Genomic DNA, 46623 nt, shown 5'->3' with positions numbered 1-46623 from the left:
CCAGCGCCGCCCAGGCCGCCCGGGTCTCCTCGCGCATGTCCGCGGCGGCCTGCTCGGCGTCGGCCTTGGCGGCCCGCGCCCGCCGCACCTCGGCGTCCGCGGCGGCGGCCTCGCGCTCCAGCCGGTCCCGTCGCTCCAGCTCGGCGGCCGCCTGTTCCGCGGAGGGGGCGCCGTCGAGGGCGGCGCGCACCGCGGTGAGCCGTTCGGCGAGGGCGGCCAGTTCGTCGGCGGTCGACTGCTCGGCTCGGGAGGCCCGCATCCATGCGTCGTTCAGGCGCTCGGCCTCTCGGTCGGCCCGCAGGCGCGCCCGTTCGGCCGCCTCCAGGTCGGGCGCGGGCGGCGGGCCGGGCACCGCCTCCACCGGCCGCTCGCAGACCGGGCAGGGCCGTCCGCTCCGCAGCCGCGGGCGCAGCGCCGCGACGAGATGGGCCCGCTCCGCGCTCTGCAGTTCCCGACGCGCCCGCCGGGCGCGGGAGGCGGCCCGGCGCCGGGCGGCGGCCACGGCCGCGAGGGCCGCGGTCTGCCGCCGATGCAGCTCCTCGACCTTCTCCGTCCTCCGGTGCAGCGCGTCGAGGTCGGCGTGGGCGCGGCGGGTCCGTTCGAGAAGGGAGCGGGGCGGCGCCGCGGCGAGGCGTTCCCGGGCGGCCGTGTCGGCCGCCTCGGCCTCGGCGAGCTCCTCGGCGGCGGCCCGGGCGGCGGAGGAGACGGCGCGGTCCCGTTCGGCGAGCTCCTCGAGTCCGACCGGTGCGACGACCGCTTCCAGCAGCTCACGCTCGGCGGTCAGCGTCGCGCAGTCCTCGCGCGCCCGGGTCGCCGCCGCCTCGTGGGCCGCGAGGGCGGGCAGGGCCGCGCGCACCCGTTCGGCGGTCTTCTCCAGCGCGGCCACCCGGCGCCGGGCCGCCCGCCGGGCGCGGTCGGTCGCGTCGGCGAACCCCTCCAGCTGCCGGGTGAGCAGGTCGACGCGCTGCCTCTCCGCCTCGGCCAGGGCGTTCGCCGCCTGCGCGATCCGCGGGTAGACCTCCAGCCCCATCAGCTTGACGAGGATGTCCTGCCGCTTGGCCGGCTGCGCATGGAGGAATTCGGCGAAGGCCCCCTGCGGCAGCACCACGCAGGTGGCGAAGTGCTCGAACGGCATCCCCAGCAGCCGTTCCACCGCCGGGGTGACCGCCGAGTCGGCGGCGAGCACCCGGGTCGCGTCGTCGGGCGCGCCGAGCGCGTCCGGATCCAAGAGCCGCTCCAGCCGGGCGTTCTTGACCGTGACGCCGTCGCCGACGCGGCGCAGCTCCCGGGCGGCGATGTAGCGGTGCCCGGCGACGTCGAAGACGAGCCGGACGACGCCGCGGTCGGCGGTCGGCGCCAGCGCGTTGGCCACCGCGCGGCGGTTGCCCCACCGCGGAGCCGACCCGTACAGCGCGAACGTGATCGCGTCGACGACGGTGGACTTGCCCGATCCGGTCGGGCCGACGAGGGCGAAGTAGTCCGCTCCGCGGAAGTCCACCTCGGCCGGCTCCCGGAAGGAGGCGAAGCCGTTCATCTCCAGCAGCACCGGCCTCATGAGGAGTCCTTCTCCGCGGCCCGGGCCTCTTCGGCGGTCACCCGGTCGAGGAGCCCGGCGAACAGGGCCTCGACGTGGGGGTCGGCCACCCCGCGGGCGAGGCAGTACTCGTGGAACAGCTCGGCCGGGCTGCGGTGCGCATCGCCGGCCGGCGCGCGTCGCCGCCCGGGGTTCGCCGGCGCGGCGAACTCCGGGGCGATGCGGACCTCCAGCGCGTTCGGGAGCAGCCGCTGCACCTCCTGCCGCAGGCCGGCGCGGGCCGGCTCGTTGAGCACCACCCGCAGATGGTCGTCGCCGAAGGAGTCCGCGCGGCGGGCCAGTTCCTCGACGGTGCCGTGCACGGTGCGCAGCCGCCGTCCGGCGGTGAGGGGCACTTCGGCGACGACGTCGGCGGGGGCGCCGGGCTCGGCCTCGACGAGGAGGACCATCGCCGGATCGTCCTCCTCGCCGAAGTCCAGGGCCATCGGGCTGCCGCAGTAGTGCACCGGGCACGGCGCCGGCACGGCCTGGCGGCGGTGCAGGTGGCCGAGCGCGACGTAGTTCGCGGTAGGCGGGAAGACGTCGACCGGGACCCAGTAGTCGACGATCGACTGGGCGGGTCGCTCCCCTCCGCCGAGCCTTCCCCCGGCCGTCATCAGGTGCGCGGTCACCAGATTGACCGCATCGGCGCGGAAGCCCTCGGCGAGCGCGGCGAGGAGGTCCCCCACCAGCCGGCCGTAGTCGGCCGTGGCCTGCTGCGGCGTGCCGCCGATGAGCTGGGCGGCGCGCACCGCGCGGTGGTGCGGCAGGAACGGCAGCATGGCGACGACGACCGGCTCCCCCGTCGAGCGGGCGGTGAACTCGACCACCCCGCCTTCGGCCGCGGTGCGGACTCCGCCGGCCAGGGTGATCCCGGCACTGGCCATGAGCGGCCGGTAGGCGTCGAAGACGGCGGCGTGGTCGTGGTTGCCGGCGATCGCGATGACCTCGGCGCCGGTGTCGCGCAGCGCGAGCAGCGTCTGGACGACCAGCCGCTGGGCCTGCGCCGAGGGGGCGGCGGACTCATACAGGTCCCCGGCGACGAGGACCGCGTCGACCCGGTGGTCGCGCGCCGCCCGGACGATCTCGTCCAGGACCGCTCGCTGCTCGTCGAGCCGGCCGCGGCCCTTGAGCGCCTTGCCGACATGCCAGTCCGAGGTGTGCAGGAACCTCATGCGCTCCGTCTCATCCTCTGCGATTCCGTGCGGCGTCCGCGCGGCGCCGGTGCGCCCTTCTCCGGCGCCCGCGCCGCCTGGGGCGGCCGATGCCGGTCAGAACGGATCGCCGCTCCCCTCGAAGACGTCCCGTCCCTCGTCGGAGGCGAACGGGTCGGCGGCGGTCGGGCCCGCCTCGCGGCGGGCGCCCGGGGAGCCGGGCCGCGGCGGGACCTTGCCGACCTGCGCGGTGGCGTAGCGCAGCGAAGGGCCCACCTCGTCGACCTCGCATTCGATCACGGTGCGGCGTTCGCCCTCCTGGGTCTGGTACGTCCGTTGGCGCACCCTCCCCCGGGCGATGACGCGGGTGCCGCGGCGCAGGGAGGCGGCGACGTGCTCGGCCAGGCTCCGCCAGGCCGAGCAGTGCAGGAACAACGTGTCGGCGTCCTGCCACCCGCCGGTCTCCCGGTTGAACACCCGCGGCGTGGACGCCACGGTGAAGTGCGCGACGGGGCCGTTGGCGGTGGAGCGCACCTCGGGGTCGTCGGTCAGGTTGCCGACCACCGTGATGACGGTTTCGCCGGCCATGGCGGCTTCCTCTCCGGCAGATGGTCCTCTGCCCGTGCTCGTTCGATCCGGTGGGCGCGGCGGACGGCGCGGTGGAACGCACCGCCGCGCCCGGTGCGCGCCGCCGAAGGCAGGGCGCCGGGACGGCGCGCGCCGCGACGGCTCAGGCGGCCGTGCCCCGCCGTGCGCTCCGGGAGGCCCGGTTCTTGGCCTCGGCTCCGCGCTGCGTGATCAGCTCGCCGAGGGTGATGGACTCCTCGCCGTCCAAGATGGCGGCGCCGAGCATGTTGTGCCGGCGCGCCTCGTTGTAGAGGGTGCGCAGCTTCTCGTAGGTGGCGTCGGAGGCGGTGGCCGCCTCGACGTAGTCCCGCACGGTCTTGGCCGGTGCGCCGGCGTTGAGCCAGCCGAGGACGGCCTCGCCGAACTCCGCGCCCGGTTTGCGGATCACCCGTCCCGACAGGGCCTTCGCCCGGGACTTGGAGATCACCAGGGTGTTCTCGTGGTCGAGATCGCCGACGATGTCGAATTCGTACTCGATCCCCTCCCGCTGCTCGGGCTTGAGCCCGACCTTGCGCGGCACCTTGCGCCCCCGATCGTCGGTCTCGATGACGTAGTCGGTCTTGGCGCGCATGGTGACGATGAGGTGGCCCGGATAGGCCAGCAGGGCGTCGATCATCGCCCGTTCCAGGGGCCGGGCCTCCTTCCAGCCGACGAAGGTGTTGCCCGAGCCGACGCGCTTGGCGGCGTTGTCGACCTGCTCCAGCATCCCCCCGGTGCCGGACCAGAAGTGCGAGAGCGAGTCGACGATCACGACGTCGAAGCCCTCGTGGGCGGCCACCGCGAGCGCCTTGACGAGCGTCTGCGGCTCGAACGTCGTGAGCTGCAGGGTCTGGAAGGCGAACTCGTCGGCGTACTTGGAGGCGCTGCCGCGCTCGGTGTCGATGAGGGCGATCCGCTCGCCGAGCACCCGGGCCGTGATCAGCGCCGTGTAGGTCTTGCCCGATCCGGTGGGCCCGGTGAGCGCGATGCGGGCCTTGGCCTTCTCCTTGGTGGCCGGGACGAAGGTGTCCATGTCACTCCCCTCGGTGAGACTGACCGCGCTCGGGATGCAGGAGTCGGTGGTGGGGGGAGTGACTCTGGAGGCTGCAGTCTCGCCTCATTCGCACATATGTTCGGTTGACACGTTCAGACTAGGCCGGACCTGCCCGGAAATCAACCCACCGTCACCGAACATCACCTTTGATGCCTATGTGTTCAATGTGTCCGAGTCGACGCCGGTCCACGGCCTTCTCGACCGGTCGGCGGAGCGGTCGGACGCCCGGGTCCGGGCGTCCGTTCGCATCCGCTCCTCGACGCGAGGCGACCTCATCGGCCCCACGGGCCAGGAGACCGACCGCGGCACGCGGGCCGCCCGGTCGGCGGCCCGACCTCCTGCGACATCCGCTCCCGCCGGCCCGGCGGGCGGACGCGCGTCCGACCGGCGCCCGCCCCGCTTCGGTGAGCGTCATCTCGGTCCGCGACCGGACGGGCAACCACCCCCGGCAGGCCCTCCGGCCGCCCGATCCGCCCCGCCGACACGGGCCGGGACGCCTGCGGCCGCTCGGAGCGAGGACGCAGGACCGGCGGGGCTCGAGGGGAGGCGACGTGCCGCGGGCGCGCCGCCGCAGCCGCTCAGAACGAAGGACGAACACCGCAGACCCATGCGCCGAGCAGCGATCATGCCGGGCCGTCGCCGGCCGGCGACAATCCGCACGACCGACGCCCGGGCGGCCGCGGGCCCGGACCGCCGCGGGCGTCGGCCGTGCACCCGGCTCCGCGCGGCACCGCCGCAGAGCCCTCCGAGAACGCCTCCGGCTCCGGGCACGGCCGTGCCCGGAGCCGGACGGGCGTCACGCGGCGGTGAGGCGCAACGGCACCGACCTGGGGCCGAACTCCAGCCAGTTGAACATCTTCACCGGGCCGTCGAGCGCCAGATGCGTCGTGCCGTCGAGCAGCGCCCGCAGGGCGGCGGCCATCTCCAGCCTGGCCATGGCGGCGCCGGGGCAGCGGTGGGCGCCCCGCCCGAACGCCAGATGGCGGTTGGGACGACGGTCCAGATCCAGGCGGTGGGGGTCGGAGAAGACCGACTCGTCGCGGTTCGCCGAAGGGAACAGCATGGTGATCGGCTCCCCGGCGCGGATCAAGCGGCCGCCCAGCTCGACATCGCGGGTGGCGGTGCGGGCGAACACCCGATAGGGGGCGTACAGCCGGAGCAGCTCCTCGATGGCGGCCGGCAACCGGTCGGGACGGGTGCGCAGCGTTCGCTGCAGATCCGGATCCCGGGCCAGATGCACCGCGGCGCTGCCGAGCACGGCGTGCGGGGCGCCGATCCCGGCGACGATGGTCTGCCGGACCGTTCCGACCACCATCTCGTCGGAGATGGGGGCCTCCAGCAGGCTGGCGATCATGTCGGTGTCCGGGTCGCGGGGGTCGCGGCGGCGGTCGGCGACGAGGGTGCGGGCGATGGCGTACAGCTCGTCGCTGGCCGCCGCGATCCGCGGCTTGTCCATCTCCTGGATGGCGAAGCTGTACTCCACCCCGATGCGCCGGATCTCCAGCACCTGTTCGACCGGCAGGCCCAAAAACAGCGCGAAGCACTGCGCGGCGAACGGCAGGGCGAACTCCGCCGAGTAGTCGCCGCCGCCGCGTTCCAGCATCGGCTGCAGCAGTTCGCGCGCCGCCGCGGCGAAGGCGGGCTCCAGGCGGCGCACCGCGGCGCGGCTCATCACCCGGTCCAACGGGGCGCGGTAGACCGCGTGCTCGGGCGGGTCGAAGTGCAGCGGGGGACGGCGCTGAGCGCGCGGCACGTGCGGGACGACGTTCTGCACGGCGGTGCTGAACGTCTCGCTGTCGCGGGCCACCCGCACCACGTCCTCGTAGCGGGTCGCCGCCCAGAAGCCGCCATAGGCGTTGCTCCACGGCACCGGGCAGCGTCGCCGCAGGTCGGCGTAGACCTCATGGGAGCTGTCGAAGGTCTCCGGCGCTCGGGGATCCCAGTCGGACGGACGTTCCGCGGGCATCACGCTCTCCTCGATGACGGGGACACGGCAGGATCGGCGGGGTCACAGCAGGTGGCGGCGGGCGAGGCGGGCCAGCGTCTCGATGCCGTAGACGACGACGGTGATCACGATGACGATGGCGCAGGTGACGTCGTAACGCAGGGTGGCGATGGACTCCTGCATCAGGTAGCCGACGCCGCCCGCGCCGACGACGCCCAGCACGATCGACTCGCGCAACGCCAGATCGGCCACGAACAGGCCGTTGCCGATGAACGACGGCACGAACTGCGGCCAGATCCCGCCGGCGAACGCCTGCGGCCGGGTGGCGCCCACCGAGGTCAGCGCCTCGTGCGGGACCGGGTCCAGGCGTTCCAGGGCGTCGGTGAAGAACTTGGCGGCCAGCGCCGTGCAGGAGATCCACAGGGCCAGGAAGCCGGCGAACGGGCCGAGTCCCAAGGCGGCCACGAACAGCAGCGCGTACACCAGGTCGGGAATGCCCCGGACCACCACGACCAGTACCCGGACGATCGCCGCCAGGGGGCGCCAGGGCGCCACGTTGCCGGCGGTGAGCAGGGCTAGCGCCAGCCCGCCCAGCGCGCCGACGGAGGCCGCGCCCAACGCGATGAGCAGGCTCTCCAGCACCCCGGTGAAGACCTCGGCGGAGAACGCGGGCGGCCACATCCCGGTGAGCATCTCGCGGGTGTTGGGCCAGGCGTCGGCGAGCCGGTCCGGCCGCGGGTCCAGCGACCACAGCGCGGCCAGGAAGATCACGACGGCCGTGCCCGCCCCCGCGAACCGCAGCGCCCGGTGGCGGTCCCAGCCGACGTCGTGGCGGGCACGGGCGCTGGCGGGCAGGGCCGCGGGCCCGGCCGACCGATCCTGTCCGCTGCGCCGGCCGATCACCACCGACAGCAGCTCCAGCAGCAGGATCAGCACGATGATCACGCAGATGATGCCGGCCGCGCGCCGGTAGTTCAGGCTGCCCAGGGCGGTCTGCAGCGCCACCCCGATGCCGCCCGCCCCGACCACGCCGAGCACCGACGAGGCCCGGATGTTGATGTCCAGCCGGTACAGCACCGCGGCGACGAACGCGGGCAGCACCCGCGGCAGCACGTTGGACAGCGCCACCTGGGTCTCGCGGGCGCCGCAGGCGCGGACCGCCTCGGCCGGGAGCGGGTCGGCCTCCTCGATGGCGTCGGTCAGCAGCTTTGCGATCATGCCGACCGAGTGGACGGCGACCGCCAGCGCCCCGGCCAGCGGTCCCAGCCCGAACGCCCGCACGAACAAGATCGCGAAGACCAGCGTCGGCACCGCCCGGGTCAGCACGATGACCAGCCGGGCCGCCGACCGGGTCCAGGACCGGCCGGGCCGGGTGCGGGCGGCGGCGAAGGCCAGGGGCACCGACGCCGCCGCCGCCAGCCCGGTGCCCGCCACGGCGATCAGCAGGGTCTCCACGATCAGCGCGGCGATGTCCCCGGCCGCCGGGAACTCCGGCGGCAGCATCCGCTCCAGCAGCCGCCGGGCGTCGCCGAGCCCGGCGGCCAGTGTCGACGGCGACAGCCCGATCCACCAGAACGTCACGCAGGTGACCGTCACGGCGGCGGTCAGCAGCCCGGCCGCGACGACGGTCCGGGCGCCCAGCGGCGGGCGCAGCGGTCCTGCGGCGGGGGCGTTCTCCGGGGCGTGCGCCGCCCGCCGCTCAGTGCCGATCACCATGGGCCCCCGCCTTCTCATAGAGGGCGTGCAGCCGTTCCGCCGACAGGGCGGCGGCGGGCTCGTCCAGCACGATCCGGCCCGAGCGCAGCGCCACCACCCGGTCGGCGGTGGACAGCGCCAGGTCGACCTGGTGGAGGCTGCACACCACCGAGATGCCGTCCTCGACGCTGATCCGCTTGAGGATGTCGAGCACCATTGCGCTGGCCGCCGGGTCCAGTGAGGCGACCGGCTCGTCGGCCAGGATCAGCTCGGGGCGCTGCAGCAGGGTCCGGGCCACGGCGACCCGCTGCTGCTGGCCGCCCGAGAGCGTGTCGCAGCGCTGGAAGCGCTGGTCGGCCAGGCCGACCCGGTCGAGCTGGTGCACGGCCCGCTCCCGCAGGGCGCGCGGGTAGCTCATCACCCCATAGCGCGGCCAGCGCAGGGTGGCCAGCGCCCCCATCAGCACGTTCTCCAGCGCCGACAGCCGCCCGACCAGGCCGAACTGCTGGAAGACGAAGCCCACCCGGGAGCGCAGCGCGCGCAGCTCGCGGCGGGAGCAGGCGGCCGGGTCGACGCCGAGCGTGCGGACGGTGCCGCGGTCGGGCAGGTGCATCCCGTTGACCAGCCGCAGGAGGGTGGACTTGCCCGCCCCCGAGGGGCCGACCAGCGCGACGAACTGCCCCTGGGGAACGGTCAGGTCGATGTCGTCGAGCACGACGGTGCCGCCGAAGCCCTTGCCGACGTGGGCGAGGTCCAGCACCGCCTCACCGCGCGTGTCGCTCATCACGGACTCCTCAGTCACCGGACGTGCAGACCTCGGCCTTGGTGATCTCGCAGATCCGGGCGATCGGCTGATAGGTCTCATCGTCGGCCGGGACGAAGGTCCAGGCGTTGGACGACCCCAGCGGACAGGCCGTGGCCCCGGCCTGGTCGCCCCAGCTCTGCGGCCCCTTGATCTCGTTGCCTCGGCACAGTCCGGCGGAGGCCGCGCCGGTGGCGGTCAACCCGGTCACCGTCTTCGTGATCTTCTCGCGCAGGTCCGGGGACAACCAGTTGCCGACCACGACGGGCGGTCCGGGGATGAGCGGGGAGGTCCACACCTTGCGGACCTGGCCGGGCTTGAGCTGGCCGCGGGCGGGCAGCAGGGTGTCGATGAACACGTCGCCGACGAAGGCGATGTCGCAGTCCCCCGCCAGCAGCGAGGCGACCGCGGTGTCATGGCCCTTGGCGAACACGGTCTTGGCGTCCTTGGCGACGTCCACGCCGGCCTCCTTGAGCGAGGCCAGGGGCTGGAGGTAGCCGGTGGTGGAGCCGGGATCGGTGAAGCAGACGTCCTTGCCCTTGACGTCCGCGAGCGACTTGATCGAGGTGTCGTCGCCGCGGGTCACGCCGTAGGCGTAGGCGCCGGGCTCGCCCCCGGGGGCCTGAAGGGGGACGGCGACGGGCTGGACGTCGGCGCGGCTGCGGGCCAGGTAGTAGCTGAAGGCTCCGTAGACGGCGACGTCCACGCGCTTGGCGACCTGGGCCTCGACGACGGCGGCGTTGCTGGCGACGGCCTGGAACTTGACCGGGATGCCCAGGTCCCTCTCCAGGGCGGCGGTGATCGGGGCGAAGGCCGCCTGCAAGTTGTCGGTCTGCTCGGAGGGGATGGCGGCGAACACGAGCTGGTCGGGGCGGCTCTCGCCCGCAGCGTTGCGCGCTCCGGGACCGGTGCCGCAAGCGGAGAGGAGGCCGACGGCGGTGGTGACCGCGATCACACCCAAGGCTGTCTTCCGGAACATCAGCGACTCCCTCACTACGGGGTGGTCGGCTCAAAGTAAGCAGGTGAACGGCTATTGTCAACAGTTCTACGACGACCGTAGGATTCTTGCCGAATGTCATCCGCTGCTCTAACTGGACGATCGTCGAAACACTGTCTCCTGATTCCGCCCCAGGGAGCCGGACATGTCTCTGCCCTTGCGGCGAGCGGTCGCCGTCACGGCGACGACCGCCGCCCTCGCCCTCGCCTCCGCCCCGCCCGTCCCCGCCGCCACCGACGATCCGATCAGCCTCCGCGGCGTGCACCCCAGTGGAGCGACCTATGCGATCGAGGTCCCGCGGAACTGGAACGGCACGCTGCTGACCTTCAGCCCCGGCTACGGCCAGGGCGCCGGCCCGCAGCAGCGCCCCGCCGAGCTCGGCGGCAACGCCGCCGCGCGGAACTGGCTGCTCGAGCACGGCTACGCCCTGGCCGGGACACGGCCGTACGGCGACGGCTGGGCCGTGGAGGAGACGCTGCGGGACTCCGCCGCCACGCTGACCGTCTTCGCCCGGGTCGCCGGAAAACCCGAGATCACGCTGGCGTGGGGCTCCTCGATGGGCGGGAACGTCGCGGCGGGGCTGGCCGAACGACGGCCCGACCTCATCGACGGGGCGTTGCCCTACTGCGCCTCGGTCGCCGGGCCGGTGGCCATGCTCAACCAGTCGCTCGACGCGGCGTTCGCCTTCAAGACCCTGCTGGCCCCCGGCGACGACCGCATCACGCTGGCGCGCCTCGCCTCGGCCGAGGAGGAGGCCGCCGGCAACGCCGCCGCCCGGGCCGTCCTCGACGCGGCCCAGCAGACTCCGGCCGGCCGGGCGCGCATCGCCCTGGCCGCCGCGTTCGCCCAGATCTCCCCCTGGTCGATACCCGGCACCCCGGAGCCCGCCGCGGACGACTGGGCCGGCCAGCAGGCCCAGCAGTACGCCGCGTTCATGCCGACCGTGTTCTCCCCCCGCTACCCGCTGGAGCAGCGCGCGGGCGGCAACATGTCCTGGAACACCGGGGTGGACTACCGCAGGCTGCTGCGGGACTCCGGCCGCAGCCGGCAGGTGCGGGCCCTGTACGCCCAGGCCGGGCTCGACCTCGACGCCGACCTGGACCGCCTGGAGGCGGCGCCGCGGATCTCCGCCGATCCGGCCGCGGTCGCCTACATGGAGCGTTACTTCACCCCCGGCGGCAGGCTGGAGGTCCCCGTGCTGACGCTGCACGAGCGCGGCGACAACTTCCCCACCGTCACCCAGGCCCGCGCCTACTCCGACGTCGTGCGGCGGGCCGGGAACGGGCGGATGCTGCGGCAGGCGTTCGTGGACCGGCCCGGGCACTGCGGCTACACCGGAGCCGAACTGGTGGCCACGGTGCTGACCCTGGAACGCCGCGTCAAGACCGGACGATGGGAGGCGAACGCCCATGAGCTGAACCGGCTCGCCGCACGCCTCGGCGCCGGCGACCCCGACCTGGGGGCCGCCCAGTTCATTCACCTCGTCCCCGACAGGTTCCTGCGCCCGCACGTCCCCGGAGGCGCCCGATGAGACCGCGCCCGGCGACCGTCGCCCTCACCGCGATCACCGCGCTGCTGGCCTCCGGTGCACCCGCCGCCGCTGCCGCGACGCCCCGGGAGCTGACCGGCGAACACGCCGACGGCATTGCCTACGTCATCACCGTTCCTCCCGCGTGGGACGGCACGTTGCTGCTGGTGGCCGGTCGGACGCGCCTCGACACCGCGTTCCAGGAGTGGGCGACCCGCCGGGGGTTCGCGGTCGCCGGAACGGCGTCGCGGCCCGGCTGGCGGCTCGACGCCGACCTGCGCAACATCGCCGAGACCCGCGAGGTGTTCGCCGACAGGGTGGGCGTCCCCGCCCGCACCGTGGTGCTGGGCGACTCCCAAGGCGGGCTGCTGGCCCGCGGCTTCGCCCAGTACTACGGCCATCTCACGGACGGCGCGCTCCCGGCGTGCGGGGGCGGCGCGGGCACGGTCGCCATGTGGAACGCCAAGCTCGACGCGGCCTGGGCGCTCAAGACGCTCGTCGATCCCGGCTCTCCGATGGAGCTGGTGCGCATCACCGACGTCGCCGCCGAGCAGGCCGCCCTCTCCGATCTGATCGCCCGCGCCAAGGCCACTCCGCAGGGCCGGGCGCGGCTGGCGCTGGCCGCCGCATTCGCGCAGGTGCCCGCCTGGAACGACCCGACGTCGCCGAAGCCGGACCCCGACGACCCGGAGTCGCTCGTCGACGGCTGGAGCGCCGGCCTCCCGTTCGCCCTCGGCGTCCACGTCCGCGCCTCCTATGAGGAGTTCCTCGGCGGCAACCCCTCATGGAACACCGGCGTGGACTACCGGCGACAGCTTCGCCTCTCCGGGCGGGAGAAGACGATCTCCGCCATCTACCGCCGGGCGGGAGCCGACCTGCGCGCCGACCTCGACCGGCTCGCCCGCGCGCCCCGGATCTCCGCCGACCCGGACGCGGTGGCCCGCGCCGAACGGTTCATCACCTATGACGGCGAGCTCCACGACCCGGTGCTCACCCTGCACACCGTGGGCGACCCGGCCGGTCCGGTGTCCGACGAACGCGCCTATCGCGGCACGGTGACCCGGGCCGGCGCCCGGGCGCTGCTGCGGCAGGCGTTCGTGGACCGGGCCGGGCACTGCACGTTCAGCACCGCCGAACGGGTGACGGCGCTGTCGGTGCTGTTGGAGCGCATCGACACCGGACGCTGGCCCTCGGTGACCCCGCAGGCCCTGCGGCGGCGGGCCGGACGCGCCCCGGACCTGCCGTCGGCGGACGTAGTGTTCACCCGAGTCGTCTCCCCGGCGCCGGCCCGGACGTGGGACGCGGGCGACTGGGGAACCTACACCGGGCAGGGCACCGACCGGAACGCCGATGGAGGAGGACCGACATGAGAGGCGCCGGGTGACCACGCCGACGACGGTCGGCTCCCTGCCCCGGGCCAGGCAGGGGGCCGAACCGCAGCGGCTGCTGACGACGCTGTTGGGCGACTACTGGTTCTGGCGGCAAGAGCACATCCCGTCGGCGGCGCTGGTCCGGTTGCTGGCCGAGTTCGACATCACCGAGGCCGGCGCCCGGGCGGCGCTGCGCCGGGTCGCCTCCCGAGGGCTGCTGACCAGCTCCCGCACCGGCCGGACCACCGCCTACGGACTGCCGCCGCGCGCCCACGACGTCATCGTGGCGCACATGCTGCGGCTGCTGACGTTCGGCGCGGTCACGCCCGCCTGGGACGGCCGGTGGACGGTGGTCGCGTTCTCGGTGCCCGAGAACATGCGCGACGCCCGCCGCGCGCTCCGCGACGGCCTGCGGCTGCTGCATTTCGGAATGCTCTTCGACGCCGTGTGGGTCAGTCCGTACGACAAGACCGCCGAGGTCATCGCGCTGGTCCGCAGGATCGGGATCCGCGGGGTCACCGTCTTCCGGGCCGAGGAGATCGCCGACGACGATCTCGACGGAGTCTTGGACCGCGCCTTCGACGTCACCGCCCTGCGCAAGCGGTACCTGCGTTTCATCCGCACCTATCGGGAGGCGGCCGAGCGCGTCACCCGGCTCGACCTGTCCCCCGGCGAGGCCCTGCGGTTGCGGACCGCGGTCATGACCGACTGGCGGGTGTTCCCCGCCCTCGACCCCGACCTGCCCGCCGAGCTGCTGCCGCCGGACTGGCCGCGCGATGAGGCTCGACGGCTGTGCGTGCAGATCTACGACTCGCTGGGCGAACTCGCCGAGAGGCGTTTCCGGGAGATCCTCGCCGAATTCGCCCCCGAGCTGGCCGGTCTGGCCGCCCACCACACCTTCGCCCAGGCGTCCACCCTGCGTTCCCCCCGCACGCCGCGCCACACGGCCTTCGACGACGCCGCCGATCGCGACCGCCTGAGCGTGATGACCGGCCGGGATCCCGCCGACGACATGGACTGAGGGGGACGGAGTCGACCGGCTCGGCGTCCGCTCCCCGTGTCCGGGTCCGCGGGAGGCGTCTCGGGCGTCTCCCCTCTCCTCCGCCGTCGGCCCGACGTCCGGCCGGAGGAGAGACGAGTGACGCGCGGCGGCGTCCCGACGCCGCCCGCGGACCGGAGACGGGCTGGAGACGCGGTAGCCGGGACGGGGTTCGAACCCGCACCTGCCGCCTTGAAAGGACGGTGACCTTCCGATTAGTCGACCCGGCCCGGGCCCCGGAGAGGGCCGAGCAGCGCGTACGAGAATCGAACTCGTGCCCCCACGGTGAGAACGTGGTGTCCTGCCACTAGACCAACGCGCCCCGCACGAACAAGCCGCCTGCTCCCCGGAGGAGAAGGCGGCGCACCGGCCGAAGCCGAACCCTCAGAAGGCTTCTCCACCGAGAGCGAAGGGACGTTCACGACGTTCCAGACGCAGGACCGTCATGACGCTCACTCCCCTCGCCGATCGGAATCTTCCTCATTGAACCGGGGCGTTTTCTGTCGCCGAGAACAAGTGTGCGGCATCGAGATCCTCGGGACAACGCATTTCTTCGCGCGGTCTCCGCCGAGACGACCGCGCCCCCGGCGGCCGACATCCGGTCGCCGGGGGCGCGGTGGGCCCTCGAGGGGATCAGCCCGTGGTGACCTCGCGGTCCAGGGCGCCGCCCTTGACCCACCTGTCCCAGGGCATCTGGTAGTAGCTCCAGCCGTTGTTCCACTCCAGGCGGCGCTTGCTGCCGGTCACGATGACGATGTCGCCGCGGTAGGAGAGGTTGTAGAACCACTCGGCGAACGGCGGCGGAGTGTTGATGCAGCCGTGGCTGGCGTTGTAGCGGCCGAACGCCCAGTAGCGGTCAGGGCTGGCGTGGACGTACTCGCCGCTGCTGGAGATGCGCACCGCGTGCGGCAGCAGCAGGTCGTATCCGCCGTTGGCCTTGTCCTTGGGGTCGACGCCCATCCATTCGGAGGTCATCCGCTCGACCCGGTGCTTGCTCATGGTCAGGTGGACGCCGCTGGTGGTCAGGTAGGTGTCCACGCCGTTGACGACCCGGCCGCCCTTGCCGGCGCTGATCCCGGTCCTCTTGACGACCTTGCCGTTGACCTTGACGACCATCTTCTTGGTCTTGGTGCTGACCGTGGAGATGTGCGAGTCGCCGATCTTGAACGTGCGGGAGAAGTCGCGGGTGCCGTACACGCCCTTGCCGATCTTGACGCCGGCCAGCTCGGCGGTCAGCCGCACGGTCTGGTTGGGCTGCCAGTACTGCTCGTTCTTGGTCCGGAAGATCACCTGCCGGTCGCTGACCCAGTACCAGGCGCCCACGGCGGGCTTGGTGGACTTGACCTTCAGGGCCTGCTCGACCGCCTTCTTGCCGGCGTCGGAGATCCCCCGGTTGAAGGTCAGCGTGATCGGCATGCCCACGCCGACCTTCTCCCCCGCCATGGGGATCATGTCCACCACGTTCAGCGGCGCGGTCGCCTTGAGCGTGGTGAAGCTGCTGGTGGCCGTGGTGGTCTTGCCCTTCTCGTTGCGGGCCACCACCGAGACCTCATAACTCGCGCCGGGCCAGAGCGTGCGGGAGCGCCAGGTGGTCTTGTCGGGGGACATCTCCCCCCGCACCGGCTTGCCCTTGACGGTGACGTTGACCTGCTCCAGCGTCCCGTTGGAGACCTGGACCACCACGCCCCTCTCCGGGAGGGCCTTGGCGGTGCCGGTCCCGGGGGTGATCGTCACCTGGGGAGCGCTCACGTCCTCCTTGCCGGCGACGGTGCTCCCGGTCCCCCCTCCGTCTCCCGAGCAGGCCGTGGTCGCGAACAGGATCACCATCCCCGTGATCCCGGCAGCACCGGCTCCATGAAGTCGCACCGTGAACCTCCCAGACCCCGCCGTAATCCCGGGACGACATTAGCGACAAACCACATCGATCATGGTCCGGTCGGGGAGGTTCCGAGCGGTCGAGATCGAAGTGTTGTCGTCTGGATTCCTCATCCTTATCCGCCCGTGGGCCCCCGGGCGGTCCCGGGAGCCCACGGCGGTCATGGAGAGCAAGAACCTCAGTGCAGGGCGCTGCCCTTCTTCCACTCCTCGAAGGACAGCTGCCAGAAGCCCCAGCCGTTGTTCCATTCGAGCTTCCGGCTGGTGCCGGTCAGCTTGACGACGTCTCCGCGCTGGTGGATGCCGTAGTACCAGCGGGCGTCCTCGGGGCTGAGGTTGATGCAGCCGTGGCTGACGTTGGCCCGCCCCTGGGCCCCGACCGACCAGGGCGCGGAGTGGAAGTACTCACCGCTGTTGGAGATCCGGATGGCGTAGTTGACCATCTGCTCGTACCAGCCGGGATCGCCCTTCTTGCGCCCGGGGGCGGTCATCTTGACCGGATTGCCCTTCTCCATCAGCAGGTGGATGCCGCTGGTGGTGGTGTACTCGCGGGTGGTGCCGTTGCCGGCGCTGAACGGCATGGTGCGCAGCTTCTTGCCGTCCCGGTACACCGTGGCGTGGTGCTTGTTGATGTTGCCGGTCGTGATCTGCTTGGCGCCGATCTGCATGGTGTAGGAGCTGTCCTCGGTGCCCCACACCCCCTTGGCGGCCTGCACGCCCGCCAGGCGGGCGGTGAAGTACACCTTCTGGTACGGCTCCCAGAACTCCTTGGGCCGGTAGATCACCTGCGTGGAGTCGATCCACCGCCAAGCGCCCTCCACCGGCTTCTCGGCCTTGACCTCCAGCGCCCGCTCCACGGCGGCCTTGTCGCTCACCGGCCGGTTGAAGCGCACGATGATCGGCATGCCCACGCCGACCTTCTCCCCCTTGACGTTGGGGGTGACGTCGGCGATGCCGAACGTCCGGGCCGGCTTGAGCGTGGTGAACGTGCTGGTGGAGGCGGTGGACTTGCCGTCGCCGTTGCGGGCCCGGACGGTCACCGTGTAGGAGGTGCCGGGCACCAGGGGCCGCGCCGACTTCCAGGAGGTGCGGTCCTCGCTGAGCGTGCCGTCGATGCGCACGTCACCGCCGGTGACCGTGACCTCCTCCAGCGTGCCGTCGGCGACCTTGACCTCGATCGGCGCGTCCGGCCGGACCTTGCCGGAGCCGTTGGCGGGCGTGATCGTCACGGTGGCGGCCTCGGCCGAGCGCAACGCGCCGACGCCTCCGCTGCAGCCGGCGACGAACACCGTCACCGCCCCCGCACCACCGGCCACGATCAGCCAGAGCCTGCCTCGCACGCTCACTCGCTCCCCCACTGTCGATCTTCGTCGCTTTGACGAAGTATCCATACACCAGGGGAGACGCCTTGAAGGCCGGATTGGTTCGCCTCGCAGGTCGAAGAGTGCGTTCTTCTCCGGTCCCGTCGCGCGCCGCCCCGGGCGCCGCCGCGGCGGCCGGGTTCAGGACGCCGCCTCGGCGGTGACGTGCCGCAGGCACCGCCGGAACCCCAGCACCGAGATCGCCGCCGCGGCGGCGCCCAGCGCGGCCACCAGGCCGGTGCGCACCCACAGGTACGTCCCGATCGATTCGTGGAACAGCATCCACAGGCTGATCGAGGCGTTCATCAGGAACACCAGCGACCACAACAGGGAGATCCGCAGGAAGAACCGGTGCACCCGTTCGTGCCGCAGGAACGCCTCCGGCATCGGGACCATGTCGGTGGCGATCTTCTGGGCGAGCGGGCGGCGCATCGGCACCGAGGCCAGGAACGTCATGCTGACCAGCAGCGTGCCGAGGGTGGGCTGGAGGAAGTACACCACCGGGTTGCCGGTGATCGCGGCGAGCACGGCGCGGACCGTGACCCCCAGGGCGGCCAGCAGCAGCATGCCCGGCACCTCGCGGCCGCGGTACAGCCGCCAGCCGATCCCGCCGTACACCCACAGCACCGCGGCCGCCAGCGCGCCGTTCAGGCCGAGCAGGACGAACGCGGCGTAGAACACCGCGACCGGGGCGATCACGCCCTCCGCGAAGCGCGGGAGCGCGTGCCAGAGCATCGAGGTCAGCCGTGGCGGCTCGAAGGCGTGGGGAGGGCGGGCGGCGGACGAGGGGGTCGCCGCGGATCGGTCGATCGCGGGCATGGGCGGCGGAGCCTCCGAGAGGGGGCGAGCGAAATGACCGGCTCCACCGTACGTGATGATCGGCATCGACGCGGCGGAAGGGCGGCGGAGCGTGGAGCCTCGCCGGGGCCTCACCGGGGCGGCCGTGCCGGTCCGGGCGGCGGGGAGGCGTCCCGGGACGAAGGGCCGGCCCGCATCCGGGATCCCGGTCCCGCCCGACCCGCCGAGACGCCCGGGGACGAAGGGGCCGGCGGCGATCGCCGTGATCGCGCCGTGATCGTCCGGAGAGGCCTCAGGACCCGACGGGCGGCGCGGCCTCCTGGGCCGCCGCGTAGATCGCGCGCAGGGTCACCGCCACCGAGGGCCGCCGCACGCTGGAGGCGCGCGCCACCGCGTACACCTCGCGGACGACGTCGAGGTCGGGGATCTCCCGCACCGCCACCCGGGAGTCTCCGCCGACCAGCGCCAGCGCGGGCAGCGCGGCGATGCCGATGCCTCGGGCGACCAGGTTGAGCAGGGTGTGCATGCCCTCGAACTCCCAGGCCACCGTGGGTTCGCCGGGGACGGCCTCCAGCAGCCGGTCCACCGCCTGACGGGACGGCTCGCCGGGCGGGGCGGCCATCCACGGCTCGTCGCTGAGCCGGCGCAGGTCCAGCGGCTCGTCCGGATCCGCCATCGGGTGCCAGGGCGGCAGCACCAGCACCAGCGGATCCCGGCACAGGTGGATCAGCTGCAGGGTGGGCGACGCCTGGGTGGGCAGGGCGCCGGTCCAGTCGTCGACCAGCGCGATGTCCGCCTCCCCGGAGCGCACCTGGGCCAGGCCCGCGCCGGGGCTGGTCTGCCGGAGCACGAACGTCAGCTGGGAGTGGTCGGCGAGGCTGCGGGCGATCGCGGGGGCGAAGGCCACCGCGGCGCTGGCGAACGCGGTCACCACCACCCGGCCGGAGGGGACTCCGGACTCGGCCGCCAGCTCGGCCTCGGCGGCCTCGACCATGTCGAGGATGCTCTCGGCGCGCAGGGCCAGCCGGCGGCCGGCGTCGGTCAGCTCCGCGCTCCGGGCGGTGCGGTCCAGCAGCGCGGTCCCGGCCTCCCGTTCCAGCGCGGCGAGCTGCTGGGAGACCGCCGAGGGGGTGTAGCCGAGGGCGGCCGCGGTGGCCGCGATGCTGCCGCGGCGCGCGAATTCGCAGAGCAAACGCAGCCTGCGCAGGTCGAGCATAAGAGCATCTTATGCTCCCCCTCGAGAAGACTCGCTTGTGATGATGCTTCACATGGGTAAACGATGGTCGCGAGACCCCGCGGGGTCGGGAACGGGGGCCCTCACCGACCTGTGACACCACACGTCCATCCATGCCCTGGGAGCAGTCATGCCTATGTCCGAACGTTGCGACGCCCGGCCCTCCGAACCCCCATCTCGTCGCACCGGGATCTCGGCCACCCTCGCCGCGAACGAAGCCCTGGAGCGCAAGCGGCGGGAAGGGGTCCCGGTGCTGCCCATGGCCTTCGGGGAGGCGGGCCTGCCCGTGCACCCGGCGCTGCGCCGCGAGCTGGCCGACGCCGCCGGACGCAACGGCTACGGGCCGGTGGCGGGTTCGCCGGAACTGCGCGCGGCGGCGGCCGGGTACTGGACCCGCCGCGGGCTGCCCACGGATCCGGAGCTCGTGGTGGCCGGGCCCGGAAGCAAAGCGCTGCTGTTCGGCCTGCTGCTGATCATCGGCGGCGAGGTGGCGGTGCCGCAGCCGAGCTGGGTGAGCTACGCCGCGCAGGCCGCGCTGACCGGGGCGGGCGCGCTGTTCGTGCCGACCCGGCCGGACGAGGGCGGGGTGCCCGACCCCGAGCTGCTGGCCGAGGCGGTCCGCGCCGCCCGTCGGCGGGGACGGGACGTCCGTTCGGTGGTGGCGACGCTGCCCGACAATCCCACCGGCCGCCTGGCCGGGGAGTCCACGGTGCGGCGGTTGTGCGAGGTCGCCCGCGAGCTGGACCTGCTGATCATCTCCGATGAGATCTACCGCGATCTGGTGCACGCCTCCGACGAGACGGTCAGCAGCCCCGCGCTGTTCGCGCCCGAGCGGACGGTGGTGACCACCGCGCTGAGCAAGCACCTGGCCGCGGGGGGCTGGCGACTGGGGGTGGCCCGGCTGCCGGAGGGGGCCGCCGGGCGGGCGCTGCGCGCCGATCTGCTCGGCACGGCCAGCGAGATCTGGTCGTGCGCGCCGGCGCCGATCCAGCGCGCCGCCGCCTACGCCTTCAGCGAGCCGCCGGAGCTGGTCGAGCACGTCGATCGCAGCCGCCGGCTGCACGCCGCCGTGGCCGGCGCGGTCGCCGCCCGGTTCACCGCGGCCGGCTGTCGGGTCCCCGCGCCGCAGGCGTCGTTCTACGTGTACCCGGACTTCGCTCCGGTGGCCGATCGGCTGGCCGAGCAGGGCGTGCGCACCGGCGCGGAGCTGGCGGAGCTGCTGCTGGACCGATACGGGGTGGGCACGCTGCCGGGCAGCGCCTTCGGTGAACCGGCCCCGGCGCTGCGGCTGCGGGTGGCCACTTCGCTGCTGTACGGGGAGAGCGACGAGCAGCGGCTGGCGGCGCTGGAGGCGGAGGACCCCGTCGAGCTGCCCTGGATCGCCCGGTCGCTGGACCGTCTGGAGCGGGTGCTGTCGGAGGTGACGGCGGCGGAGCCGGTTCCGGCGGGCGCGGCCCTGTCGGCGGTGGGCTGAGCGGCACGGTCCACGGCCGTCCGCCGCGAGACCGGAGTCCCGGTCTCGCGGCGGACGGCGGTCATCCGGAAGAGTCGCGCGGAAGGTCCAGGATTCGAACCTGGGCAGGTGTCACCCTGACGGTCGTTTTCGAGACGACTGCCTTACCGCTCGGCCAACCTTCCTCGTCGAACCGGTCCCGGCGGACGGAAGTCCGCCGCGCGACCGCGGCGCGAGGGGGCTGCACGGAGGGGCGCCCGAGGCCGTTCGCCGTCGCGGCGGAGGACGCCCCTCCGTGCGACCGTCATCGCGTGGAGCCGCCGGGATTCGAACCCGGAATTCCTGCTTGCAAGGCAGGCGTGTTCCCATTGACACCACGGTCCCGCAGGGGCGGCAGGAGTCGAACCTGCTTTTCGCTGGTTTTGGAGACCAGCCGCCCAACCGGTGGCTCACCCCCTTGCGTCGGTCGCGTCCCGACGTTTCCCAGAATGCGCCATGGCCCGATGCGGGTGCAATCCATTTTCCTCCGGCCCGTCCTTTAGGGTTTGGCGCATGTCGTTGCTGAGCCGAGTCGCCGAACGGGTGCTGGGCCTTCCGCCCGCGGTGACCCGTGACGTGGAGGTCCGACGCGGGCTGCGGGTCCCGATGCCGGACGGCGTGGAGCTGGCGGCCGATCTGTACCGACCGCGGCGCGTTCCGAACGCCCCGACGATCCTGATACGCACCCCCTACGGGCGGGGCGGACTGCTGGGCGCGGGAGTGTGCCGGCCCTTCGCCGAACGCGGTTTCCAGGTGCTGGTCCAGGCGTGCCGGGGCACCGGCGGATCGGGCGGGCGGTTCGACCCGTTCGGCGACGAGCGCGTCGACGGGCTGGCCACCCTCGACTGGATCGAAAAGCAGCCGTGGTTCCATGGAGGGCTGCTGACGTTCGGGCCGAGTTATCTGGGCTATGTGCAATGGGCGATGGCCGCCGACGCCCGGGATCGGATCACCGCGATGGTCCCGGTGGTCACCGCCTCGCAGTTTCGCGACCAGACTTATCTGGGCGATTCCTATACGCTGCGCGGCACGCTGAACTGGGCGGCGATGATGACCGCACGGGAGGGCGGGCCGCTGCGACTGCTGTGGCACAGGGTGTACGGGCGGCGGCGGGCGATGGCGGCGATGACGCACCTGCCGCTGTCGGAGGCGGACGTGCGGGCGACCGGCCAGCCCGTGGAGTGGTTCCGGCGATGGCTGGAGTCCGACGCCCCGGGCCATCCCTACTGGGTGCCCGAACGCGACCATCGCGCCCGGGTGCGCGAGGTCGTCGCGCCGGTGCATCTGGTCGGCGGCTGGCACGACCTGTTCCTGTGCTCCCAGCTGGAGGATTATGCGGCCCTGCGGGAGGCGGGCCGTGAGCCGTACCTGACGATCGGGCCGTGGACGCACTCGGACCGGGCCGGGCTGGGCGCGGCGATGAGCGAGGCGCTGAGCTGGTTCCGCGCCCATGTGGCCGGGGACCGCCGCGCGCTGCGGGAGCATCCGGTGCGGCTGTACGTCCAGGGGGCCGAGGAGTGGCGCGACCACCCCGAGTGGCCTCCTCCGGGGGCGGTGCGGCAGACCTGGTGGCTGCAGCCCGGCGGCGGGCTCGCGCCCTCCTCCCCCGCCGACTCGCCGCCCAGCCGGTTCCGCTACGACCCGTCCGATCCGACCCCCGGGGTCGGCGGGCCGCTGCTGGACGGCAAGGCCGCCGGCCCCAGGGACAACGCGGCGGTGGAGGCGCGGCCGGACGTGCTGGTGTTCACCGGCCCGGCGCTGAGGGAGCCGCTGGAGGTGATCGGGCCGGTGACCGCGCGCATCGCGCTGCGGTCCACCCGGGAGCACACCGACGTGTTCGTGCGGGTGTGCGACGTGGACCCCGCGGGGCGTTCGCTCAACGTGTGCGACGGGCTGCAGCGGGTGACCCCGGAGCGTTTCCCGGCCGACGGGGACGGTGTGCGTTCCGTCACGGTGCGGCTGTGGCCCACCGCCTATCGGTTCCGCGCCGGGCATCGGCTGCGGGTGCAGGTGTCGAGCGGGTCGTTCCCCCGGTTCGCCCGCAATCCCGGGACCGGCGAGCCGCTGGGCGCCGCGGTGCGGCTGCTGCCCGCGGATCAGGAGATCTTCCACGATCCGATACACCGGTCAGGGGTGACATTCCCAACGTTCCGGACGCCATAGCGGACAAGATCCCGCCGGGATTGTCCGGCCCGGTGGTGTAAGGTCCAACGACGCACGGCGCAAATGACAGAAATGCACAATCCCCACCCGTAACAGGTCACGCCCTGCATCGCCGTGATAAACGAAGCAGCGGCGTGACAGGGGGGACAGGATGACGACACAGGAGGCGAGGGGGCCCGCGATGAGGCATGCGCAAGACGGGGCCGCCGCGGCGATGAACGCCGTCTCCCGGATCCTCGTGGCCCGAGGCAAGCATGAACCGCACGAACTGGACAACCCGGATGTGACCTGGGGCCAGCGCACCCGCGACGGCGTCTGGGCGCCCACCCGGGACGGCCAGCGCATCCACATCGGCATCGCGGTCTCCGGCGACCAGCCCGCCACGGTGCTGCGGCCCAGCCTGAGGGTGTTCGTCGGGGTCGAGGTGGACACCGACATCGTGGCCCAGACCACCGACGCGGGCGTCCGGCTGCTGACGGTGCTGCACGGCCCCGACGCGCCGACCGAGTTCCGCTTCCCGCTCAGCCTGGCCGAAGGGCTGGCGCTGGAGGCCATGCCGTCCGGCGGATACGACGTGGTGCACCTGCGGTACGGGGCGACGGTGGGGCGGTTCTACAACCCGTGGGCGGCCGACTCGATGTTCCGCCCGGTCAAGGCCGACTACGCGCTGGAGGGGTCCACGATCGTGATGCGCGTGCAGCATCACGGGGCCTACTACCCGGTGGTGGCCGACCCCCTGTACTCGCAGTGACCTGATCCGGTCGCCCGGGGGGAGATCCCGGATATCACCGCATCGGGATCCACGGCACGCCGGACGGGCTATCGTCACGAGCGACCCCGCCCGGCTCCCCGCCGCGTAGGGTGAGAGTCGAAACGGCGGCCCCGTGCCGACACTGGAGACGACGTGATCTTCGCTCATGACACCGAGCAGGCGCTCGGCATCGTGGTGGACCTGGTCAACACGGCCGAGCCCGGCCGCGAAGGGCTGGGCGACGTGGCCGCGCTGCGGGAGTTCGTCGAGCGCAGCCGGATCAGCGACGTCCCCGCCCTGACCGAGGAGGACCTGATCCAGGTCCACCGGCTGCGCGCGGCGTTCCGCGCGGTGTTCGACGCCCCCGACGTGGAGCACGCGGTACGGCTGATCAACGGCATCATCGGCGGGGTCCGCGCCACCCCGCATCTGACCGATCACGACGGGTACGACTGGCACGTGCACTTCTTCGCCCCGGGCGCACCGGTGGCCGAGCACCTGGCGGCCGACGGGGGGATGGCGCTGGCGTACGTGGTGGCGGCCGGCGAGCTGGACCGGCTGCGCACCTGCGAGGCGCCGGACTGCTCACGCGTCCTGGTGGACCTGTCCCGGAACCGGTGCCGCCGCTACTGCGACAGCCGCACCTGCGGCAACCGGATGCACGTGGCCGCCTACCGCGCCAGGCAGCGCGAGGCCGCGCACAGCTGAGGCCCGCGGCTAACCGGCCGTCAGCTCCTCCACCGCCGCCAGCGCCCGGCGGGCCGCGGCGGCGTCGTGCACCCGGAACACCCGGGCCCCCAGCCAGGCCGACACCCCGAGCACCGCGACGGTGCCGACCCCGCGGCGCCGCACGTCCTGTCCCAGCGTCTCCCCGATGAAGTCCTTGTTGGAGACCGCCACCAGCACCGGCCAGCCGGTCGCCACGAGCTCTCCCAGCCGTCGGGTGATCTCCAGGGAGTGCCGGGTGTTCTTGCCGAAGTCGTGCGCCGGGTCGATGAGGATCCCCTCGGGCGGGACGCCCAGCGCGACGGCGCGTTCGGCCTCGGCGGTGACGTGCGCGACCACGTCGGCGACCACGTCGGCGTACCCGACGCGGTGCGGGCGGGTCCGCGGCGTCAGTCCCCCGGCGTGCGCGCACACCAGCCCCACCTTGTGGGCGGCGGCGACCTCCGCCAGCCGCGGATCGACCCCGCCCCAGGTGTCGTTGAGCAGGTCCGCGCCGGCCTCGACCACCGCCTCGCCGACCTCGGCCCGCCAGGTGTCCACGCTGATCACGATGTGGGGGTGGCGTTCACGGACGGCCGCCACCACGTCCACCACCCGGCGCAGCTCCTCGGCCACGTCGACCTCGTCGCCGGGCCCCGCCTTGACCCCGCCGATGTCGACGATGTCGGCCCCTGCGGCCACCGCCCGGTCCACCGCCGCCAGCGCGGCCCGGAAGCCGTAGGTGGCGCCCCGGTCGTAGAAGGAGTCCGGTGTGCGGTTGACCACGGCCATGACCGCGTACCGACCCAGCCGACGGCCGTTGATCACCAGGTCGCGTCCCGGATCCGAGCCGCTCAGCGCGGTCATGCCCGTTCCCCCATGATGATCACCTTAACCGCTCCAACAGAACCGAAACCCGTTCGGTCAATGCCGTCCCGGACTCGTCAGCTTCCCGAAGGGTCGCTAACCTCGTACTTCATCACTCATCGAGCATCATCGAGCAAGGTGCCCGATGACTGCCCAGATCGCCCAGGGAGGTTCCGCTGTCCAAGCGAGCGCTCATCACCGGCATCACCGGGCAGGACGGCTCCTACCTCGCCGAGCACCTGCTGGAGCAGGGGTACGAGGTGTGGGGCATGGTCCGCGGCCAGGCCAACCCGCACGTAGCCCGGCTGCGCAAGCACATCGGCGACATCCATCTCACCACCGGCGACCTGCTGGACCAGGGCAGCCTGATCTCCGCGATAGAACGGGTGCAGCCCGACGAGGTCTACAACCTGGGCGCCATCTCCTATGTCCCGATGTCCTGGCAGCAGGCCGAACTGACCGCCGAGGTGACCGGCATGGGCGTGCTGCGGATGCTGGAGGCGATCCGGGTGGTGTCGGGGGTCGGCCAGTCCCGCACCCCGGGCCCGGGACAGATCCGCTTCTACCAGGCGTCCTCCTCGGAGATGTTCGGGATGGTCCGGGAGACCCCGCAGAACGAGAAGACCCCGTTCCATCCCCGCAGCCCTTATGGGGTCGCCAAGGCCTACGGGCACTACATCACGCAGAACTACCGCGAGTCCTACGGGATGTTCGCGGTGAGCGGGATCCTGTTCAACCACGAATCGCCGCGCCGCGGCGCGGAGTTCGTGACCCGCAAGGTCTCGCTGGGCGTGGCCCGGATCAAGCTGGGCCTGGCCGACGAGCTGCGGATGGGCAACCTGGACGCGCGGCGCGACTGGGGGTTCGCCGGCGACTACGCCCGCGCCATGCGGCTGATGCTGGCGCAGGACACCCCCGAGGACTACGTCATCGGCACCGGCCAGACCCGATCGGTGCGGGAGCTGGTGGAGCTGGCCTTCTCCACGGTCGGGCTGAACTGGCGGGACTACGTGGTGCAGGACCCGCGCTTCACCCGTCCCGCCGAGGTCGACCTGCTGTGCGCCGACCCCAAGAAGGCCCGTGAACAGCTCGGCTGGGAGCCGGAGGTCGGCTTCGAGGAGCTGGTGGCGATGATGGTCGAGTCCGACCTGCGGCTGCTGTCGTCCTCCAGCCGCCCCGAGGACGAACCGCTCAGCCCCGACCACTGGTGAACCGCCGGTCCGGTGCGAGCATGGGGGTATGACCACATGTGAGCACGTCGGCGAGCTGCCGCGACCGGAGCCGGAGCCCATGACCCCGCAGGGCTGCCAGGAATGCCTCGCCGAGGGCACCCGGTGGGTGCACCTGCGGCTGTGCCTGAGCTGCGGGCACGTCGGGTGCTGCGACTCCTCGCCGCGGCGGCACGCCTCCCGGCACTTCGCGAGCAGCGGGCATCCGGTGATCCGGTCCTTCGAGCCCGGCGAGACGTGGCGCTGGTGCTTCGTGGACGAGCTGATCGTCTGATGTCGGACGTCCGGCTGTCCTCTCCGGCCGGACGGTGGATCCTGCTGGCCACCGTGCTGGGATCCAGCGTGGCCATGCTCGACGCCACGGTGGTGGGCGTGGCGCTCCCCGCCGTCGCCGCCGACCTCGACGCGTCCATGGCCGGGCTGCAGTGGACGGTGAACGCCTACACGCTGACGCTGGCCGGGTTCATCCTGCTGGGCGGCTCGCTGGGCGACCGGTACGGACGCCGCCGGATCTTCGTGCTCGGGGTGGCGTGGTTCGCCGTCGCCTCGCTGCTGTGCGGAGCGGCTCAGGACGTCTTCACGCTCATCGCCGCCCGCGCCCTGCAGGGGGTCGGCGGGGCGCTGCTCACCCCGGGGTCGCTGGCCCTGATCCAGGCCTCGTTCGCGCCGGACGACCGGGCCCGGGCGGTGGGCGCCTGGTCGGGGCTGAGCGGGGTGGCCGGAGCGGTCGGCCCGTTCCTGGGCGGCTGGCTGGTGGACGCCGCCGGCTGGCGGTGGGTGTTCTTGGTGAACATCCCGTTCGCCGTGACGGTGGCGTTGGTGACGCTCCGGCACGTGCCCGAGAGCTCCGACCCGGACGCGCGGGGCCGATTCGACATACTGGGCGCGACGCTGGCCGCGCTGGCGCTGGCCGGGATCACCTACGCGTTGACCGAGGCGCCGCAGCCCACCGTGCACCGGGCGGCGGTGTGGGCGTCCGGGGCGGCCGGGATCGCCGCGGCGGCGGCGTTCTGGCTGGTCGAACGGGCCCGCACGAACGGGCGCGGGCCGCAGCCCATGCTGCCGCTGCGCATCTTCGCCTCCCGGCAGTTCTCGGCGATCAACCTGGTCACCTTCGTGGCGTACGGCGGGATGGGCGTGCTGTTCTTCCTGTTGGTGCTGGACCTGCAGGTGGTGGCGGGGTTCTCGCCGATCGCGGCGGGCACCGCGCTGTTGCCGGTGACCGTGCTGTTGCTGCTGCTGTCGGCCCGGGCCGGGGATCTGGCCCGGCGGGTGGGGCCGCGATCGCCGATCACGGTGGGCCTGCTGGTGGCCGCGGCCGGAGTGCTCATGTTGTCCCGGATCGACGCGGACTCCTCCTACCTCACCGGGGTGCTGCCCGGAGCGGCGGTGTTCGGCCTGGGCCTGTCGGCGGTGGTGGCGCCGCTGACCGCGACGGTGCTGGCGGCGGTCGATCCGACGCACGCCGGGGTGGCCAGCGGCGTCAACAACGCGGTGTCGCGAGCCGCCGGTCTGCTGGCGGTGGCGGCGGTGCCCCCGCTGACCGGACTGACCGGGGACGCCTATGCCGATCCGGACGCGTTCTCCGGCGGCTTCGCGGCGTCCCTGACGATCTGTGCGGGACTGCTGGCGCTGGGGGCGGCGCTGACGTGGTGGACGGTGAGCGACGCGGCGGTGCGAACGGCCCCGCGAGAGGCGAAGCCGCAGTGCCGGTCGCACTGCGGTGTCGGTGCTCCGCCTCTGGAACCGGACCGTTCCGCTTCCGGTGGTCAGATGCGGGGGCCGGGCTCCGTGCACCGGTAGCGTGGCGGCATGAACGGCACCGCCGCCGAGTGGGATCCCGAGCGCACCGTGGACGCCGCCGAGGCCGCCGCCGTCGTCCGCCGACGCTTCCCCGCCCTCGCCGGCGCCCCGGTCGAGCCGCTGGAGACCGGATGGGACAACACGGCGTTCCTGGTCGACGGGGAGTGGGTGTTCCGCTTCCCGCGCCGGGCGGTCGCGGTGCCGGGGGTGGAACGGGAGATCGCGCATCTGCCCGTCCTGGCGCCGCTGCTGCCGCTGCCCGTCCCGGTGCCGGAGCTGACGGGGCGGCTGCCGGGCGCGCACGACTGGCCGTTCTGGGGCGCGCGGCACCTGCCCGGTCGGGAATTGGCCGGCGCCGGGCTCTCCGAGGAGCGGCGGGTGGAGGCGGCCCGCGCGGCGGGGGCCTTTCTGCGCGCCCTCCACGACCCCCGCCTGGTCGACCGGGTCGGCGGCGGTCTGCCGCACGATCCCCTGGGACGGGGCCGCCCCGACGTCCGGGCGCCGATGGCGCGCGAGCGGCTGGAGCGGCTGGCCCGCCGGGGGCTGTGGGAGCCGGACGCCGCGACCGCCGCCCTGCTGGCCGAGGGGGAACGCCTGGGACCGCCTGCGGCCGGGCCGGTCGTCTGCCACGGCGACCTGCACTCGCGCCATCTGCTGGTGGACGCGGACGGCCGGGCGACCGGGGTGATCGACTGGGGTGACCTCTGCCTGGCCGACCCGGCGGTGGACCTGTCGCTGGCCTACGGCGCGTTCAGCGGCCCGGCGCGCGCGGCGATGCTGGCGGCCTACGGTCCGGTGGACGCCGAACGGGAGCTGCGGGCCCGGGTGCTGGCGGTGTTCCTGTGCGCCGCGCTGGCGGAGTACGCGGCCTCCACCGGCCGCCGGGAGATGCTGCGGGAGGCGGTGGCCGGGCTGCGCCGAGCGGTCGACGGCCGGGACGGCGGGCCGTGACGCGGCCTGTTCCGGCCACCGGAGAACGCCCCACAGGTCTTGACTCGCTCCGCAATCGCCGCCGTGTTGTAGTCGAAACCATCTGAATGTCCGCTTCCGTGGCCGCCGAGAGACGCTCCGGACAGGCCGTGCGGGACCGGCACAGGTGATCCGGCGGTGCGCGCGCCCCGGCCGGATTCCGGCCATGTCCGGGAACGGACCGGCTCGTTGCCCTACGGTCAAGGCATGAATCTGCGGCAGCTGCGGTACGTCGTGGCGACCGCCGACCATGGGACGATGACGTCGGCGGCCCAGGCGCTGTACGTCGCCCAGCCGGCATTGTCGCGGGCGGTCCGCGAGCTGGAACGCGAACTGGGGGTGGAGCTGTTCGCCCGCTCCGGACGCGGCGTCGTGCTGACCGCGGTCGGCGAGCAGGTGGTCCGGCAGGCCCGGATCGCGCTGGAGGCCGTCGAGGCGATCGAGGCGCTGGCGGTCACCGGGGGCGAGGGACGCTCCGCCGAGCTGCGGGTGGCGACCACGCCGGTGCTGGAGGCGGAACTGGCCGGATGGCTGATCCCCCGCTTCGCCCGGGAACGACCCGTGGTGCGGATCCGGATGGTGCGCTGCCCCGGACGCGAGGCGGTGGCGGCGGCGCTGCGGTCCGGCCGCGCCGACCTGGCCCTGGCCGATCTGCCGGTGCCCGGCGACCTGACCGCGCACCCGATCGAGCATCGCGAAGTGGTGCTGGTGTCCCCGCCGGGACTGGAGCTGCGCGAGCCGCTGCCCCCGGCGGCGCTGGACGGGATGCGGCTGGTGCTGCCCGCCAGGGGCGGGCCCCGACGGGCGGAGCTGGAGGCGGTGCTGGCGCGGGCCGGCGCCAGCCCGGTGCCCGTGGTGGAGTCCGACGACCCGCGGACGCGGCTGGACCGGGTGCGCGACGGGACCGGGTGCCTGCTGTGGTACCGCAACCAGCTGGAGGACACCCACGGACTGGTGGTGCGGTCGTTCACGCCGCCGTTGAGCCGGATGATCGGGCTGGTGCACACCCCCCGGCGGCTGTCGCCGGCGGCCCGTGACTTCCTGACGTTCGTCAAGGACGCCGTCCGGGAACGCCGCGGCGCGGGGCGGGTCCGGGAACATACCTAGGCGGTGATGCGTTTCCCCCGCCATCGCCGTCGAGCTCGGCCGCGGGAGGGCGCATGGAGGCGACACAGGAGCTGTGGCTGCTGGCGGTGCCCGTGCTGGCGGTGGGAACGGCCGTCGTGGCGCGCCGGACCGGGCTGCCGGCGCCGCTGCTCCTGGTGGTGGCGGGACTGCTGGGCGGCGCGATCCCGGGAACGCCGGAGATCCAGCTGAATCCCCGGTTCGTCTTGTTCGTGTTCCTGCCGCCGCTGCTGTTCGCGGCGGCGTGGGAGAGCTCGCCGCCCAACCTGCGCGACAACGCCCGCCCGATCCTCTCCCTGTCGGTGGGGCTGGTGCTGTGCACCACGCTGGTCACCGGTTACGTCACCTATCTCATCATCCCGGCGCTGCCGCTGGCCGCCGCGTTCGTGCTGGGGGCGATCGTCGCCCCGCCGGACGCGGTCGCGGCGGTGGGGGTGGCCAAGCGGCTCGGACTGCCCCGCCGGACCGTCACCGTGCTGGTCGGGGAGAGCCTGTTCAACGACGCCACCGCGCTGACCGCGTTCGGGATCGCGGTGGCCGCCGCCTCCGGAGAGGGCGTCTCCATCACCGACGGCGGCGAGCGCTTCCTGTTCGCCGCCGTGGGCGGTGTGCTGATCGGGTTCGCGGCCGGCCCGCCGCTGCACTGGCTGCGCACCCGCCTGCGCGATCCGCTGGCGGAGAACGCGGTGGCGGTGCTGGCTCCGTTCGCCGCCTACCTGGTGGCCGAGGCGGTGCAGGCCTCCGGGGTGATCGCCGTGGTGGTCAGCGGTCTGTATCTGGGGCATCGGGTCACCGAGTCCCCGGCTCAGACCCGGCTGCTGGGCCGGTCGTTCTGGAAGGTGCTGATCTTCATCCTGGAGAGCGTGGTCTTCCTGCTGATCGGGCTGCAGCTGCCGGAGGTGCTGGACGGCCTGTCGGCCTGGCACCCGCTGACCCTGACCTGGTGGGCGCTGACGGTGTTCGCAGTGGTGGTCGCCATCCGGTTCGCCTGGGTGTTCGCCACCGCACTGATCTCCGCGCCGGCGGCGCGGCGGCGGGCGCGCGGCGGGAGGCCCGCCACCCGCCGGCTGGACCGGCGGGAGCTGACGGTGGTGTCGTGGGCGGGCATGCGCGGGGTGGTGTCGCTGGCGGCCGCGTTCGCCGTCCCGGTGAGCGCGGCGCCGGGGGAGCCGTTCCCCGAGCGGCACCTGATCCTGTTCCTGACGTTCACCACCGTGCTGGGCACTCTGCTGGTGCAGGGCTTCACCTTCCCGACGCTGATCCGCCGACTGGGCGTCGAGGACGGGGCCGAGCGGCACACCGACGCGGTGGCCGAGGCGGGGGCGCAGCACACGGCGGCCAACGCGGCGCTGGAACGACTGGCGGAGCTGGCCGCCGAGGAGGAGGTGGACGAGCAGACGCTGCGACGGCTGCAGGAGCTGGCCGAGTACCGGCGGCTGCGGGCCTGGGAACGGCTCGGCGGCGGGACCGGACCCGACGGGACCGAGGTGCCCACCGCCGTCTACCAGCGGCTGCGGCGGGAGATGCTGGCGGCCGAACGAGAGGTGTTCATCCGGCTCCGCGACGAGCGGCGGATCGACGACGAGGTCCTCGAGCGAGTCCTGTGGGAGCTTGACCTGGAGGAGGTGGCGCTGTCCCGCGAGTGAGCCGGCGGCCCTGCGCGGCGGACCCGCCCGATCCGCCGCGGGGCGCGACGATCAGCCGAACCGCCGCTCGACGGGTTTGCTGGGCAGCTCGGTGGAGTAGGTCTCCTTGATCACATCGAGGTGATGCCAGGACTCGCGCACCGTGACGCCGGGCAACGCCCTGATGCCGTCCAGCACGGAGACCAGCTCCGCGCGCGAGGACGCCTCGGCCAGGCCGAGGATGTCGTACCGGCCGAACCCGGTGGCCAGGTACCGCACCCCGGGCTGGTCGGCCACCGCCTCGGCGATCCGCCGGGCGGCGCCGCGCACCACCAGGCCGAAGCCGCCGAGCTCGGCCGCGCCGAGGGCCAGCGGGTCGGCCAGCCCGGTCACCTGGATGACGCCCGAACGCATCAACCGGACCACCCTGGCCCGGGTCGCCGCCTGGGACAGCCCGATGATCTCCGCCAGCCGAGTGTAGGGGGCGCGGCCGTCGCGCTGCAGCTCCTGCAGCAGCCGCCAGTCGATGTCGTCGAGCGTGATGTCGCCGAGCTCGCGGACCACCGAGTGGGCGTCCCGCACGGTCGTCACCGACCGGAACACCTCCGCCGACCGCACGCCGGGAATGGCCCGCAGCTGGTCGATCTCCGCGGCCAGCGCTGCGTCGTCGCGGGTGCGCACCTGCACCATCAGATCGTGCGGCCCGGCGGTGAGCGCGGCGAAGCTCACGCACGGCCGCTCGGCGATGCTGCTGGCCACTTCTCGCGCCGACCCGTCCACGGTGATCGACACATGGCCGATCGCCTGGGTGCCCAGCACCGCGGCGTGCACGATGCCGACGACCCGCACGACCTTGGTCTCGAGCAGGTGCTGCACCCGGGCTCGCACCGCCGTCCTCGACAACCCCACCCGATCGGCCAGGGCCTGGAACGTGGCCCGGCCATCCCGCTGGAGCTCGCGGACGAGCACGGTGTCGACCGCATCCAGCACGGGTCTCCTCCTCGACTGCAATGAAGCGTTTTGTCACCGACCGCAAGATCATTCCATCGTGGGACGGCGACCCGTCAAATATTGATCTTGATCGTGTTCGCCCCGTCCGGCGGCCGTCGATGCGTCGGGGGCGTCGCCCGGCGGGCGACGAAAGACGCGACGCCGCGCGGCATGCGGCCGCGGCACGGCACCGGTCGGCGCGGCCGTCGCGGGGACCATCCCTGGGCCGCACCGGGCTCCGGCGCCTGAAGTGCATGCGTCATCTCCCGGTGCTCGGCTGTCGCCTCGACCAGCGGGACGGCGGGGCCGCGTGAGGCGCTTGTAAGAAACGTGCAATGTTGCGGCAATCTCGTCAAGAGGTAACCCCAAGTCCGGTGAAATCTCACGATCTCCCCTAGCCGCACGGGTGGCGCGTCTTCACAGGCCGGTCAGGATCCCCGGTAACCCCGGGAGGCCACATCCGCTGGTCAGGGCGTTGTCACGGCATTGTGAGGCCGCCGGCGCCGGGATCGGCGGCCGGACGACCCGCTCGGGGCCCGTAGACTGAAGGCGATCCCGTCAGATTGGTGTGCTACTGCCGTGCGGTTGCTGAACGCTGAGCGCGTCGCTCACGACCTGACCTACAACGACGTGTTCCTGGTCCCGCGCCGCTCCGCGGTCGGGTCCAGGCTGGAGGTGGACCTGTCCACCGTCGACGGCAGCGGGACCACCATCCCGCTGGTGGTGGCCAACATGACCGCGGTGGCGGGCCGGCGGATGGCCGAGACCATCGCCCGGCGCGGCGGGATCGCGGTCATCCCCCAGGACATCCCGGTCGAGGTCGTGGCCGACGTCGTGGAGTGGGTCAAGCAGCGGCATCTGGTGTTCGACACCCCGATCAGGCTGCACCCCGGCGACACCGTCGGCGAGGCCCTGGGGCTGCTGCACAAGCGGGCGCACGGCGCGGTGATCGTGGTCGAGGACGACCGTCCCGTCGGGGTGGTCACCGAGGCCGACTGCCAGGGCGTGGACCGGTTCTCGGTGCTGCACGACGTCATGTCCCGCGACCTGGTCACCCTGCCCGACACGGTGGACCCGCAGGAGGCGTTCCAGCGGCTGCACGACCGGGGCCACCGCCTCGCCCCGGTGGTCGACTCCGCCGGGCGGCTGGTGGGCATCCTCACCCGCACCGGGGCGCTGCGCGCCACGCTCTACACACCGGCCGTCGACGCCTCGGGACGGCTGCGCGTCGCCGCCGCGGTCGGGGTGAACGGCGACGTGGCGGGCAAGGCCGGGGCGCTGCTGGAGGCCGGGGTCGACCTGCTGGTGGTGGACACCGCGCACGGCCACCAGGAGAAGATGATCAACGCGCTGCGGGCGGTGCGCGGCCTGGACCCCGCGGTGCCGATCGTGGCGGGCAACGTGGTGACCGCCGAGGGCGTGCGCGACCTGATCGAGGCGGGCGCCGACATCGTCAAGGTCGGGGTCGGGCCGGGCGCGATGTGCACCACCCGGATGATGACCGGGGTGGGCCGTCCGCAGTTCTCGGCGGTGCTGGAGTGCGCGGCCGAGGCCCGCCGGCTGGGCCGGCACGTCTGGGCCGACGGCGGGGTCCGGCACCCCCGCGACGTGGCGTTGGCGCTGGCCGCCGGGGCCTCCAACGTGATGGTGGGCTCCTGGTTCGCCGGGACCTATGAATCCCCCGGCGACGTGCACCGCTCGGCCGACGGGCGGCTGTACAAGGAGAGCTTCGGGATGGCCTCCGCCCGAGCGGTGCGGCTGCGGACCGCCGACGACTCCCCGTTCGACCGGGCCCGCAAGGCGCTGTTCGAGGAGGGCATCTCCACCGCCCGCATGTTCCTGGACCCGCAGCGGCCGGGGGTGGAGGACCTGGTCGACTCGATCGTGGCCGGGCTGCGCAGCGCCTGCACCTACACCGGCGCACGGACGTTGGAGGAGTTCCACGAGCGGGCGGTGATCGGAGTGCAGTCGCACTCGGGATTCGCCGAGGGCATGCCGCTGTCCACCAGTTGGTGACGTTGCGTGACGAATGTCGCGCAACGATCAAGATTTGCCCGACCGTCCGGAAATCTTCCTGGGCATGTGCGTATTCTTGACCCGCATGCGCCCTATACGGTGACAGTTCGTGTTCGGCCTGATGCCGCGTAACCCGTTCACCGGTCTTTGCGCGTCCAGTAGGTAGGCAATGGCTTATTTCACCGTGCGTGGGGGATCGGAGCTCACATGGCCAGGAAGGCGTCCCGCGGTCGCCGCCGCTCACGGAAGGACGACGCCCCGGCGGAGGAGGGCGCACGCAGCCTTCCCCGTGCCCTGGCCCTGACGCTCGCGTCCGGACTGCTGTGGGGGGTCGCCCATCTGTGGGCGGGCCGCCGGGTGGTCGGGGCGCTGCTGGTGTCCCTGTTCACCGGCCTGGTCGCCGCGGTGGTGTTCACCGTCACCGCGTTCCGTGAGGACCTGGCCGTTCTGGCGGTCCAGCCGCAATGGCTGACCCGGCTGACCGTCGGGCTGGTGGTGCTCGGCGCGGTCTGGATCGCGGTGCTGATCCGCTCGTATCAGATCGTCCGGCCCAGAGGGCTGACCGCGCTGACCCGCACGACGGGCGCCGTCTGCGTGACGGCGCTGTGCGCGGCGGTGTCGCTGCCGCTGGCGTGGGCGGCGCATCTGAGCCAGGTCTCCAACAACACCATCAACAACATCTTCACCGGCACCGAGGGCCGCGACATCGACGCCGACGACCCGTGGGAGGGCCGCCGCAGGGTGAACGTGCTGCTGCTCGGCGGCGACGCCGGCCCCAACCGGGTGGGGGTGCGCACCGACAGCATGACGGTGGCCAGCGTGGACACCCGGACCGGCGACACGGTGCTGCTGAGCCTGCCGCGCAACCTGGAGAACGCCCCGATGCCGCCGGGCCCGGCCCGTGACCGGTTCCCCTACGGCTTCACCGGCGACGGCCCGCTCAATCCCGGGCTGCTCAACGAGGTGTACGAGTACGCCGAGAACCACCCGGACGTGGTGCCCGGCATCCCCAAGGAACGACGCGGTCCCGAGCTGCTCAAGGGCACCATCGCCACGATCCTCGACATCCCGATCGACTACTACATCCTGATCGACATGCGGGGCTTCGCCGACGTCATCGACGCGATGGGCGGCGTCCGGCTGACCGTCCCCCACGACATCGTCTACGGCCGGTACAACGAGGGGGTCGTCAAGGCCGGCACCCGCACCCTGTCCGGCGCCGAGGCCCTGTGGTTCGGCCGGTCGCGCACGTTCAGCGACGACTACGCCCGGATGAGCCGGCAGAAGTGCCTGTTGCTGGCGGTGGCCCGGCAGGCCGATCCGCAGCGGGTGCTGACCCGGTTCAGCGAGCTGGCCGCCGCCGCCGAGCGGGCGGTCTCCACCGACATCCCCTCCGAACTGCTGCCGGCGCTGGTGAAGCTGTCGGCCAAGGTGCGCGACGGGGCCAAGGTCACCAGCCTGCAGTTCGTGCCGCCGCTGATCAACACCGGCAATCCGGACTACGCGCTGATCAGGTCGCTGACCGCTCGGGCCCTGGCGGAGAGCGAGGGCCGCACCGCCTCGCCGTCGCCGTCCCGCACCGGCACCGCCTCCCCCGAGCGGCCGAGGAGCACCCGCGGCCCCGGCGCCGCGCACAGCCCGCGGACGACGCCGTCGAGCGCCCCCTCAGGCAAGCCGGTGTCGCTGGACGAGACCTGCTGACGAGGAGATCCGCCGGCGCCGATCACCCGATCGCCGAGGCCGCCCTCCCGCGCCCCCGTGCGGGAAGCCCGCCCCGCGGGATCGCCGGGGTCCGTCCCGCGTCGTCCCGGCCCGCGGTCCGGCGGCTCACGCCGCGGCCTCGGACGGAACGGTGACGGGCGCATCGCCTGGACCGTTCCGCAAACCTTCACCGTCGTGAACACGTCACAAAGGTAAAGAAGGTAAAGAAGGCACCCGAAGATCACGGGGGATCAGCATGCCGCGCACGCTCATCGAGGAACATGTCGGCCGTCTGGAGGACCTGGCCCGGGTGCTGTCCCGGCACGGGCACCTCACGATGCTCGTCACCGACGGCGTTCCACGGCTTACCGTGCTGAACCGCGCCGAACCCGACCGCCAGGTCACCGTGGTCTGCGAGCGCGGCCCCGACGGAGGGCCGTGGTTCTGGTGGTCGTGGGCCGACCGGATCGCCCCCGTCACCGACCTGGACCGCGCCGCCGCCGCCATCGACCGCGCGCTGCGCTGACCCGTCCGCCGAAGCGCCCGGCCCGGCGGGTCGGCGCGTTCGCCTCGGCGCCCTTCGTCGGGGGATCATGGAGGTGGAACGATCCCGACTCGGTGCAGGACGGAGGCACGGTGCCGCTGGTGCGAGGCTGTGAGGCCTTCCGGGTGGCGATGCCGCGCGGGCGGCGGCCGCAGAGCGTGCTGGTGCGGCTGGTCGCCGAGGACGGCACCGTCGGCTGGGGGGAGGCGGCCCACTCCGATCCGGGCGACACGACATGGGCGGACATCTCCGAACGACTGGCGCCGGCCCTGCTGGGCCTGTCGTGGGAGCGCCCCGAGGACGTGTCGGCGACCGCCGAGTTCGGCACCCGGCAGGCGGCCGCGGCGGTGGACATCGCCTGCTGGGACCTGTGGTGCCGGACCCGGGGACTGCCGCTGGCGCACGCGCTCGGCGGCACCCGCACCTCGATCGTGACCGGCGCCCGGATCGACGCCGGCTCGCTGGGCGTCGAGACCCTGGTGAGCCGGGTCAACCAGGCGGTCGGCAGCGGCCACACCCGCATCACCCTCACCGTCCGGCCCGGCTGGGACATCGAACCGGTGCGCGCCGTCCGCGCCGCCTACCCCGCCCTGGCGATGGCGATCGACGCGTGCGGCCGCTACACCGAGTCCCCGGAGCACCTGGCGGCGCTGGAGGCCCTGGACGCCTACGGGCCGGTGGTGATCGAACGGCCGTTCCCCGCCGGGGATCTGGCCGCGCACGCCCGGCTGCAACAGCGGGTGAGCGCCGCGCTGTGCCCGGAGATCAACGACCTGGACATGCTGGACGCGGCCATCCGGATGGAGGCCGGGAGGGCGCTGGGCCTGAACATCACCCGGTTCGGCGGGGTGACCGCCGCCCGCGGCGCCCACGACCGCGCCTACGCGGCGGGCTGGGACGTGTGGTGCGAGGGGTCCGGGGCGTTCGGGATCGGTCAGGCGGCGGCGGTCGCGATGGCCGGCCTGCCGGGCTGCACGCTGCCCAGCGACGTCACCGACCCGGCGAGCGGCCCGGCGTTCGTGTCGCCGCCGGTGCGCTCCTCCGGCGGCGTGGTGGGAGTGCCGCTCACCCAGCCGGGCATCGGGCACGAGGTCGACGAGAAGCGCATCGCCGCCCTGGCCACCGAGACGATGCGGATCCCGTGCTGAGCCGCGTCCGCACGGCCGGCGGGCGCCGGGACCGGCCGCCGCCGGGCACCGCGTTCCCCTGTGAAGCGGCGTTCTCCGGAGCGACGCCTCCCGAGGCGGCGTCTTCCGGGCGGCGTCCTCCGCGCCCACGGCCGCACCGTCCTCTTCCCTCCCCTCCCCCTCACAGGTCCGTTCCGCACGACGCCCGACGGCGCCGTCCGGGCGTCCACGTCCCGAGGATTCCCTCATGAGCAGACCGACCGTCCCCGGCATGGTGTGGGTGGTGGCGGGCCCGCCCGGCAGCGGCAAGAGCACCGTCGCCGACGGCCTGCTGGCCCGGCTGCGCCCGGTGCCCGCCCTGCTGGACAAGGACACCATGTACGGGTCGTTCGTCGCCGCCACCCTCGCCGCGCACGGCCGCGACCCGGGCGAACGCGAGGGCCCCTGGTACGACGAGCACGTCAAGCGGCATGAGTACGCCGGGATGACCGCGACGGCGCGCCAGATCCGCGGACACGGGTGCCCGGTGATGCTGAGCGGCCCGTTCACCGGTCAGATCCATGACCGCGCGCGCTGGGAGGCGTGGGTGGAGGAGCTGGGCGGTCCGCCGGTGCGGCTGGTGTGGATCCGCACCGACCCGCAGACCCTGCGCCACCGGCTGACCGCCCGCGGGCTGCCCCGGGACAGCGGCAAGCTGGCCGCCTTCGAGGAGTTCACGGCGCGGATGCGGCCCGGCGTGCCGCCGCCGGTCGAGCATCTGGAGGTCGACAACCGGCTGTCGGCGCCCGGCCTGGCGGAGCAGCTGGACGCGCTCGTGCGCCGGGGGTGAGTCCCGCCGGGGCACGCGACACCGGCCCGGCGGGACGCCGGTCCGGGCCGGTTCAGTAGGACTTGGGCAGCCCCAGCGAGTGCTGGGCGACGTAGTTGAGGATCATCTCCCGGCTGACCGGCGCGATCCGCATCAGCCGGACCACCCCGGCGAGCATCCCCACCCCGTACTCGGTGGTCAGCCCGTTCCCGCCGTGCGTCTGGATGGCCTGGTCGACGCAGTGGACCGCGGCCTCGGCGGCGGCGTACTTGGCCATGTTGGCGGCCTCCCCGGCGCCGCGGTCGTCGCCGTTGTCGTACAGCCAGGCCGCCTTCTGGGCCATCAGGCGGGCCAGCTCCAGCTCGATCTTGGCGGCGGCCAGCGGGTGCGCCAGGCCCTGGTGCGCCCCGATGGGCACCGTGAAGACCTGACGCTCCTTGGCGTAGGAGACGGCCTTGCCCAACGCCAGGCGGCCGATCCCGGCGCCCATCGCGGCGGCCATGATCCGTTCGGGGTTGAGCCCGGCGAACAGCTGCAGCAATCCGCCGTCCTCCTCGCCCACCAGCGCCTCGTAGGGCAGCCGCACATCGTCGAGGTGGCAGACGAACTGCTTCTCCGGGGAGACGATCTCCATCTCGATCGGCGTCCAGGTGAAGCCGGGCGCGTCGGTCGGCACGATGAACAGCGACGGCCGCAGGTTGCCCTGCTGGTCGGCGCTGCGGGCCACGAACATCACCGCGTCGGCCTCGTCGACCCCGGAGATGAACGTCTTCTGCCCGTTGAGCACCCAGCCGTCGCCGTCCCGGCGGGCGTGGGTGGTGATGCGGTGCGCGTTGGACCCGGCGTCCGGCTCGGTGATCGCGAACGCCATCTTGACCGACCCGTCGGCGAACCGGGGCAGCCAGTGCTCCTTCTGCTCCGCGGTGCCGAACCGAGTGATGATCGTGGCGCAGATCGCCGGGGAGACCACCATGAGCAGCAGGGGGCATCCGGCGGCGGCCAGCTCCTCGCACACGGCCGCCAGGTCGCCGATCCCGCCGCCCCCGCCGCCGTACTCCTCGGGGATGTTGACGCCCAGGTAGCCGAGCGCGCCGGCCTCGTTCCACAGCTCGTGGGTCTTCTCCCCCGAACGGGCCTTGGCGATGTAGTAGGCCGGCCCGTACTTGGCGCCCAGCTCCGCCACGGCCTCCCGCAGGGCACGACGTTCCTCGGACTCGATGAAGCTCACTGGGAGTCCTCCTGTTCGATCACGGCGAGGACGACGCCGGCCTGGACCTGGCGTCCTTCGCTGACGTTGAGCGCGGTGACCACCCCGGAGGCCGGCGCGGCGACGCGGTGCTCCATCTTCATGGCCTCCAGCACCACCAGCGGCTGCCCCTCGGTCACGGTCGCCCCCTCCTCCACCTCGACGCGGACGACGGTGCCGGGCATCGGCGCGACCAGCGAGCCGGGGGCGATCCGGGCGCCGGGGTCGACCAGGCGCGGCACGGCCTGCAGGGTGACGGCGCCGAGGTCGGAGTCGACGTAGACGGCGTCGCCGGACCGGTGGACCGTGAAGACGCGGCGGACCCCGTCGGTCTCCAACGTGACCGCGTCGGGAGCGGTGTCGACGCAGACGACCCCGGGGTGCTCCTCGGCCCGCACCCCGTCGCGGGTGAACCGGTAGGCCACGTCGATCTTCTGCCGCCCGGCCCGGTAGGACTTGCGCTGCGGCTGGGACGGCACGTTGCGCCAGCCCGGGGGCAGGTGCCGCAGGACGGGGGCGTCCCGCCGGTTGGCGGCGGCGTCGGCGAGCGCGGCGGCCAGCGCGGACAGCCGGACGGCCGCGGCGTCGGCCAGCGGCTCGCGCAGACCGGGACGGCGGTCCAGGTAGGCGGTGTCGGTCCGGCCCGCCAGGAAGTCCGGGTCGGTGAGGATGCGGACCAACAGATCACGGTTGGTGGCCGGTCCGTGGATGCGGGCCGCGCGCAGGGTCGCGGCCAGCCTGCGGGCGGCGGCCCCGCGGGTGGGCGCCCAGGCGATCACCTTGGCCAGCATCGGGTCGTAGCGGGTCCCGATCTCGCTGCCGCTCTCCACGCCGCTGTCGACCCGCACCCCGTAGGAGGCGGGGACGGCGAACCGTTCGTCCGCTCCGGGGATCTCGAAGGCGTGCAGGGTCCCGCTGGACGGCAGCCAGTCCCGGGCGGGGTCCTCGGCGTACAGGCGGACCTCGATCGCATGTCCGCGCGGGGCGGGCGGCTCCGGGGCGAGGGCGGCGCCCTCGGCCACCTCGATCTGGCACCGGACGAGGTCGACGCCGTGGATGCACTCGGTGACCGGATGCTCGACCTGCAGCCGGGTGTTGACCTCCAGGAAGAAGAACTCCCCGTCGGCGTCGAGCAGGAACTCCACGGTCCCCGCCCCCACATAGCCGATCGCGCGTGCGGCGTTCGCGGCCGCCGCGCACAGCCGCCTCCGCAGATCCGGATCGACCGCCGGGCTGGGGGCCTCCTCGAGGATCTTCTGGTGGCGGCGCTGGATGGAGCATTCCCGCTCCCCCAACGTCCACACGGTGCCGTGGGCGTCGGCGAGGATCTGCACCTCGACGTGCCGGGCGCCCGACTCCAGCAGCGGCTCGCAGAAGACGGTCGGGTCGCCGAACGCCGACTGCGCCTCCCGGGCCGCCCCGGCGACCGCGTCCGGAAGCTCCGCGGGGGTCCGCACGATCCGCATGCCCCGGCCGCCGCCGCCCGCCGACGCCTTCACCAGGATCGGCAGGTCCTCCTCGCGCACCGCGTCCGGCTCCAGCTCGGGCAGCACGGGCACGCCCGCGTCGGCCATCAGCTTCTTGGCGGCGATCTTGGAGCCCATCGCCTCGATCGCCTCCGGCGGCGGCCCCACCCAGGTCAGCCCGGCCTCCTGCACGGCCCGTGCGAACGAGGCGTTCTCCGCCAGGAAGCCGTACCCGGGGTGCACCGCGTCGGCTCCCGCCGCCACCGCCGCCCGGACGATCAGGTCTCCGCGCAGGTAGGTGTCCGCCGGCGCCTCCCCCGGCAGCCGCACCGACCGGTCCGCCTCCCGGACGTGCGGCGCGCCGGCGTCGGCGTCGGAGAACACCGCCACCGTCCCGATCCCCAGCTCCCGGCACGTGCGGAACACCCGCCGGGCGATCTCGCCCCGGTTGGCCACCAGCACCGTCTCGATCATGCCCACGCCCCTCCTGTGCGGGTCCCGTGCGGCCGCCCTCAGAGCCCTGTGCGGCGGGCTCGCGGCTCCGCGCTCCGCCGCTCGCCTCCTCACATCCGGAAGACGCCGAAGCCGTCGGTGCCGCGGATCGGGGCCGTGCAGATCGCCGACAGGCACAGTCCCAGCACGGTCCGGGTGTCCCGCGGGTCGATCACCCCGTCGTCGTAGAGCCGGCCGGACAGGAAGAACGGCAGCGATTCGGCCTCGATCTGGTTCTCCACCATCTCCCGCATGGCCCGGTCCTGCTCCTCGTCGTAGGCCTGCCCCCGGGCCCGGGCGGAGGCCCGCGCCACGATCGACAGCACCCCGGCCAGCTGTTGCGGCCCCATCACCGCCGACTTGGCGCTCGGCCAGGTGAACAGGAACCGCGGCTCGTAGGCCCGGCCGCACATGCCGTAGTTGCCGGCCCCGTATGAGGCGCCCATCACCACCGTCAGGTGCGGGACCTTGCTGTTGCTCACCGCGTTGATCATCTGGGCGCCGTGCTTGATGATGCCGCCCTGCTCGTACTCCTTGCCGACCATGTAGCCGGTGGTGTTCTGCAGGAACAGCAGCGGGACGTCGCGCTGGTTGGCCAGCTGGATGAACTGCGCGGCCTTGTGCGACTCGGCGCTGAACAGCACGCCCTGCGCGTTCGCTAGGATCCCGATCGGATGGCCGTGCAGCCGCGCCCATCCGGTGACCAGGCTCGGCCCGTACAGCGGCTTGAACTCGTCGAAGTCCGAGCCGTCCACGATCCGCGCGATCACCTCCCGCGGATCGAAGGGGATCTTCAGGTCCTCCGGGACGATCCCGGCCAGCTCCTCCGGGTCGTACAGGGGTTCGACCACCGGACCGGGCGCGGGTCCGAGCTTGCGGTGGTTGAGCCGCGCCACGATCCGCCGGCCGATCCGCAGCGCGTCCTGCTCGTCCTCGGCCATGTAGTCGGCCAGCCCGGAGACCCGGGCGTGCATCTCCGCACCGCCCAGCTCCTCGTCGTCGGCCTCCTCTCCGGTGGCCATCTTCACCAGCGGCGGCCCGCCCAGGAACACCTTGGCGCGCTCCTTGACCATGACCACGTGGTCGCACATGCCGGGCACGTACGCGCCGCCCGCGGTGGAGTTGCCGAACACCAGCGCGATCGTCGGGATTCCGGCGGCCGACAGCCTGGTCAGGTCACGGAACATCCGCCCGCCGGGAATGAAGATCTCCTTCTGGGAGGGCAGGTCCGCGCCGCCGGACTCGACCAGATTGATCACCGGCAGCCGGTTCTCCAACGCGATGTCGGTCGCCCGGAAGATCTTCTTGATCGTCCACGGGTTGCTGGCCCCGCCGCGCACGGTCGGATCGTTGGCGATGATCATGCACTCGACGCCCTCCACGACGCCGATGCCGGTCACCGCGCTCGCCCCGACCGGGAAGTCGGTCCCCCATGCCGCCAGCGGGCTGAGCTCCAGAAACGGCGAGTCGGAGTCCAGCAGCAGCTCGATCCGCTCGCGGGCGAGCAGCTTTCCGCGCTCGCGATGCCGCCTGACGTACTTCTCGCCGCCGCCCGCCAGCGCCTTGGCGTGCTCGGCCTCCAGCTCGGCGACCTTGCCCAGCATGTAGTCGCGGCGGCGCCGGTACTCGGGGTCGTTCGGGTCGAGGGAGGTGGTCAGAACGGTCACAAGATCGCCTCCGGAACGTCGACGACGCGCGCCCGCAGCCACTCGCCCAGGGCCTTGCCCTGGGGGTCGAACCGGGTGGAGGCCGCCACCCCCTCCTGCAGGATCCCCTCGACGACGAAGTTGACGGCCTTCAGGTTGGGCAGCAGGTGACGGGTGACGGTGAGATCCCGGGTCTCGGGCAGCAGCTCCTTGAGCCGTTCGACGGTCAGCCGATGCGCGAGCCAGCGCCACTGCTCATCGGTCCTGGCCCACACGCCGATGTTGGCGTCCCCGCCCTTGTCGCCGCTGCGCGCCCCGAGGAAGCGGCCGAGCGGCACCCGCACCGTGCGGCCGGCGTCCCCCAGCGGCTCGGGCAGCCGATCCTCCTCGGGGGCCTCCTCGAGAACGCCCTCGGGGACGTCGACGTCCCCAGCGGGCGTACTGGGCGGAATCGGGACGCGCTCGCCGCCGGGGAGGACCGCGACGTGCTCGACCTCCGTGCTGTCGACGTACGCGGCCTTGTAGACCCCGTACGGCGACGCCTTGCCGGGCGGGGAGGTCAGCGAGAAGCCCGGATAGCCGGCCAGCGCCAGCTCCACGGCCGCACCGCTGAACGCCCGCCCGACCCTGCTCTCGTCGGGGTCGAGAACGGCGCAGCGCAGGAGCACCGTGGCCGCCCCCTGGGTCGCCGGGTCCGGATCGGGCCTGCCGAGCAGCGTCCACTCCGTCCGCTGCGGCCGCCCGCCCTCGAAGACCGCCTCCATCTGTTCCTTGACCAGCTCGGCCTTGGCCTCGATGTCGAGTCCGGTGAGCACGAACGTCGCCTCGTTGCGGAAACCGCCCAGGTAGTTGAGGCAGACCTTGGTGGTGGCGGGCGGCGGCCCGCCCCTCACGCCGCTGATCCGCACCCGATCCGGTCCGTCCTGCGCCAGTTCGATCGTGTCGAAGCGGGTGGTGACATCGGGACCGGCGTACCGGGGGCCGCCGATCTCATACAGCAGCTGGGCGGTCACCGTCTCGACGGTGACCGCTCCCCCGGTCCCCTCGTGCTTGGTGATCACACTGGATCCGTCCGGGTGGATCTCGGCGATCGGGAATCCCGCATGCCGCAGGCCCGGCACCTCGGTGAAGAACGCGTAATTGCCGCCGGTGGCCTGCGCCCCGCACTCCAGCACATGCCCGGCGACGGTGGCGCCCGCGAGCGCGTCCCAGTCGTCGCGTCGCCAGCCGAACCGCGCGGCCGCCGGCCCCACCGCCAACGAGGCGTCGGTCACCCGCCCGGTCACCACGATGTCGGCCCCGGCGCGCAGGCACTCGGCGATCCCCCACGCTCCCAGGTAGGCGTTGGCGGTCAGCGGTTCCCCGTAGCGGGGGTCGGTGAATCCGAACTCCGCGGCGCGCGCCTTGAGGTCGTCGCCCTCCACATGAGCGATCTTCCGGGGGACGCCGAGCCGCTCGGCCAGCTCCTCGAGCCTGGTCGCCAGCCCGCGCGGGTTGAGCCCGCCCGCGTTGACGACGATGACGACGCCCCGGTCTGCGGCCAGACCGAGGGCGTCCTCCATCTGCCGCAGGAAGGTCGTCGCATAACCGGCGGTCGGATCCTTCAGCCGTCCACGCCCCAGGATCAGCATCGTCAGCTCGGCGAGGTAGTCGCCGGTGAGAACGTCCAGCGGTCCGCCCTCGAGCATCTCCCGGACCGCGGTGAACCGGTCCCCATAGAAGCCCGAGGCGTTCCCGATCCGCAGCGGTGCCCCCTGCGCATGGGTCATGGGTGCACGATGCCAGGCACACTAGAAAAAATCAATCACGCATGATTGTTTTAATCGAGTCACTCATACCGCCCATCCCAACGGAGGACACCATGACGTCGCGGGCTCCATCCCGCGAACCTCAGCAGGACCGCAGCCGAGCCACCCGACGGCGGCTCCTGGAGGCCGCCATCGACTGTCTCGCCTCCGTGGGCTGGGCCGGCACCACCGTGGCGGTCGTCGCCGAACGCGCCGGCGTCTCCCGCGGCGCCGCCCAGCATCACTTCCGCACCCGTGAGGAGCTGGTCACCGCCGCCGTCGAGTACGGCGCCGAGATCCGCATGCGCGACATGCGCGCCCGGCTGAACGCCGACTCCCCTCTCACCACCCTGGAAGTCGTCACCATGCTCGGCGACCTCTACACCAGTCCGCTGTTCCGCGCCGCCCTCCAGCTCTGGGTGGCCGCCAGCTCCGACCCGCAGTTGCGCGCGCAAGTCCTCCCTCTAGAGGCTCGCGTAGGCCGTGAGGCCCATCGCCTCACCGTCGAGGCCCTGAACGCCGACGAGTCCATCCCCGGCGTCCGCGAAACCATCCAGGCCACCCTCGACCTGGTCCGCGGCCTGGGGCTGGCCGACCTTCTCACCGATGACTCCGCCCGCCGGACCCGTCTCCTCGCCCAATGGGCCACAACCCTGGACGCCGTCCTCGCCAGATCCCCAGGCTCCATAACCGCACTGCAAAGATCAGAGCCGGAACCTCACTGACCTTTGTCGACAATCGATCCCAGCAGCGCGCCCTTCCCCGGCGTCACGACGCCCGCGTCTCCCGCCGCCCTCCCCTGCCCAAGCCGACGGCCACGAAAAAGACCCCACAGACCAACGGAGAATCCCCGCCCGCGCCGGCCCGCCGGCCCCAGCACCCGTCTCACGCCCGGCCGGTCCGCCCACTCGCCAAGGCGGGCCGTCGCTGCACCGGCCGCCCCACCGGAGCGCACGCCCGCCTCACCGTCGGAAGTCCTTTCTCCACCGACCCCAGGACCCGCCTACCACCGCCCTGCTGGAACGCCACGGCATCCGGGT

At 73.1% G+C, this 46623-nt stretch carries 37 protein-coding genes and 5 tRNA genes; 19 read left to right on the top strand and 23 right to left on the bottom strand.

The genetic code is table 11. The annotated features are described in order from the left end of the window. From EIO00_RS20580 to EIO00_RS20545, 8 genes are all read right to left on the bottom strand, one after another. Positions 1-1555 (bottom strand): AAA family ATPase (locus EIO00_RS20580; protein ID WP_140181468.1); only part of this gene is annotated, 1555 nt, incomplete at its 3' end. Then, positions 1552-2748: a metallophosphoesterase family protein gene (locus EIO00_RS20575; protein WP_140181466.1), complete on the bottom strand. Its 1197-nt coding sequence runs from the start codon at positions 2746-2748 to the stop codon at positions 1552-1554. The genes EIO00_RS20575 and EIO00_RS20580, both read right to left, overlap by 4 nt. A 96-nt stretch (positions 2749-2844) precedes the next feature. Further along, complete coding sequence (locus tag EIO00_RS20570) at positions 2845-3315, bottom strand: single-stranded DNA-binding protein (RefSeq protein ID WP_140181464.1); 471 nt, start codon at positions 3313-3315, stop codon at positions 2845-2847. Positions 3316-3457: 142 nt separating this feature from the next. Further along, a complete protein-coding gene (locus EIO00_RS20565) occupies positions 3458-4366 on the bottom strand; it encodes an ATP-binding protein (protein ID WP_140181462.1) in 909 nt (302 codons plus the stop codon). A gap of 817 nt (positions 4367-5183) precedes the next feature. Then, positions 5184-6353 carry a cytochrome P450 gene (locus EIO00_RS20560; protein ID WP_140181460.1) on the bottom strand — a complete coding sequence of 390 codons (1170 nt, stop codon included), beginning with the start codon at positions 6351-6353 and terminating at the stop codon, positions 5184-5186. 42 nt (positions 6354-6395) lie between these two features. After that, positions 6396-8048 (bottom strand): phosphonate ABC transporter, permease protein PhnE, encoded by a 1653-nt coding sequence (gene phnE, locus EIO00_RS20555; protein WP_161602764.1) that lies wholly within the window; start codon positions 8046-8048, stop codon positions 6396-6398. Then, positions 8032-8811 (bottom strand): phosphonate ABC transporter ATP-binding protein, encoded by a 780-nt coding sequence (gene phnC / locus EIO00_RS20550; RefSeq protein ID WP_140181457.1) that lies wholly within the window; start codon positions 8809-8811, stop codon positions 8032-8034. Before phnC ends, phnE begins: the two co-directional genes overlap by 17 nt. Positions 8812-8821: 10 nt before the next feature. Next, the gene (locus EIO00_RS20545; RefSeq protein WP_140181455.1) at positions 8822-9808 is read right to left on the bottom strand and encodes a phosphate/phosphite/phosphonate ABC transporter substrate-binding protein; all 987 of its coding nucleotides are present in this window, start codon (positions 9806-9808) and stop codon (positions 8822-8824) included. A 163-nt stretch (positions 9809-9971) separates the two neighbouring features. Between EIO00_RS20545 and EIO00_RS20540 the strand changes: the two genes are divergently transcribed. Genes EIO00_RS20540 through EIO00_RS20530 form a run of 3 tightly spaced genes read left to right on the top strand, consistent with a single transcriptional unit; the run spans position 9972 to position 13745 of the window. Beyond that, the gene (locus tag EIO00_RS20540) at positions 9972-11357 is read left to right on the top strand and encodes an alpha/beta fold hydrolase (RefSeq protein ID WP_140181453.1); all 1386 of its coding nucleotides are present in this window, start codon (positions 9972-9974) and stop codon (positions 11355-11357) included. Further along, complete coding sequence (locus EIO00_RS20535; RefSeq protein ID WP_140181452.1) at positions 11354-12724, top strand: hypothetical protein; 1371 nt, start codon at positions 11354-11356, stop codon at positions 12722-12724. The genes EIO00_RS20540 and EIO00_RS20535 overlap by 4 nt, the downstream gene beginning before the upstream one ends. 10 nt (positions 12725-12734) lie before the next feature. After that, positions 12735-13745: a PaaX family transcriptional regulator gene (locus EIO00_RS20530; protein ID WP_161602763.1), complete on the top strand. Its 1011-nt coding sequence runs from the start codon at positions 12735-12737 to the stop codon at positions 13743-13745. 175 nt (positions 13746-13920) lie between these two features. Here the strand turns inward: EIO00_RS20530 and EIO00_RS20525 are convergent. The 6 genes from EIO00_RS20525 to EIO00_RS20500 all read right to left on the bottom strand — a co-directional run bounded on the left by EIO00_RS20525 (position 13921) and on the right by EIO00_RS20500 (position 19013). Then, positions 13921-13993 (bottom strand) — tRNA-Glu (locus tag EIO00_RS20525). Between the two features lie 21 nt (positions 13994-14014). Beyond that, positions 14015-14085 (bottom strand) — tRNA-Glu (locus tag EIO00_RS20520). Between the two features lie 311 nt (positions 14086-14396). Beyond that, entirely contained in the window at positions 14397-15512 is a 1116-nt protein-coding gene (locus EIO00_RS20515; protein ID WP_241661487.1) for a L,D-transpeptidase, read from the bottom strand. 305 nt (positions 15513-15817) lie between these two features. Next, the gene (locus tag EIO00_RS20510; RefSeq protein ID WP_241661486.1) at positions 15818-16978 is read right to left on the bottom strand and encodes a L,D-transpeptidase; all 1161 of its coding nucleotides are present in this window, start codon (positions 16976-16978) and stop codon (positions 15818-15820) included. A gap of 162 nt (positions 16979-17140) precedes the next feature. Further along, positions 17141-17818 carry a VC0807 family protein gene (locus EIO00_RS20505; protein WP_140181444.1) on the bottom strand — a complete coding sequence of 226 codons (678 nt, stop codon included), beginning with the start codon at positions 17816-17818 and terminating at the stop codon, positions 17141-17143. A gap of 271 nt (positions 17819-18089) precedes the next feature. Continuing rightward, positions 18090-19013: a LysR family transcriptional regulator gene (locus EIO00_RS20500; protein WP_140181442.1), complete on the bottom strand. Its 924-nt coding sequence runs from the start codon at positions 19011-19013 to the stop codon at positions 18090-18092. A 154-nt stretch (positions 19014-19167) separates the two neighbouring features. Between EIO00_RS20500 and EIO00_RS20495 the strand changes: the two genes are divergently transcribed. Continuing rightward, positions 19168-20505 carry a pyridoxal phosphate-dependent aminotransferase gene (locus EIO00_RS20495; protein WP_140181440.1) on the top strand — a complete coding sequence of 446 codons (1338 nt, stop codon included), beginning with the start codon at positions 19168-19170 and terminating at the stop codon, positions 20503-20505. A gap of 79 nt (positions 20506-20584) precedes the next feature. Here EIO00_RS20495 and EIO00_RS20490 read toward each other — a convergent pair. The 3 genes from EIO00_RS20490 to EIO00_RS24030 form a co-directional block, all read right to left on the bottom strand. Next, positions 20585-20669: transfer RNA gene (locus EIO00_RS20490), tRNA-Ser, on the bottom strand. A gap of 127 nt (positions 20670-20796) precedes the next feature. Then, positions 20797-20868, bottom strand: a tRNA-Ala gene (locus EIO00_RS20485). 1 nt (position 20869) lies between these two features. Beyond that, positions 20870-20941, bottom strand: a tRNA-Trp gene (locus EIO00_RS24030). Positions 20942-21036: 95 nt separating this feature from the next. Here EIO00_RS24030 and EIO00_RS20480 point away from each other — a divergent pair. The 3 genes from EIO00_RS20480 (at position 21037) to EIO00_RS20470 (ending at position 24145) form a co-directional block, all read left to right on the top strand. Then, the gene (locus EIO00_RS20480) at positions 21037-22686 is read left to right on the top strand and encodes a CocE/NonD family hydrolase (RefSeq protein WP_140181438.1); all 1650 of its coding nucleotides are present in this window, start codon (positions 21037-21039) and stop codon (positions 22684-22686) included. A 181-nt stretch (positions 22687-22867) separates the two neighbouring features. Further along, the gene (locus EIO00_RS20475; RefSeq protein ID WP_140181436.1) at positions 22868-23437 is read left to right on the top strand and encodes a hypothetical protein; all 570 of its coding nucleotides are present in this window, start codon (positions 22868-22870) and stop codon (positions 23435-23437) included. A 153-nt stretch (positions 23438-23590) separates the two neighbouring features. Beyond that, positions 23591-24145, top strand: a complete 555-nt coding sequence (locus EIO00_RS20470) for a CGNR zinc finger domain-containing protein (RefSeq protein ID WP_140181434.1) — start codon at positions 23591-23593, stop codon at positions 24143-24145. Positions 24146-24154: 9 nt separating this feature from the next. Here the strand turns inward: EIO00_RS20470 and folP are convergent, their stop codons facing one another. After that, complete coding sequence (gene folP, locus EIO00_RS20465; RefSeq protein WP_140181432.1) at positions 24155-25009, bottom strand: dihydropteroate synthase; 855 nt, start codon at positions 25007-25009, stop codon at positions 24155-24157. A 176-nt stretch (positions 25010-25185) separates the two neighbouring features. Between folP and gmd the strand changes: the two genes are divergently transcribed. From gmd to EIO00_RS20435, 6 genes are all read left to right on the top strand, one after another. Continuing rightward, positions 25186-26220: a GDP-mannose 4,6-dehydratase gene (gmd, locus tag EIO00_RS20460; protein ID WP_140181430.1), complete on the top strand. Its 1035-nt coding sequence runs from the start codon at positions 25186-25188 to the stop codon at positions 26218-26220. 28 nt (positions 26221-26248) lie between these two features. After that, entirely contained in the window at positions 26249-26512 is a 264-nt protein-coding gene (locus EIO00_RS20455; protein ID WP_140181428.1) for a ubiquitin carboxyl-terminal hydrolase 14, read from the top strand. After that, complete coding sequence (locus EIO00_RS20450) at positions 26512-28041, top strand: MFS transporter (protein WP_140181426.1); 1530 nt, start codon at positions 26512-26514, stop codon at positions 28039-28041. The genes EIO00_RS20455 and EIO00_RS20450 overlap by 1 nt, the downstream gene beginning before the upstream one ends. 9 nt (positions 28042-28050) lie before the next feature. Further along, positions 28051-28992 (top strand): phosphotransferase, encoded by a 942-nt coding sequence (locus EIO00_RS20445; RefSeq protein WP_140181424.1) that lies wholly within the window; start codon positions 28051-28053, stop codon positions 28990-28992. Positions 28993-29217: 225 nt separating this feature from the next. Continuing rightward, positions 29218-30117, top strand: coding sequence for a LysR family transcriptional regulator (locus tag EIO00_RS20440; RefSeq protein WP_140181422.1), 900 nt, complete (start codon positions 29218-29220; stop codon positions 30115-30117). 53 nt (positions 30118-30170) lie between these two features. Further along, positions 30171-31781 (top strand): Na+/H+ antiporter, encoded by a 1611-nt coding sequence (locus tag EIO00_RS20435; protein WP_140181420.1) that lies wholly within the window; start codon positions 30171-30173, stop codon positions 31779-31781. A 51-nt stretch (positions 31782-31832) separates the two neighbouring features. On the opposite strand, the gene EIO00_RS20430 is transcribed toward EIO00_RS20435, so the two are convergent. Then, complete coding sequence (locus EIO00_RS20430) at positions 31833-32750, bottom strand: Lrp/AsnC family transcriptional regulator (RefSeq protein WP_140181418.1); 918 nt, start codon at positions 32748-32750, stop codon at positions 31833-31835. A gap of 579 nt (positions 32751-33329) precedes the next feature. Here EIO00_RS20430 and EIO00_RS20425 point away from each other — a divergent pair. The 5 genes from EIO00_RS20425 to EIO00_RS20405 all read left to right on the top strand — a co-directional run bounded on the left by EIO00_RS20425 (position 33330) and on the right by EIO00_RS20405 (position 38967). Then, on the top strand, positions 33330-34766 hold the full coding sequence (locus tag EIO00_RS20425; protein ID WP_140181416.1) for a GuaB1 family IMP dehydrogenase-related protein: 1437 nt from the start codon (positions 33330-33332) through the stop codon (positions 34764-34766). 207 nt (positions 34767-34973) lie between these two features. Further along, positions 34974-36467: an LCP family protein gene (locus EIO00_RS20420; RefSeq protein WP_140181414.1), complete on the top strand. Its 1494-nt coding sequence runs from the start codon at positions 34974-34976 to the stop codon at positions 36465-36467. Positions 36468-36723: 256 nt separating this feature from the next. Beyond that, positions 36724-36993 carry a hypothetical protein gene (locus tag EIO00_RS20415; RefSeq protein WP_140181412.1) on the top strand — a complete coding sequence of 90 codons (270 nt, stop codon included), beginning with the start codon at positions 36724-36726 and terminating at the stop codon, positions 36991-36993. Positions 36994-37103: 110 nt separating this feature from the next. Next, a complete protein-coding gene (locus EIO00_RS20410; RefSeq protein WP_140181410.1) occupies positions 37104-38159 on the top strand; it encodes an enolase C-terminal domain-like protein in 1056 nt (351 codons plus the stop codon). A gap of 226 nt (positions 38160-38385) precedes the next feature. After that, positions 38386-38967: a P-loop nucleotide/nucleoside kinase family protein gene (locus tag EIO00_RS20405; protein WP_140181408.1), complete on the top strand. Its 582-nt coding sequence runs from the start codon at positions 38386-38388 to the stop codon at positions 38965-38967. Positions 38968-39019: 52 nt separating this feature from the next. Here the strand turns inward: EIO00_RS20405 and EIO00_RS20400 are convergent, their stop codons facing one another. The 4 genes from EIO00_RS20400 to EIO00_RS20385 all read right to left on the bottom strand — a co-directional run bounded on the left by EIO00_RS20400 (position 39020) and on the right by EIO00_RS20385 (position 45565). Beyond that, positions 39020-40174, bottom strand: coding sequence for an acyl-CoA dehydrogenase family protein (locus EIO00_RS20400; protein ID WP_140181406.1), 1155 nt, complete (start codon positions 40172-40174; stop codon positions 39020-39022). Next, positions 40171-42132, bottom strand: a complete 1962-nt coding sequence (locus tag EIO00_RS20395; protein ID WP_140181470.1) for an ATP-binding protein — start codon at positions 42130-42132, stop codon at positions 40171-40173. The genes EIO00_RS20400 and EIO00_RS20395 overlap by 4 nt, the downstream gene beginning before the upstream one ends. An 89-nt stretch (positions 42133-42221) precedes the next feature. Next, positions 42222-43754 (bottom strand): acyl-CoA carboxylase subunit beta, encoded by a 1533-nt coding sequence (locus tag EIO00_RS20390; protein WP_479681614.1) that lies wholly within the window; start codon positions 43752-43754, stop codon positions 42222-42224. A 59-nt stretch (positions 43755-43813) separates the two neighbouring features. Next, on the bottom strand, positions 43814-45565 hold the full coding sequence (locus tag EIO00_RS20385) for an acyclic terpene utilization AtuA family protein (protein ID WP_140181402.1): 1752 nt from the start codon (positions 45563-45565) through the stop codon (positions 43814-43816). Positions 45566-45657: 92 nt separating this feature from the next. Between EIO00_RS20385 and EIO00_RS20380 the strand changes: the two genes are divergently transcribed. Further along, positions 45658-46308: a TetR/AcrR family transcriptional regulator gene (locus EIO00_RS20380; RefSeq protein WP_140181400.1), complete on the top strand. Its 651-nt coding sequence runs from the start codon at positions 45658-45660 to the stop codon at positions 46306-46308. Positions 46309-46623 lie beyond the last annotated feature (315 nt).

It is taken from the genome of Thermomonospora catenispora, assembly GCF_006363815.1.
Lineage (GTDB): Bacteria > Actinomycetota > Actinomycetes > Streptosporangiales > Streptosporangiaceae > Thermomonospora > Thermomonospora catenispora.
The sequence above is the reverse complement of the archived record's forward strand: the minus strand, read 5'-3'. Positions and strand labels throughout refer to the sequence as shown.

What these genes read in the sequence shown, in the direction of transcription:
- EIO00_RS20575 (WP_140181466.1), bottom strand. Translation starts at nt 2,748, where the DNA reads ATGAGGTTCCTGCACACCTCGGACTGGCATGTCGGCAAGGCGCTCAAG.
- EIO00_RS20570 (WP_140181464.1), bottom strand. Translation starts at nt 3,315, where the DNA reads ATGGCCGGCGAAACCGTCATCACGGTGGTCGGCAACCTGACCGACGAC.
- EIO00_RS20565 (WP_140181462.1), bottom strand. Translation starts at nt 4,366, where the DNA reads ATGGACACCTTCGTCCCGGCCACCAAGGAGAAGGCCAAGGCCCGCATC.
- EIO00_RS20560 (WP_140181460.1), bottom strand. Translation starts at nt 6,353, where the DNA reads ATGCCCGCGGAACGTCCGTCCGACTGGGATCCCCGAGCGCCGGAGACC.
- phnE (WP_161602764.1), bottom strand. Translation starts at nt 8,048, where the DNA reads ATGGTGATCGGCACTGAGCGGCGGGCGGCGCACGCCCCGGAGAACGCC.
- phnC (WP_140181457.1), bottom strand. Translation starts at nt 8,811, where the DNA reads ATGAGCGACACGCGCGGTGAGGCGGTGCTGGACCTCGCCCACGTCGGC.
- EIO00_RS20545 (WP_140181455.1), bottom strand. Translation starts at nt 9,808, where the DNA reads ATGTTCCGGAAGACAGCCTTGGGTGTGATCGCGGTCACCACCGCCGTC.
- EIO00_RS20540 (WP_140181453.1), top strand. Translation starts at nt 9,972, where the DNA reads ATGTCTCTGCCCTTGCGGCGAGCGGTCGCCGTCACGGCGACGACCGCC.
- EIO00_RS20535 (WP_140181452.1), top strand. Translation starts at nt 11,354, where the DNA reads ATGAGACCGCGCCCGGCGACCGTCGCCCTCACCGCGATCACCGCGCTG.
- EIO00_RS20505 (WP_140181444.1), bottom strand. Translation starts at nt 17,818, where the DNA reads ATGCCCGCGATCGACCGATCCGCGGCGACCCCCTCGTCCGCCGCCCGC.
- EIO00_RS20500 (WP_140181442.1), bottom strand. Translation starts at nt 19,013, where the DNA reads ATGCTCGACCTGCGCAGGCTGCGTTTGCTCTGCGAATTCGCGCGCCGC.
- EIO00_RS20495 (WP_140181440.1), top strand. Translation starts at nt 19,168, where the DNA reads ATGTCCGAACGTTGCGACGCCCGGCCCTCCGAACCCCCATCTCGTCGC.
- EIO00_RS20480 (WP_140181438.1), top strand. Translation starts at nt 21,037, where the DNA reads ATGTCGTTGCTGAGCCGAGTCGCCGAACGGGTGCTGGGCCTTCCGCCC.
- EIO00_RS20475 (WP_140181436.1), top strand. Translation starts at nt 22,868, where the DNA reads ATGAGGCATGCGCAAGACGGGGCCGCCGCGGCGATGAACGCCGTCTCC.
- folP (WP_140181432.1), bottom strand. Translation starts at nt 25,009, where the DNA reads ATGACCGCGCTGAGCGGCTCGGATCCGGGACGCGACCTGGTGATCAAC.
- EIO00_RS20455 (WP_140181428.1), top strand. Translation starts at nt 26,249, where the DNA reads ATGACCACATGTGAGCACGTCGGCGAGCTGCCGCGACCGGAGCCGGAG.
- EIO00_RS20450 (WP_140181426.1), top strand. Translation starts at nt 26,512, where the DNA reads ATGTCGGACGTCCGGCTGTCCTCTCCGGCCGGACGGTGGATCCTGCTG.
- EIO00_RS20445 (WP_140181424.1), top strand. Translation starts at nt 28,051, where the DNA reads ATGAACGGCACCGCCGCCGAGTGGGATCCCGAGCGCACCGTGGACGCC.
- EIO00_RS20440 (WP_140181422.1), top strand. Translation starts at nt 29,218, where the DNA reads ATGAATCTGCGGCAGCTGCGGTACGTCGTGGCGACCGCCGACCATGGG.
- EIO00_RS20435 (WP_140181420.1), top strand. Translation starts at nt 30,171, where the DNA reads ATGGAGGCGACACAGGAGCTGTGGCTGCTGGCGGTGCCCGTGCTGGCG.
- EIO00_RS20420 (WP_140181414.1), top strand. Translation starts at nt 34,974, where the DNA reads ATGGCCAGGAAGGCGTCCCGCGGTCGCCGCCGCTCACGGAAGGACGAC.
- EIO00_RS20415 (WP_140181412.1), top strand. Translation starts at nt 36,724, where the DNA reads ATGCCGCGCACGCTCATCGAGGAACATGTCGGCCGTCTGGAGGACCTG.
- EIO00_RS20405 (WP_140181408.1), top strand. Translation starts at nt 38,386, where the DNA reads ATGAGCAGACCGACCGTCCCCGGCATGGTGTGGGTGGTGGCGGGCCCG.
- EIO00_RS20395 (WP_140181470.1), bottom strand. Translation starts at nt 42,132, where the DNA reads ATGATCGAGACGGTGCTGGTGGCCAACCGGGGCGAGATCGCCCGGCGG.
- EIO00_RS20390 (WP_479681614.1), bottom strand. Translation starts at nt 43,754, where the DNA reads ATGCTGGGCAAGGTCGCCGAGCTGGAGGCCGAGCACGCCAAGGCGCTG.
- EIO00_RS20385 (WP_140181402.1), bottom strand. Translation starts at nt 45,565, where the DNA reads ATGACCCATGCGCAGGGGGCACCGCTGCGGATCGGGAACGCCTCGGGC.
- EIO00_RS20380 (WP_140181400.1), top strand. Translation starts at nt 45,658, where the DNA reads ATGACGTCGCGGGCTCCATCCCGCGAACCTCAGCAGGACCGCAGCCGA.